This is a genomic window from Staphylococcus nepalensis (assembly GCF_002442935.1).
GTDB lineage: Bacteria > Bacillota > Bacilli > Staphylococcales > Staphylococcaceae > Staphylococcus > Staphylococcus nepalensis.
Window position 1 is genome coordinate 2,883,573 of sequence record NZ_CP017466.1, and the last position, 57,671, is coordinate 2,941,243.

A 57,671-nucleotide genomic window follows, 5' to 3' on the forward strand; every position below is an offset into this window, starting at 1 on the left:
ACTATCTATCGGTGTTGAAAATTACGAAGATATTGAAAAAGATATTATTCAAGCTTTAGAAAAAGCTAAAGAAGGAGTGATTTCATGAGTTTATCAAAAGAAACAGAAGTGATATTCGATGCTAATAGAGGTGTTGATTATGATTCAGCTAATCCTCCTTTATATGCATCTTCAACTTTTCATCAAAAAGTTTTAGGTGGCGACGCTAAATATGATTATGCGCGCAGTGGTAACCCTAATCGTGCGCTATTAGAAGAAAAGTTAGCTGCACTTGAAGGTGGCGATTATGCATTTGCTTATGCATCTGGTATCGCTGCTATTTCAGCTGTATTACTCACATTAAATTCTGGTGATCATGTTATCCTTCCAGACGATGTCTATGGCGGTACTTTCCGGTTAACTGAACAAATATTAACACGTTTCAACATTCAATTTACTACAGTAGATACAACACACTTACAAGAAATCGAACAAGCCATTCAATCAAATACAAAACTCGTATATATTGAAACGCCATCCAATCCATTATTTAAAATCACGGATATTAAAGGTGTCGCACAAATTGCTGAACAGTATAAACTATTGCTTGCTGTAGATAATACATTTATGACACCCCTTGGCCAATCGCCTTTAGCATTAGGTGCAGATATTGTCGTTCATAGTGCTACCAAATTCTTAGGTGGCCATAGCGATATCATTGCAGGTGCTGCTATAACTAGTAATAAAGAAGTAGCTGATGCACTTTATTTATTACAAAATGGCACAGGGACCGCGTTATCTGCACATGATAGCTGGACTTTATCTCAACATTTAAAAACGTTATCTGTGCGTTTTAACCAATCTGTTGAAAATGCGCAAAAACTTTATACATTCTTATCACAACGTGAAGAAATTGCAGAAGTTTATTACCCGGGGAATGATGCATTACACCTATCTCAAGCAAGTCATGGCGGTGCCGTTTTAGGCTTAAGGTTGAAAGACGAAACAAAAGCACAAGCATTTGTAGATGCACTCACGTTACCACTCGTTTCTGTCAGCTTAGGCGGAGTTGAAACAATTCTGTCTCACCCGGCTACAATGTCTCATGCTGCTGTACCAAAAGAAGTTCGTGAAGCACGTCATATTACGTTTGGATTATTTAGATTAAGTGTAGGTTTAGAAAATGCAGATGAGTTAATAGCAGACTTGAACTATGCACTGAAGGAGGCCTTCAATGAGTCAACTAATCAACAAACTGAAACAGAATATTTTAGTCGCTGATGGTGCTATGGGAACGATTCTGTATTCAGATGGTTTAGATACGTGTCCAGAAGCATATAACCTAACCCATCCTGAAAAAATAGAACGCATACACCGGTCCTATATTGAATCTGGAGCAGATATTATCCAAACCAATACGTATGGCGCAAATTTTGAAAAATTAAAATTATTTGGTTTAGAACATAAAGTGAAAGACATACACAAAGCCGCAGTACAGATTGCTAAAAAAGCAGCTAACAATGAAACATTTATATTAGGTACTGTTGGCGGGTTTAGAGGTGTAAAACAAGAACCTTTAAGTTTAGAGGCCATTCAATACCACACTGAAATACAAGTAGATACACTAGTCGAAGAAGGCATCGACGGTTTACTATTCGAAACATATTACGATTTAGAAGAACTCACCAATATCATCAAGGCTACAAAGCAAAAACATAATATACCTATTGTCGCACAGTTAACAGCTTTAAACACAAACTATTTAAGAGATGGCACAGAAATCAATACGGCGTTACAACAAGTTGTAAATAGCGGCGCAGATATCGTAGGGCTGAATTGCCATCACGGCCCACACCACATGCAGCAATCATTTTCACATATTGAATTGCCCGAGCATGCCTATCTGTCTTGCTACCCAAATGCAAGTTTATTAGATATTGAAAATAGCCAATTCAAATATAGTGATAACGCTGAATACTTTGGTAAAGTCGCCAAACAATTGATTAATGAAGGTGTTCGAATTATCGGGGGCTGTTGCGGTACAACACCTGAACATATTCAATTTATCAAGTCTTCAATAGCCAACTTAGAACCAGTCACTCATAAAAACGTCATACCTATTAAAAAATATAACAGTTGCTCACGTACCCAGACCAAACAGCAAAACTTAACAACCAAAGTCAAACAACGTCCGACCATTATCGTCGAATTAGACACACCTAAGCACTTAGATACAGAATTATTTTTCAGAAATATCAAAAAACTTGATGATGCACATATTGATGCAGTGACATTAGCAGACAATTCATTAGCCACTGTACGCATTAGTAACGTTGCAGCTGCAAGTATTATCAAGCAACAATATACTATTGAGCCATTAGTTCATATTACGTGTCGTGATCGTAATCTCATTGGTTTACAGTCACATTTATTAGGACTATCACTACTTAATATCAATGAAATTTTAACAATTACTGGAGACCCATCAAAAATAGGTCACTTACCTGGCGCAACAAACGTTTATGATGTGAACTCCAAAGGTTTAACAGAAATTGCATTGCGCTTTAATAAAGGTATTAACACAGATGGTGATGCGCTGAAGACAAAGACAAACTTCAACATCGCAGGTGCTTTTGATCCAAATGTTCGAAAGTTAGAAGGTTCAGTAAAGCGTGCTGAGAAAAAGATAGAAAGCGGTACGCACTACTTTATTACACAACCGGTCTACAGCACTGAAAAAATCAAAGAAATATATGAAGCAACCAAACATTTAGATGTGCCATTCTTTATTGGTATTATGCCAGTCACTAGTTATAATAACGCATTATTTTTACATAACGAAGTACCTGGCATTAAGCTATCAGAAGCAATTTTAGAACAATTTGAAGCTGTTAAGGATGACAAAGAAAAAACGAAAGCATTAAGCCTAAAGCTTTCGAAAGAACTCATAGACACCGTTCATAAATATTTTAATGGCTTGTATTTAATTACACCGTTCCAGAAAGTAGATTACTCTTTAGAACTTGCGTCATATTCACAATCAATTACTTCAAGTAAACAGGAGGCAATATTATGACAATTCAAACATCAAATTTAGGTTTCCCAAGATTAGGTAGAAAAAGAGAATGGAAAAAAACGATTGAAAGTTACTGGGCTAATAAAATAGATACTGACACACTCAACCAACAATTAACAGACTTGCATAAAGAGAATTTATTATTGCAAAAGAACTATAATTTAACGAGTGTACCTGTCGGAGACTTTGCACTTTATGATCATATTCTTGATACTTCACTACTATTTAATATTATTCCTGAACGTTTCCAAGGTAGAGAAGTAAATAATGATTTATTATTCGATATTGCCAGAGGTAATAAAGAACATGTTGCAAGTGCGTTAATTAAATGGTTCAACACAAACTACCATTATATTGTACCTGAATGGGATAATGCAGAACCAAAACTTAACCACAACGTATTATTAGATCGATTCAACTATGCACAGTCTATCAATGTAAATGCGCACCCAGTTATTGTAGGCCCAATCACATTTGTAAAACTCTCTAAAGGCGGCGCTCAATCATTTGAAGAAAAAGTAAATACATTATTGCCTTTATATAAAGAAGTACTACAATCTTTAGTAGATGCTGGTGCTGAATATATTCAAATTGATGAACCTGTACTTGTCGAAGATGATAGCGCAGCATACGAAGATGTTACGCGTACTGCTTATAACTATTTTGCAGAAGAAGGATTAAGTCATTACCTTGCCATTCAAACTTATTTTGAACGTGTAAACTTAAAATTCCTAAATAGTTTACCTGTAAAAGGGTTAGGTTTAGATTTTGTACACGATAACGGCTATAATTTAGCACAAATCAAAGCTGGTGACTTAGACAAAGACAAAACACTCTATGCTGGTATCATTGATGGTCGTAACGTGTGGGCTGCAGACATTGAAGCTAAAAAATCACTAATTGAAACATTACAAAATCATACAAATAATCTTGTTATTCAACCTTCATCTTCATTATTGCATGTACCAGTCTCATTAGACGATGAAACATTAGATGAGTCAATCGCTGAGGGTTTAAGCTTTGCTACTGAAAAATTAGACGAATTAGATGCTTTAAGACGACTATTTAATGACAATGACAGTCAAAAATTTGATGTGCTTCAAACACGTTATGAGCGTTTCCAAAATCAATCTTTCAAAAACCTTGAATATGATTTTGACCGTGCACGCACTACGAGACAATCGCCATTTAAAATACGTAAACAAGCGCAAGACGCACGTCTTAACTTGCCTGACTTGCCTACAACGACGATTGGTTCGTTCCCACAATCGCAAGAAGTAAGAAAGTTCCGTGCTGATTGGAAGAATAGCCGTATTACAGATGAAGATTATAAATCTTTCCTAAAAAATGAAATTGCCCGTTGGATTAAAATACAAGAAGATATCGGATTAGATGTCTTAGTACATGGTGAATTTGAGCGAAATGACATGGTAGAATTCTTCGGAGAAAAATTACAAGGTTTCTTAGTAACTAAGTTTGGTTGGGTGCAATCTTACGGATCTCGTGCAGTGAAGCCACCCATCATCTATGGTGATGTAAAGTGGTCAGAACCTTTAACTGTTAAAGAAACACTTTATGCACAAAGTTTAACGAATAAACCAGTAAAAGGTATGCTTACTGGACCAGTAACAATCTTAAATTGGTCATTTGAACGCGTAGATTTACCACGTGAAGAAGTTCAAGATCAAATTGCATTAGCCATTAACGAAGAAGTCTTGGCACTAGAAAAAGCTGGTATTCAAATTATTCAAGTGGATGAACCTGCATTAAGAGAAGGTTTACCGTTACGTTCAGAATATCATGAAGACTACCTTAATAAAGCCGTACGCTCATTCAAACTAGCTACATCTTCTGTTGCCGATGAAACGCAAATTCATACACATATGTGCTATTCTCAATTTGGTCAAATTATCCATGCTATCTATGATTTAGATGCAGATGTCATTTCAATTGAAACATCTCGTAGCCATGGTGATTTAATTAAAGACTTCGAAGATATTACTTACGATTTAGGTATTGGATTAGGGGTATATGATATTCATAGTCCACGTATTCCTACCGAAGCTGAAATTACAGAAGCCATCAACCGTGCTTTACAAGAAATTGACCGTTCTTTATTCTGGGTAAACCCAGACTGCGGTTTAAAAACGCGTAAAGAAGATGAAGTTAAAGAAGCCTTAACTGTACTTGTAAATTCAGTAGATAAATTACGTAAATCAACAAATCCAGCAACAGTTTAATAATTAATGATGAAGGTGATATCAATGTATTATCCGTTATGGGATCAATTAGAACAATTAAAAACGTCATCGTGGATCGACTTGACCCACACGTTTGATGAAACTATTCCGTGTTTCAGTGAATTTGAACGCGCAAAAGTCTCCACACTTTTTAATATTGCCGATGATGGTTTCTATGTACAAAATTGGAATATTGTAACCCAGTATGGTACACATATTGATGCACCGATACATTTTGTCGAAAAAACACGTTATCTGCATGAAATTGACTTAAAAGAACTCGTATTACCACTTGTTGTTCTAGATTTTTCACAAGAAGTAGCAGCAGATGCTGATTTTATTTTAACGCGGGATCTTATTAAACAATGGGAAGCCAAACATGGATCCATAGAACCAGGCACATTTGTCGCTTTCCGAAGTGATTGGTCTAAGCGGTGGCCAGATATTGAACGTTTTGAAAATAAAGATACAAAGGGCAATCTCCACCTACCCGGTTGGGGCTTAGACGCTTTGCAATATTTACTAGAAGATAGACAAGTGAAATCAATAGGACACGAAACGTTTGATACAGACGCTTCAATTGATGTTGCAAAAAACGGAGACATTATAGGCGAGCGTTACGTATTGGGACAAGACACCTTTCAACTTGAATTACTAACGAATTTAGACCAATTACCTACACGTGGTGCTATTATTTATGCCATTAGCCCAAAACCAAACAAATCACCCGGGTTCCCAGTACGTGCTTTTGCTATTAAACCATAACCATCGAATGGAACTGTCCATTCTGTCTCTAAAGTATAAATCATTATAAAACCTAGCCATTATAAAATATATAAGAAATTGAGCCCTTCTTATATTTCCTTTCTATATAATAGATAAATTCTAAAAACGATAAAGTCGATATGCGTTTATTTAAAAATAGTAAAGCGTACATTAAGTAACGCTTTACTATATATAAGTGCCAAAGTTTTCAATCATATCGCCAACCTAACTGAGGCGGGAGTACGATATCAAATGAAATATTTGATTTCTATCCCGCCTCAATTTTTTGAATAAATTCATAGGCCATAAGTTGGATTTTTTTATAGATGATAATCTCTATCATTTAAAAATTATAAAACAATGTTATACTTCATTTAAATTCTATTATACGAATAGCGTGTAATGATTCACGCTTTGCTATAAATTATTAATACAATACGAGGTGACCTTTTTGGAATTAAATAGAACAAATTCCCCTTTTGATGAAAATCAATTGGAACTTATAAAACAACTCATGCCAACACTGTCATCAGATCAACAGTCTTGGTTAAGCGGCTATTTACTTAATACTTCTACAGGTGAAGGTGACCTAAATCAATATACTGATGATCATGCTGAGCCCTCAGAGCATTTAAGTGAAAAGACTGAGCCAACTGAATCAACAGCATCAACTGAAACAGCTACTTCAGAAGCGCCCCAAACAGATACTACTGCCACTTCTACAGATGAACCATTAGAAGTAAATATTTTATTCGGTACAGAAACAGGAAATGCTGAAGAAATAGCAGATGAATTCGAAACGAAATTAAAAGAACATGACATCACAGTGCATACTTGGGAGATGGACGATTTTCCTCAAGAAGATTTAACCAAAGTGAATCATGTGTTTATTATCACTTCAACACATGGCGTGGGCGAGCCCCCAATCAACGCTTTAGATTTTTATGATTTTCTACACAGTGATGAAGCGCCTGACTTAAGCCATTTAAATTTTTCAGTCCTTGCATTAGGCGATCAAGACTATCCTGATTTCTGCCAAGCCGGGAAAGATTTTGATAAAATTTTAGGTGATTTAGGCGGCAATCGATTAGCTGATCGTGTCGAATGTGACTTTGATTTTGAAGAAACTTCTGAGCAATGGATTATTGATATGCTTGAACTTTTGACTCAAATATCTTCTGGAAATCAAAATGAGGAACCCATCGATGAGGATGTTATTGTAGAAGAACCACAAGCACCCTATTCAAAAACACACCCTTTTTTCGCTGAAGTAGTCGAAAATAGCGTGTTGACTGAACCAACTGCAACACGTGAAGTCAGACATCTCGAGCTATCTTTAGATGGCTATGGTGAATCCTACGAACCAGGAGATAGTTTAGTCATTGTCCCTAAAAACAATCCTGTGCTTGTAGAAGAATTAATCGATACATTAGGCTGGGATAGTACGACTTCTATCACTATAGATAATAGTGACCAAACTGTTTCATTACAAAATGCACTTACAAATGAATTTGAAATATCTAAGTTAACACCTTCCATATTAAATAATGCCGCAGCATTATTTGGAAATCCTATGTTAAACGCAAATGTGCAGAAAAAAGAATGGGTTCAAAACTATATTTATGGTAGAGATTTCATCGACTTAATCAAAGACTTTACCCCTGTATCACTTACACCTGATATGTTAAAGGATTTATTAAGAAAACTACCGCCTAGAGAGTACTCTATTGCAAGTAGTAATCAAGTTAACCCTCACACCGTGCACATTACGGTACGTGTTGTGAAGTATGAGGCACATCATCGTGAACGCCAAGGTGTTTGCTCTGTACAACTTGCCGACCGCACACAAACAGGCGATAAAATCCCTGTTTATCTTAAAAAGAACCCTAATTTCAATTTCCCATATAACAACCATACGCCAGTCATTATGATCGGTGCTGGGACAGGTATCGCGCCTTACAGAGCATTCCTTCAAGAAAGAGAACATTTACAACTTAGAGGAAATCAATGGTTAATATTTGGAAATCAAAATTATGACGCCGATTTCTTGTATCGTAGTGATTTAGAGTCATGGCTTGAAAAAGGTATTATTAGCAAATTAGACTTAGCTTTTTCACGAGATACAGAAAACAAAATCTATGTCCAACACCGTATTGAAGAGAATGGCGCAGATTTCTATAAATGGTTAAGAAACGGTGCAACCGTTTATCTTTGTGGTGACAAAGATGAAATGGCTAAAGGGGTGCACCAATCACTTGTAAATGTATTAGTGCAACATGGTGACTTTACTCAAGCACAAGCGGAAGATTATTTAACAGAACTCATTAAAAACCAAAGATATCAACGAGATGTGTATTAATTTAGGATATAAATATCTTAAATTAATAATCACTATCTTAATCAACGCTAAATAGTTATGGATAAAATGATGTAGTCTGAATTCATTTTTGTTCGTACTCAATTTTTAAAAGGTGGCTATAATATGACTCAATACGCAATAACTTATGACAATGCATTAGTACTGATAAACAAAGAAAATGAGCATATTCAACTTGAAAGAAAATTAGAAGGTATGAATACGATTTCGGTGGCCCAAGACCCTCATGCTAGAGATACACTTTATTGTGGCACATTTGATCGCGGTTTATGGAAAAGTGTAGACAAAGGTCAGACATGGTTCCCTATTGGCACACGTTTTACTTATAATAGTCCATTCAACAAAGATGACATTCACATGACAGCTGTCACTGCAGTTACAGTTATAGATACAGGCGATAATCGCAGTGCTGTACTCGTAGGTACTGAACCTAGTGCTTTGTTCATATCATATGATCAAGGTGATTCATTCGAATTGCTTACCGATTTTAGTCATATTACTGGTAAAGACCATTGGTTCTTCCCTCCTAGACCACATACGCATCACGTAAAATGGTTTGACACAAATATTAAATCACCAAATATGATTAACCTTACAATTGAGGCAGGTGGCTTTATTCAATCCACTGATGCGGGTCAACATTGGGAGGCGCCAAAGACACAAGATACACCAATTGATATTCATGTCTTAAAAAGTCATCTAGAGTATCCTAATAAAATGTACGGTGTTTTAGGTGACGCTTTCTTAAATGGAGGTCGAGACACCTTTATTGAAAGTGATGACTATGGCAAGACTTGGACGACATTTATTGATGGTATTGAGCACAGATACGGTTATGGCTTAGCGGTTCATTCTCTAAACCCAGATAATATTGTTATCGCTACTTCAGACTCTCCATTTGATGCACATAACTATGGAAATAACACATTTTCCACGATTTACTATATTGATAAAAAGCAAGAAAGTAAGTGGACAGAAGCTACCAAAGGATTACCTTCTCCAGATGGCACATTAGTTTCAGCGGTTACTGAAAGAGATGGCATTTTTTATCTTGCTAATAACAAAGGTGTTTATTATTCAGATGATGGCGGCAGCCATTGGGTAGCATTTGATATAGCGTGGCCAGATTCACTTACATCTCAACACGCGCATCAATTCATTACTTTAAATTAGAAAATATTACAACAAGTCCCCTTAAAACTTAGGACGCATCCAAGTTTTAAGGGGACTTGTTTATGGTCAAAAACTACATCAGTCAGAGTAAATGTATGCCACTTAGCTACAAATACATGCCACTTATATAGTTTACATAGTATTCATTGGTAAAATTTGATTTAATTATGGCAACAGGGGGGTGCAACATTTATGGAATTAGATGTGATTTACGATAATTATTTACCAGAAAGCAAAATTATCATGCATTGTCACGAACATGCAGAACAATTACCAGAAATTATCGCTTATATAAAACAACTGTCACAAAACAAATTATTTCCCGGAAAATACAATGAAGCTGTTTACTATATTAAACATCAAGATATTATTTGTTTTCGTATAGAAAATAAGATTTTAACGATTATAACATCGAATTGTCAATACACCACTACGCAACGTTTATACGAAGTGAAATCACAACTTAATACACAATTTTTACAAATTTCAAAATCTGAAATTATAAATATTAACTATATTGATTATCTAAAACTCAATAAAAATGGCACTATTGAAATTCGATTTACCAATAATGCTTTCACGTATTCTTCAAGACGCTATTTATCATTAATCAAGGAGGCTTTAAAACTATGAAACGTTTATTTCATGGCGCTATAATAGGCATTGCTATCGGTATTATGATTGCTTTAATATGTTCCACTATCTTTGCACGGAATGAATTTCATCCAGTTTCTCCTGTATCGACGATGGGTGAGTATTATTTTCAACATTTAAGTGAATTACAAATTATGTTTATTTCAGTCATTATCTGGTCACTCATCGGTATTACTTTTAGCTTTGGTGATTTGATATTTTCAAACTCTAAGAAGCCTTTATTATTTAAAACATCGCTTCACTTTAGCCTTATGCTTATCATTATGTTACCTTTGGCAATATTAGCAGGATGGTTTCCGCTTAAAATATCAGCCATTCTATTTTTTATCATTATTTATACTGTTGTCTATTTTATGATATGGTTTATTGAAACAAAACGTAATCAACACGATATCAATGAGATTAACGATATAATTTCAAAACGAAAGCATAATAGACATCAATAATAACTAACCATCAAAAGATATTTGTAATGTTACGTTTCTTCTTTAATCAAAACGTTATAATAACCAAAAACCCCTTAAATGTGATGATTTCACATTTAAGGGGTAAATATTGATGTTTCAACGTTATGATCTTATATATTCAAAGATACCTGCAGCGCCCATACCAACGCCAATACACATCGTAACCATACCATATTTTGTGTCTGGACGTTTTTTCATTTCTGAAAGTAATCTACCTACTAGCATCGCACCAGTCGCTCCGAGTGGGTGCCCCAATGCAATTGCCCCGCCGTTGACATTTGTTTTTTCAACATCTAAGCCTGTTTCTCTCATAGAAGCTAACGTTTGGGATGCAAATGCTTCATTTAATTCCACTAAATCCATATCATCAACGTTTAAATTTGCTTGTTTCAACACTTCAGGAATTGCGTATGCTGGACCAATACCCATTACTTTAGGATCTACACCAACGGCTTTAAAGCCGACAAATCTGGCAATAGGTTCTACACCTAGCGCTTTTACTTTTTCACCTGACATAACAACCACAAAGCCTGTGCCGTCAGTTAAGGGTGCCGAGGAGCCTGCTGTCACTGTGCCATCCGCCTTGAAAACAGTAGGCAATTTAGACAATGTCTTTTGATTCGTGTCTGGTCTAATCAATTCATCATTTTTAAATACTTCTTGTGAAACTACTGGTCCGTTTTCATTATAATCAACTTTGTTCACTTCAATTGGAATAATTTCGTCTTCAAATTTACCTTCTTCTTGTGCTTTAGCAGCACGATAATGACTTTGTACTGCATAGGCATCCTGGTCTTCTCTAGAAACATTATAAGTTTCAGCTACCATTTCTGCAGTTAACCCCATTGGATAGGAAACACCAGAATCCTCATCTTGGAGAATTGGGTTGTTCGTCGGTTCATTGCCTCCCATAGGTACTGCACTCATAAGTTCTATACCGCCTGCAACAAGTATGTCTGCTTGATCAGCGATAATTTGGTTCGCTGCGTGTGCAATCGTTTGGAGTCCTGAAGAACAGTAACGATTGACGGTTTGTCCTGGTACCTCATTCGGCATGCCAGCTAACAAGGCAATGGTTCTGGCAATATTTTGACCTTGTAAGCCCTCAGGAAATGAATTTCCAACAATAACATCTTCAACCATGCTAGGTTCAAATGAACCTCCAACTCTTTCTAATACACCTTTTAACACTTTCGCAGCAACCTCATCTGGTCTTTCATGATTCATTGCACCATGCTTTGCTTTACCAGCTGCTGAACGTCCGTAAGCTACTATATATGCATCTCGCATTTAATTTCACCCTTTCTTCTATAATGTTCGATTATTAGTTGCGTAATGGTTTGCCTTTTTCTAACATATGAGAAATTCTGTCGTATGTTTTTTTGTTTTGTAGTAATTCTAAAAATCTTTCTTTTTCGAGTTTTTGTAAATATCTTTGGTTTACATAGGTATTACGTGGAATATCTCCGCCACTCAGTACTTCTGCAACTTTCAATGTTATTTCATAATCGTAATTACTGATAAAGTGGCCTACACGTTGTGCATCCAATTGACCTTCTGCTAAGGCTTTAAAGTCTCTGCCTAGAGCAATATATTGGGATTTTGGAAGTGGCACATAATTCGTTTCCGATTCATAACGTGCACGTTTCAACGCCATTTCTATACGTCTCTCCGTGTTTAAAATAACTGTATCCGTCTCTCTTAAATAGCCATATCGCTTAGCCTCATAAGCATTTGTAGATACTTTAGCAAAACCAATCTGCATTAAAATTTTTGTAATAGAAGCTTGTTTATCGTCATTTTTATGATTTGTACGCATGATGCGGTCAGTAAGTTCTGCTAGCCCACCACCTGCTGGTAATAAACCTACACCTGCTTCTACAAGACCAATGTAAGATTCACTTGCTGCCACGACAATTGGTGAATGTAATACAAGTTCACAGCCCCCACCTAGAGCGCGACCATGCACAGCTGTTACAACAGGTTTTAATGAATGTTTTAATCTCGTAAACACATGATGTAATTGCTCTACCGCTTCTCCTACTTCAGAAACAACTTGTCCTTCTTCATGCGCTTTCTTCATTTGATACAAGTTAGCCCCTACACTAAAGTTGTTGCCACCTGCGTAAATGACCATACTCGTAAAGTCTTCGTTTTCAAGTTTATCTATAGCCTCTAATAAGTCTGTTAAAAACTGATTTGAAATAACATTGTTTTTACTTTGTAATTTTAATAACAACTGATCTTTATTTGCTACAGATAAATTAGAATCTGATCTATCCCATATTGCTTTATCAATATAGGCTGTTACTGGTGTAACGCGCTCAATCGATTCGCCTTTAGCATAAAATGACTCATTACGCTGTTCAATCCAATCTGGTAATTGACCCAACTCTTCTTTCATACGTGATTTAACACGTTCATAGCCCATAAGATCCCATAATTGGAATGGCCCTAACTTCCAGTTAAAGCCCCAAACCAATGCGCGGTCAATATCTTTAAAGTCTTCAGCTGCTTTAGGCACATTAATCGCTGAATAGTAGAAGTTATTTCTCAATGTTTCCCATAAAAATACGCCAGCATCATCTTGCGCATTAAAAATAACGTCTAAATTCGATGCGAGATCTTTACTAAATTTACCTAAAATTGCTAGCTGTGGTCGTTGAGGCTCTACGTAATCATTTTGTTCCTCATCAAAAACATAGCGCTGTTTATTTACTTTTTTGTAAAAGCCTTGTTTTATTTTATTACCTAATGCGCCATTTTCCGCTAACTTTTCAGAAAGTGCTACGTCTTTGAAGAATGGTTGTTCTTCCGGCACTTTTTGTAGTCCTTTAATCACAGTCATAGCGATATCTAAACCTACTAAATCTGACAGGCCATATGTGCCCATTTTAGGTCGACCGATACTACGGCCAGTTAATGCATCAACTTCCGTAATAGAGAAGCCTTGTTGTTCTGCTCGATACATAATATCGTTCATTGTTTGTGTACCTACACGGTTGGCCACAAACCCTGGCACATCGTTTGCTACAATAACGCCTTTACCTAACACATCCTCTGCAAAAGCTTGCACACGTTTTACGACATCTGAATGCGTTTGTTTATTCGGGATGACTTCAACTAATTTCATAATTCTAGGTGGATTAAAGAAATGCATTCCGAAGAATCTTTCTTTGTCTTTGTCATCAAATACTTGAGCGATTGCTTCAATTGGGATACCTGATGTATTGGTTGCAAAAATAGCGTTATCACTAGCTACTTTTTTAACTTGATCCCAAATTTGATGTTTAATTTCCACTTCTTCTTTTACCGCTTCTATATATATATCTGCGTCATCATCTTCTTGTAAATCCTGTTTAAAATTTCCATACGATAAATTGGACGCAAATGATAAATCAAACAGCTGTGGTCGTTTAGGATTAGTTATAAATTCATACGCTTTTTTCGAAATTTTATTAGGATCATTTTCATCAATGACAATATCTAATAATTTAACTTTTAATCCTGCATTTACAAGTAATGCAGCAATTTGGCTTCCCATTGTTCCTGCACCTAGCACTGTCGCTTTTCTTATCGTCATACTAAACCCTCCAATTATTTTTTATAACATTTTATGCACATATGTTTATATAAATGCTGAATCTCCTGTGATCGCTCTTCCGATAACTAACGCGTTGACTTCATGTGTACCTTCATATGTGTATATTGCTTCAGCATCTGCAAAGAAACGCGCGATATCATACTCTCCAGCTAAAATACCATTACCACCATGAACCCCACGGCCCATGGCTACTGACTCTCTCAGTCGTAATGAATTCATCATTTTAGCTGTTGACGTTGCGACTTCGTCATACTCACCGTTAGCTTGCATACGTGCAAGTTGCGCGCATGTAGCCATTGCTTGTGCCAAATTACCTTGCATCATTGCCAGTTTCTCTTGAATTAACTGGAATTTACTAATTTCTTTGCCGAATTGTTTACGTTTAGTTACATAGTCTGTAGTCGCTTTTAATGCCCCAGCCATGGCTCCTGTAGCCATGTAAGCAACACCCGCACGTGTTGAATATAAGACTTTTGCAATATCTTTAAAGCTATTAATATTTTGTAGACGTTGTGCTTCTTTGACGACTACGTTTTTCAAACGAATTTTTGCGTTAGGCACAATTCTAAGTGCAATTTTATGCTCTAATAGCTCGATTTCTACACCTTCTTGGCTTGGTTCAATAATGAAGCCTTTAGGTTTACCTGTTTCCACATCTACAGCGTATACTGGCATGACATCTGAAACATTTGCTCCGCCAATCCATTTCTTCTCTCCATTGATAACCCATTCATCACCTTGACGTTGGGCAGTCGTTTCTAACCCACCTGCAACGTCTGATCCATGTTCTGGTTCTGTAAGTGCAAAACACGTCCGTAATTCATGTGATTGTAATTTAGGTAGATAGTAAGCTTGTTGTTCTTTACTACCACCAAACCAAAATGAATTATGTCCTAAGCCTTGGTGTACACCTAACAAAGTTGCTAAAGATACATCAAATCTAGCGATTGTATATGACATGAAAAATTGAAACATTTGACTCGGTGTACGCGCGCCTTCACGCCCTTCAAAAAGCAATGGATTGTTAAAATAATCTAGCTTCCCTAATTCTTCAAAGTAATCTTCTGGTTCAGTAGCATTTAACCAATGCTCATTGACAGAATCGCGGTATTTTTCTTCTAACATATCATTCAATTGTTTTAATAATTTAACTTCTCCTTCAGTTAAATCTTTCCCGATACTTAAAATATCTTCCGGGTACAATGCTTTTAATGTTTCTTCTTTTGTTGGCATAATTAAAACCTCCATTTTGTTATCGCTTACATATATATTGAAAATTTTTTCGCTTTACGCTTTTCTCGATATTATATTTTAATTCAATTCATCGCTACCTTGTGCTTCTTTTTTAGCTTTTTCATTCATATATTTTTGGATTTCTAACTTATCTGCTTTTGAAGTTGAATTTAATGGCATATGTGTTAATTTCAAATATAGTCTCGGTATTTTATAACCAGCAATATTTTCTCTCATATGCGCATCTAATTTTGTTTCAAAATCTGGATCATCTTCTGTAAGAACAACTGCAGCAGATACAGATTCACCAAATTTAGGGCTATCATATCCCACTACAACGCCTTGAGCTACGAGTGGATGCTCTGATAACACAGCTTCAACTTCGGATGGCAAGACATTTTCACCACCCGTAATAATCATCTCTTTACGACGGTCAACAATATAGACATCGCCATCTTCATCTACCTTGGCTAAATCCCCTGTTAAGAAATACTCGCCATGAAAAGCTTTTGCAGTCTCTTCTGGTTTGTTCCAATAACCTGGTGTGGTATTATTCCCACGGACGCCAAGTTCTCCAATTTCTCCAACTTGTACTTCTTCAAAGTTATCATCGAATATGCATATATCCATAAACATAACAGGTTGACCAATACTAGCTGGTTTCTGTGCACCGTTCTCTGGCGTATTGACCATAACAAGTGGCGCTTCTGTTAAACCATACCCATTGATAATAGAATAGCCCATACTGTTAAATTTCTTTTGTACCATTGGTAAGGGCGCCGATCCTCCTTGTATTAAGAAATCAATGCTCTCAAAATTTTTCAAGTCGAAATTTTCTGCTACTAACATGGCATAATACATCGTTGGAATTTGAATTAAATAATTAGGTTGATATTGAGCCATTAAATCGTTTAAAGCTTCACCATTAAAGTAACGTTGTAATACAAGCGTGCCACCAGCCATTAATAAAGGAAGCGTCAAATCATTAAATCCTAGTACATGAAACATCGGCGTCGATATAATTGTCGTGTATGTCGCATTAATTTTATAAGTAAGTGCCGTGTTAATAGGATTATTTACAAAAGAGTCATATGAAAACATAACGCCTTTAGGTAATCCTGTTGTACCGCTTGTATACATTAATGAAGCTAAATCACTACCTTCAACACTTACAGTATTAAAAGGACGATGATGCGATGGATCTACAATATTATCATAAGCTTTTGAATCAATATCCATGTGAAGCAGGTCGTCTGCAATACCTTCTAAGCTCGAAACATGCTTCTCAGCATAAAAAATCAGTTTCACGTTCGAATCTGCGATAACACTTTGTATTTCTTGTGTTTTTAAACGCCAATTAATTGGTAAGTAAACGGCACCCATTTTAAATGAAGCGAACATAACATCCAACAAAGCTACATCATTTGGCGTAAATATGCCTACAACGTCTCCACGTTGAACTCCTTGGTCTTGTAAGTAATTCGCTAAATTTTCTGCACGTATATTCAAATCTTGATAAGACCATTCTGTACCTTTGAATGGGTCAATCACCGCGGCTTTACTATCATCAAATGTTGCTCTTGTTTTTATCCAGTCGTAGTTCATATTTTTCTCCCCCTTAGTTTAAATACGATATTCCGACTTTATCTCATCAGACAATCCTCCCCACTTACATTGATAAATATCATGATTTATCTCTTCTAAGTGTTCTGCAATGATTGGTTTAAAGTCCATACTTGCTAGAATGTCTCTTTCTAAATCTAGTCCAGGTGCTATTTCAATCAGTTTCAATCCTTGTTGTGTAAGTTCAAATACAGCACGTTCTGTAACAAAATAAACATCTTGATCAAGCGCAAAAGCATTTTCAACATTGAAATCAATATTATCAATTTCGTTAATAAATTTTGGTATGTGACCTTCTTGTTCAACACTTACCTTATGAGGCGCATAGTTTAGTTGACCCCCGACAACTAATGAACCTGAAAAAACAATCGTTTTGACAGTCTGGCTAATGTCAATAAACCCGCCACAGCCATTCATTTTATTGCCGAATTTTGAAACATTTACATTGCCTTTGGCGTCTACTTGGGCAAAGCTTAAAAATGCTATATCTACACCACCGTTATAGATAAAATCCCAAGTCATGTCGTGTCTCATGCGTGCGCTTAAATTATAATTCATACCAAATTGCTTGCCACTACTAATCAAGCCACCATAAACGCCTGTATCTATATTGGGTTGAACTAAATCGTTAACCCCTTCTTCAGTTAAAAGATTGGATAACTCATTATTAATGCCAAAACCAATACTGATGACATCTCCTTGAAGTAGGAATTGAGAAGCACGTCTCAAAATAACTTTTCGCGTGCCTAATTCTATATATGGTTCTCGCATTTCTGTAATCTGATAATGCCCTGAGAGCGCCGGATCATAATATGTTTGCAACACTTGTCTATGATATTTAGGGTCTCGGTTTACTACGACATAATCAATGAGTTTGCCAGGTATAAAAACATCACTCGGATTAAAACGGCCATTTTGAATCACTTCTTTAACTTGAACAATCACTTTACCGTTATTTTTATGTGTACGCGCCGCCAAACTAAAACCCTCTCCTAAATGCGTCTCATGCGTCATGTAAATATTGCCATCTTCATCAGCATAAGTGCCTCTTAGTAAAGCAATATCGATTTCTGGAAAATGATAGTTCAAATAAGGCTCATCATTAATATTAATTAAAGAAACTAAATCTTCAGTAGTACGTGAATTGACCTTCCCACCAGAATAACGTGGATCCACATTCGTATTTAATCCAATTTTCGTAATGGGTCCTGGTAAAGCTTCTGTACTTCCACGATAGTGTGTAGTAATGACGCCTTGAGGAAGATAATAAGCTTCTATATCATTATTTTGCATTGCTTGAATGGTTACCGGTGAACCAGTAATAATACTAGTGATTAATCGTTTAATCATACCCCTTGAAACGAAAGCATCTAAATCATAACTGTCTCCGCGATAATCACTGATATCATTAGCGAGCATTATCGTTAAATGATTGAGTGATCGATCCTCATCATATTGTTCGACTAACGTTTTAAGTATCTCAGCTGGTAAATTTGCTGTAGATAAGGCTGCCAGAGCTATAACATCATCTTCGTTAATGATGTTTTTCAAATCTGAAAACGGAATAATTTTCATACAGGTTCTCCTATCTATATTTAATCCCTCTTTAATATGTTTTGCTCTATAAATCTCTCCTTTTCTTATAAATGTAAGCCCTTACATGTAATATACCATTATTATTGAAAATTATGCAAAAATTTTTAATTTTACGAAATTAGTAACTAGAAGGAATGATTGTGACTTTAGTCATGACAGTACAAAAAGTTATTTTTAGAAAATAGGTCTATTTAAAGTGGCGATTAGAGGGTAGTTAGAAGTCAAAACCAACATGATCACTATGTGTTGGAATTTAAGTGAATCGTTCCGTAGTATTTAACAGAAATTAAGTATTCATGTATTTGAAAAGTCACTTATACTAAAGAGTCATTTTAAAATGAAAGGTTGTTTAAATGAAAAGCAAATCAGTTTTAATCAAAAATATTGCTATGATTTTATTCTTATTAGCGGGCAGTTTACATGCATTAGCAACATTCTACTGGTCGTTTGGCGGCGAAATAGGTTTGATGACTGTTGGAGGCTGGACTTTCGGTATGAAAAAATCATATGGTAATCCGCTTTTACTAATCATGTTTCTTATAGGATTGTTTAAACTTTTATCCACTTGGATTCCGCTTATACTTTATTACAAAAACAATAAAGTTATAAGGTTCACTTCCTATATTGGTGCCATCATACTCATTATACATGGTGGCGTAAATACAGTGGTTGGATGGTTAAAATTGTTAGACATAATGTCAGTTGGATTTAAATTAAGCTTTATAGGACAAGCTTTTATTTGGGATCCTTTATTTCTCATATGGGGATTAGGGCTAATGACCTTTTTAATCATTAAGAATGATAAGCATAAAATGTATTAAATACATTCTCAGTTATAAAAAATGGGTTTAATACCTCCAAAAAAGCAATCATCTTATTCTATTTTAAATGCATAAAAAAACAGGGCGAGACAGAAATCTTTTTTCTTAAAAGACTCCGTTGTCCCTCCCTGATAAAGATAATGAACAAATGTATATTTTTAATAAATACAGATATGTCAGTACGCTCTTTTATATTCAAATCATTTATGAGTATTTTTCAAACTCTGATGATTTAGTTAACCCATGCGTCAACTTTATCACGGTTGTTATCAATCCAATCGCTAGCAGCATCTTCTGGGTCTTGGCCATCTTCAATTTCTAACATAATCGATTCCATATCATCCACGCCCCACTTAAATTGTTTCAAAATTTTATAAGCTTCTGGCATATCTTTTTTCAAACCTTTACGCGCCATCGTATTAATATTTTCAGATTGACCCATAGTTCCTTTGGGATCGTCTAAGTATTTTAAATCATAGCGTTGGAATATCCAATATGGATTCCATCCTGTGATAACGATGTCTTCCTTTGACTTAATTGCGCGTTCTAATTGTGCATTCATTGCGCCGGTGGAAGAAACGACTTGTTCCCAATCATTTAAGTTTGAATAAGTGTCCAATGTTTTATCAGTCGCTTTTACAATACCAGCACCTGGTTCAATACCGATGATTTTTTTATCTGCTTGATTTTCCAAATCTTCTATCGAATCTACATCCATATATGAAGGCACAACTAAACCTAATTTTGCTTGTCCTTTGATACTAGAACCTAAATTATCAAGATCATCTTTAAATGCTTTGTATTGCGCTTGGTGTGTAATTGGTATCCAAGCACCTGTCATTGCATCAGCTTCTCCGTTAGCAACAGCTTCCCATACGACTGGGATGTCTAAAGAAGTCATATTTACAGTATAGCCCTCTTCTTCTAAGACTTGCGCTATCACGTTAGTAGAGACAATTTGATCATCTTGCTGTGCATAAGCCAGTGTGATTGTACCTTTATTAGAGTCATCTGAAATAGAAAATGCACCCAGTACAACAAATAATAAAACAACTACTGTAATGATGGCCGCCATGATTGTCTTTCGCTTTTTAGGTGTTTTTTTCTTTTTTGTGCGATTTATAGATTGTGAAAAACGGTCTATAATAATTGCAAGAATAACAATACCGATACCGTAAACAAATCCATTTCCTACTTCAGAACGTTGTACAGCCGCTAAAACACCTTGACCTAATCCAGGTGTACCAATCATTGAAGCAATAACAACCATAGACAGCGTCAACATAACTGTTTGGTTAATACCAGCAAATATATTTTCTTTCGCCATAGGTAAATCAAGTTTAAACAGACGTTGCCAAGCAGTCGTCCCGAAAGAGTTAGACGTTTCTACCAACTCTGTAGAAATAGAACGTATGCCTAAATTTGTCATTCTAACAGTAGGCGGTAAAGAGAAAATAACCGAAGCAAAGACGCCCGGCACCATACCAATGCCAAAGAAAGCAACGGCCGGAATTAAGTAAACAAAACCAGGCATGGTTTGCATAAAATCTAAAATCGGTTTAATCACTTTTTGTATGGTCTCACTTTTAGACATCAATATACCTAATGGTACACCAATAATAATCGCGACAATACTAGAAATAATAACTAATGTGACAGTATTCATTAAATCTTGCCACATATCTTGGTTATAGATAAACAGTAACCCAATCAGAATGAATATGGGTAATCCCCATTTTCTATTAAAAACAAAGTAAGCGATAATGACTAAAATCACCATCATTAATAGCGGTGGAATCGCTAATAAGGCATTTGTTGTAAAGCCCATCACTGATTCTCCAATTACCTGTAATACTGAAAACAATCCTGATAAGTTGCTCGTTAACCAATCGACCAGGCTATCAACCCAATTAGAAAGAGGTATCTCATTTTGTAAAAAATCAAGCATCTATATTCGCCCCCTCTTTTTCCTTGGATTTTTCACCGTTGTTGTTTATAGTAGTATCTTTATCGCTCATTGCCCCGATGACACTGCCACGCACAACTACACCGATAACTCGATCCGTTTCATCCACTACAGCGAGTGGCGCAGGAGAATTATAGATTAAATTAAAAATATCAGTTATTAAAGCATATCTATCAATTTTTTGTACATTTTTATCTATCACATCTTTTAATGTTTTCCCTTGTTCACGAGCGTCTAAAGCATTTTCTGCTGTTATACTCCCTTTCAAATAACGCTTTCTATCCACAGCTAACAACATACTCACTTCTTCTTTCCGCATACGTTGTAACGCTACATTTGGACCATCTGTTTCTACATTAATTGTTAGCGGATGCTCCATAATATTTTCTGCTGTTAACACTTTAGAACGATCTACATCTTCTGTAAATTCACGTACAAAATCATTTGCTGGGTTCGTTAAAATTTCTTCGCCTGTGCCAATTTGCATTATTTTACCGTCTCGCATTAATGCAATACGATCTCCAATTCTCAATGCTTCATTTAAGTCATGTGTAATAAAAATAATAACCTTTTGAAGCCGCTCTTGTAACTCTAATAAATCATCTTGCATATCACGACGAATTAAAGGATCTAACGCGGAGAAAGCTTCATCCATTAATAATATGTCCGAATCATTCGCTAATGCGCGAGCCAATCCAACACGTTGTTGCATCCCTCCTGAAAGTTGTTCAGGATATTGATTTTTAAAAGAAAGTAACCCAGAATCATCTAAAGCTTTCTCTGCTTTTTTCTGTCGTTCTTCTTTGGCTACACCACGAACTTCCAAACCATATTCTGCATTTTCTAACACAGTACGTTTTGGGAAAAGTCCAAAGTTTTGAAAAACCATGTTCACTTTTGTACGGCGTAATTGCCGTAACGCTTCTTTTGACATCTTTGAGACGTCTGCTTCATTTATGTAAATATTTCCTGAAGTAGGTTCAATTAATCTATTGATTAAACGCACTAGTGTGGATTTTCCACTACCAGACAAACCCATAATCACAAAAATTTCCCCTTCTTCTACATCAAAACTCACATTATGAACACCAACTGTGGCATCAGTTTGTTCTAAAATGTCTTGTTTTGATTTCCCATCTTTGACCATATTAAGCGCTTGTTGGGTTCTTTTACCAAACACTTTGGTTAAATTTCGAACTCGAACTTTGCTCAAAATATAAACACTCCCTTAAAAATTCATATAAGTGTAACTTTAGCATAGTAAGCAAAAAAAACAACACCCTCATAATCGTAGCACACCCTTTAAGTTGAATTTTAAGCTCAGCATGTAGGGTGCGCGACAGAAATGAAGATGCGTTTTATTTTAAGTATGTGTGTAGATGTATCAAACTTTTCAAAACATTTTAACCATATTGTTTAACTATTTTTTGTTTTCGCAATTTTACTCAGATTATTATCGTAATACGAAGCACCTAATAAAGTAATAGCATTTAAAATTATGGCCAATATAATTATGAGATTGGAATTAGGACCTACTATTGCTAGCCCTATAAAAACAGTCACAATACTGATGATAATAGCTAAAAACGCTGCTCTTTCAGTAATCCATTTAATAAATAACCCTAATATAACTGGCACAAAGATGGCACTTGTCAAAATGGCATAAGCAATATCAATCGCTACTAAAACTTCTTTAATCCATAGAGAAATAACCATAGCTATTATGGCTAAACCAAAAGTCGTTAGCCGCGTTAATAATAAATATTGTTTATCACTCATCGTTTTGAAAAAGAACGGTTTTAATAAATCATTAGCAATAATTGTTGAAGATGCAAGTAATGTCCCTGAAGCAGTCGACATAATTGCTGCGCCTAACGCTGCAAATACAATCCCTAACAAACCAGGCTGCAATGTTTCAAAAGCCATATGAGTAAAAACATTTTGTGTATTTTGAATATTTGGGAATAAAACAAAAGCACACATGCCAATAACTACCATAACAATAGAATATAACGCACTATATAAGCCTACTAATATACCAGATACTTTAGCGACGCGCTTAGTTTTCCCCGTGAAAAAGCGTTGCCAAATATCTTGCCCTACTACAATGCCTAACGTGTAGGTTATAAAGTATCCTACGATTTCTTTGAATCCAATATTTGTAAAACTTAAATGTGACGAGGGGAGTACATTGACTAGTGTACCAATACCGCCAACACTATGTAAGCTTACTGGTAACATAATTAAAAACATACCAATAGTCATCACAGAAAACTGGATAACATCTGTTATAGACAACGTCCACATGCCACCAAGGATTGTGTATATAAAAACTACGCCTCCGCCAACTAAAATAGCTATTTTAAGATCCCAATGGAAAATAACAGATAATAACGCCCCAATTGCTATAACTTGAGTAACGCTAATCATTAAAGTGTACATCGCAGTTATCATTGCACCAATAATTCGTACTCTATTTCCAAAAAGCTTATATAATAATTCACTAATCGTTAATACATTCATATTTAAAATTTTATTTAGAAAAAATAAACCAAAAAAAGTTATACCAATACCCATTGCGAAAACAAACCAAAACCCTGACAAGCCCACTTCATAACCTAATTGAGAAGAACCGATAGTTGAAGATCCGCCTAGAAAAACAGCAGTTAAACATCCAAACAACATAAACACGCCCAAGTTACTATCAGCAAGCATATATTTCTTAGAAGATTTAGCTTTGACTACGCCTAAAATTCCGATTGAAATTAATAAGACAAAATAAACAGCAAATATTATAAAATCGATGCTTGACATATATTTAACCAATCCCTTTTTACGCAAATGTTCACGTTTATATTAGTTACTATTCCTACGTTTTGCTAATGCGATCAGTGTAATCATTTCATACACTACAGAGGAAGCGGCTACTGCAGTTATTTCTCCTGAATCATACGTTGGTAATACTTCCACTAAATCAAAGCCTTTAATATTCAATCCATCAAGTTTTCTCACATATTCTAACGCTTCAAAACTAGTTGGACCTCCTACTTCTGGCGTGCCAGTACCCGGAGCATAGGCAGGGTCTAAAAAATCAATATCAAATGAAACAAATACAGGACTATTTCCAACACGTTGATGGATTTGTTCTATGACTTTTTCAATACCTAGTTTTCGAGCTTCTCTCATTTCAATCACTTTATATCCTAAATCTCTAGCATTTTGCATATCTTCTGGGCCATATAAAGGTCCTCTCATCCCAACTTGTATTGATTTTTTGGTATCCACTAAGCCTTCTTCTGCAGCTCTCCTAAATGGCGTGCCATGAACATATTTTTCTCCAAAATAATCTTCCCAAGTATCGCTGTGCGAATCAAAATGTACTAACGATACTGGACCATATTTTTTTGCAAAAGAACGCAAATGTCCAAGTGAAATCGAATGGTCTCCCCCTAACATTACCGGTATAATGCCTTGATCTAAAATAGGATCTAATTTTTCTGTTATATGATCATAGGTTTTCAATACATTACCCGGTATAACATCAACATCCCCGTAGTCGATACCCGAACAATAATCAAAGATATTTATACCTTGGTCTGGGTTATAAGGTCTTAATAAAACTGAAAAATCTCTTATACTTTGTGGACCATAACGTTGGCCTGTTCTATTTGAAGCGGCCGTATCAAACGGTACACCCATGATTAAAAAATCAACATTTTCTAAAGTGTTTTCAAACGGCAATCTCATAAAAGTCCTAGGACCGACAAATCTTGGTGACATAGATGAATCTTTTGGTTTAAACATTTTAATCTACCCCTTTTTCATTTTGTATCCGTTTTCAAAAAATCATAAGATACCCTTTTCCGAGTGTAAAGAACCAGATTTTGCAATTTAAGGTACCAGTTCGACTTTAATTTGAAAATAAACATGCGTCCGCAATGATTGCTACGAACTTAATTGAATTGAAAGCACGCCTACAAATTAAAAAACAGCTCACAAGGAGCTGTTTCTCATCATATTCAATATATAATTTAAATTTGTTTTATAATAAAAGAGATTGGTTAAGCTTTTATATTTTTTGGGATAATGATTTGAGTCAGAATTACTCCAATAATCATAATTGATAAACCAGTTAAAAATGAGGCAGTAGCGGCTACACTGGCACTATGATTGACTTTTACTGCGGCAAAAACAGTAGTGTTAAGTGCAATACCTAACGCACCGCCCAGCGTGGCACACATTTTATAAATGCCTGAAGCCAATCCAACTTTTTCATCAGGAATTGTTAAAATTGCAACTGTAATACCTGGCGTGGCACACAGACCGTTACCTATGGCACAAATAACAAACCCGAATACTACAAACCCTACATACCACTGTGTTGGTAATAACGTTAAACTGATAAACATAATGCCGATTGCTGGGAACAGTGGGCCTACAAGTAACAATGGCTTCCCACCAAAACGCAAGGAGAGTTTTTCGCCTAAACGAATCATCACGACCGCCATAATCACGTAAGGTACTGTCACAAGACCTGCTTGAAAGGCATTTAATCCTAATTCTGTCTGTGCATACACATTAAACACGGTCGTCGTTCCTACACCAGAATTGAGCACGACGTTAATCATTGAAGAGCCCACAAAACCACGATTGCGGAACAATGAAAAATCAATAAATGGATCATATTTTTGTCTCTCAAATAATATAAATATCAGTGTTGAAATAATAAAAATCACAAGACAAGTAATCGAAAACGTACTCAACCATCCTTGTTCAAATCCTTGTGTCGCAAATAACGTAATACTTCCTATAAGTACTGCGAACAGAAACATACCAACATAATCAAATGGTCTGGCATCGATTTTTTTCTTTTCTGCTTCTTCAGTACCCCATAATAACCAAAATGCAATAATTGAAATGATAATAGAGATGATAAAATTAGCTTGCCAATTGACATAAGTTGCTATAAATCCACCTACCATTGATGCTAACCCTATGCCACCAACGCTACCAATCATAAGGTAACTGAAAGCTCTACGCATCTCTTTACCTTTAAATTGTTCATTAATCACGCCTACAGTGGAGGGAAGTAAAATAGCAGCAGAAAGCCCTTGTAACATACGTCCTACTAATAAGAGTGCCGTCACACTAGATACAATAATAAGTAGTGACCCTAAAATACCAAAAATGATGCCTATATAAGTCATTTTGAGTTTTCCTATTTTGTCTGAAACATCGCCTGCACCCACCATAAAAATCCCTGTAGCAAATGACGCTAAACTCACAGACAAATTCACAACGCCTGGTGTTGTCTGATATGTATGTTGAACTTGTGTCGATATATTAATAAACGATTGTGCAAAAAGCCAATACGTTAATACACTTAAAACGATAGCCAAAATCAATTTGTTATTTGACTGTTGCTTTATATTCACGATGCATAAGCCTCCTTATATATACGTTGCATATAAAAATATGCACTAGACAAATATTATCATATAAAGAGCTATTTATTTTATAATTTAAAAAAGTTTTTTTGATTTTAATTGAAAAGTTTAATTCTTTTTATTTAAACCCTAGAAGTAAATTTAACGTTTGAACGACGCCATCTTCATTATTATTAATTGCAATTAAATTAGCTTCTCGTTTTAACTCGGGGTAAGCATTATCCATAGCTACTTTATATTTGGCAGCTTTGAATAAATCTATATCATTAAAGCCATCACCAAATGCGATTGTTTCAGCTGGTGTAATTTGAAGTAGATTTTGAATTCGATTTATTGTGCTCCCTTTATTAACACCTAATTCTGCGATATCAATCCATGATTCATCTGAGGCTACAATATAAACATCTTTTTCAAAATAATTTAGACGGTCAGCAGTGTCCTTACACTTACCTTTTGCATCGTGCACCGTAATTTTTAATAAATCTTCTTCAATATCGTTATAATCTTTAATATAATTCACATGTTGGTATGAACCATGTACCAATCTTCTCTCCGATTCCGAAGTACTATCCAATACATATGCCCCTGTTTGAGAACAGGCTAAAACGGTTTGCGTATTATCAATTTCTTTAATTGCTCTAATGATTTCTTTAGCCTTTTGGTTTTCTATTGAAGCATTATAAATAAAATCTCCATTATATTTAATGCGTGTAGCGCTATCACCAACAATAAATGTATTCGCTGCTAAATCTCCCACAATATTTTCTACACGTTCACATTGTTTTCCAGTACAAAAGACAAAACGAATATGCTGTGCTTCACAATTTTGCTTTAGCAATTGAAAACTTTCACTATTAAATTGGCTATCATCATTTAAAAATGTCCCGTCCATATCTACAACAATAAGTTTAATATCCATCAACAAAATCTCCTTTATTTTATATTAAGCATATTGTATCTTTTTATAAATAAAAATAACAATTTTTATTTATCATACTTATAAACGTGATAAGGAGTGAATTGTTTCTTCTGAAATTGCTTAGGTGTTAAATCATATTTTTCTTTAAAAACTTTAATAAAATAACTTGTGGTTGAAAATCCACATGCCATCGCAATATCTGTAATTGTATATGATTGTTTGCTATACAGCATTCTTACACTACGCTCTAAACGCAAATTTGTTAAATATTGCATAGGTGTCTGGTTAACATAATACTTGAAGCATTTAATTGTTTCAGATTGGCTCATATGAATTTGTTCACTTAACGTTTGCAACGAGATTTTTTTATGGTAGTTATTTTGCATATATGCCATCAGTTGTTTAATACGACGATCAAAATAATATGGTTTATGCTCACATATATTATCTACATTAAGTAATAACCATTTTAATGCTTCATAATATTTAACAGTGATATCTAATTCAAAATATGGATACGCGTTTTCATATATTTTTCCTGCTGAATGGATTGTTTTGATCAATTTATTTTGTTGGTCATCTATATGAGATAAATAAATATACGGGACTTGGTTCGCTTTATTCATAATTTGTGCTACATAATTAAATTCCAAATCGTATGTCGTTTCTGGTATTTCAATATTCCAACAATAATATTCCGTTTCAGCGCATTCGCTCCGAATTTCATGAACAATATTTGAATTAATAAATAAGCCGTCTTCTTTATTAATCTTAATTACTTTATCCCCTATTGAAACATCTATTTCACCATTAATAACGTACATAAATTGCAATGCATGGTGCCAATGTATAGGAATATAACCAAATAAAGTCTGTTCCAAATTAGTATGTAGAATAACATGTTTCCACTGTTTATTTGGAAATTGTATTAATTCTTCTCTTGTATCTTCTACAATTATTTCTTGATACATCAATAGACCACCTCAATATTTTGATACTTTTAGATAATTTTCATATATTATATCTTTAATTTTCAAGCTATAGTATAAATATATTTATATTTTATAGGTGATTAAATGATAAATAAAGACAACCATCGTATGATTGGAATTATATTAGCAGTTGTCGGGGCTTCTTTTTGGGGATTAGGAGGTACTGTATCAGATTTTCTTTTTCAACAAAGAGACATAGACATAAATTGGTATGTAACTGCCAGGTTACTGATAAGTGGTATTGTATTATTAGCTATTTACAAAATAAGGAATAGAAAGTCTTCAATATTTAGCATATTTAAAAACAGACATCACATATTTCAATTATTAATTTTTTCAATTTTTGGGATGTTACTTGTTCAATACGCGTATATGGCATCTATTAATTATGGCAATGCAGCAATTGCCACGTTATTGCAATATATAGCACCTGTATATATCATTATTTGGTATGTCATCCGGCGTAAAGAACGTTTCCAAGCTTTTGATTTCATCGCTATAATGCTTACGTTATCTGGCACATTTTTGCTACTGACAAATGGATCTTTTAGTGCATTGGTAGTTCCCATGCCAAGCACAGTTTGGGGCATTATCTCTGGTTTAGCCCTCGCTTTTTATACGCTTTATGCAACACGATTATTAACGACATTTCCATCCATTTTAGTAGTCGGATGGGCTATGTTAATTTCTGGAATTATGATGAACTTTAAAGCCCCTGTATGGCAGTTTGAATGGTCAGCATTAACAGTTTCAACGTCATTATATCTGACTTTCGGGATTATTGCCGGGACTGCTATAGCGTTCTTTTTCTTCGTTAATAGTTTAAATTATTTAACTGCTAAAGAAACGACACTTTTCGGGACAATAGAACCTGTTATGGCAATCGTGGCAAGCGCAGTTTGGCTTCATGTTACATTTCAAATTTTCCAACTATTTGGGATTTTATTGATTATCACACTCATCCTAGCTCTATCATTTAAAAAACAAAATGCAACAGAATAAAACATTTTATAACAATATAACTTAAATCTATAACATGAATCCTGAAACATATTTTGGGATTCATGTTTTTTATCTACTTTAGATACCCCTTTCTATATGCTATATTCATTATCATTTTTAAAAATGATAAACTAACTTTTACAATTGGTATATAACGATATATAAATAACTTATTTATATATCAATACTAAAAAATCAATTTTATATTAATTCTATGTTTGCAAATATGTTACAATTCAATTTATATGACCAAACAATAAATATTGAGTTATAACGTATTTGGATTTGGCAATAATCATTTTAGAGATATGATATACAACGCTAAGAAGCGTATCAAGCAAAGTAAAAATATATACATAGAACAAGTAAAATTAAGGTTCAAAACATTAAAAATAGCTTGGATGCGTTGCGTTACTTAAGCCATAAATAGCTTACTTTATGATTTCAAACCATTTCCTCAAATTAAGTAAAAATGCTACTGTAATCACTTTATTTTCAATTAGTCCTATTACCTTCACAAATAAACACTCATTATCCTTTGTTTAAAAGTTATACACTGTTTCGAAAATTTAACCCAATCACTATTAGGAGGAGAGAAAATGAAATATTGTAAAAACTGTGGCGCTCAGGTCAAAGATAATCATAAAATCTGTACCCAATGCGGTCACCCTCTTCAAAGTCAAAACGTTACACCCAAGCACAATAAAAAGAAATATCTGATTATAGGTATTATTGTAGTCATCATTGTTCTTTTATTTATTTTGTATAAAATAATGGCTGCAACTTTATCACCAGAAAATGAAGCTAAAACAATTTCTGAAGATATAAAGAAAGGTGATACTAAAAATTTAGCCAACCACTTAGTATTTAATGATAGAAATTTGAGTAAAGAAGAAGCTAAGGCTTTTTATAAATATATTGTAGATGCTGATAACCCAGATAGAATAGCAAACGATATTGAAAGTAAAACGAAACATATGAAAGAAGACAAAGTTAATGCTACTTCAATAGACGTAAACGATACTGAAGCGATTAATATTCATAAAAATGGGAGAAAATATGGGATGTTTAATAACTATGACTTTGAAGTCTCGAAGCAAAAAGTCTCTATTAACCCAGAATCTGACAGTAAAGTTACATATAAATACAATGATAAAAAACGTAAAATTAAATTATCCGAAGATGATTCAAAAACCTTTGCTACCTTACCTTTGGGAAACTATAAATTAACAGCACAAAAAACGGTGGATGATAAAAAATTTGATGGTCATCTAGCTATCAACATGTCTGATGACAATGAAGTACAAGAACAATTTAATGAAAAATATCTCGATATTAACATTGATGATAGTGAACTAGATAGTGATACTACAGTAGATTTATACATTAATAATAAAAAAATGGCAGCTCAAGATGATTTTGAAAATGATTTATACGGCCCCTACCAATCCGACGATAAAATAGAGGTATATGCACAAGCACATGTTGATGATAAAACATTCAAATCTAATGTAGTTAAAGTACCTCAATCTGATGAAAGCAACGATCCTGTATCTGTTGATTTATCATTTGATAACGACAAGATTAAATCACATCAAGAAAATGAAGATATAAAAGAAGATGTGCAATCTTTCATGGAAGATTATACTGAAGACTTGAATGAAGCATACGAAGAAGAAGACTATAGTTATATTTCTAGCTATATAAAGAGTGGTACTGATACAGCTGACCATATGAAACAGGTAGTGAAGTCTGGTAACGAAGCTGATTACTCAGATCCAAAAGTCGTTAAATATAGCAAAAAAGGTGACACCATTACAATTGAATTAGAAAAACAAGACAAAGACAATCATACAATTCATTCACAATACGTACTTGATTATGATGATTTATTATCTGATTTTAAAATCAAAAACTACACTGATATTTAAAATAACCGCATTCCTTTAACAAAAGCCTACGATATAGGAAACTGATAAAATTTTATTATGTCAACAGCCTTGAGATAACTACATTTTCAAACTAATTTACGAGTGGTAAGATTAAAATAATTTAAGATATCAATTAATATACTTCCTCTAAATTGCACGCTAAAAAGTGAAAATTTTAGAGGAAGTTACTTTATACTTGAAACTCATTTTTATAATCTAACGACCCGTAGTCCAACCGCCATCAACTTTAATTTCAGCTCCTTGTACATAAGAAGCATCTTCTGAAGCTAAAAATAGTGCTACATTAGCAATTTCTTGTGTTTTCCCTGCACGCCCTTCAGGGATGCTTTTTAATCTCTCATCTTCAATACCTTCTGTCATCGGTGTTTCAACGAATCCCGGAGCAACTAAGTTTGCTTTAATACCTTTATCTCCAAAGTCATAAGCTAGCTGTTTAGTAAAACCGCCCATCGCATGTTTGCTTGTTACATAAGTGTTACCGCCTGCGCCAGCTACAAATGTAGATTGAGAACCGATATTAATGATATTACCTTTTCCTTTTTCTAAGAAAATAGGTAAAACAGCGTTAGTAAATAAATAAGGGCCTTTGACGTTAACAGCTATTAATTGATCAAATGTTTGTTCATCTGTTTCTAATGCGTCTTTATATGCATCATGGACACCCGCACCATTATATAAAATGTCAATCGTGCCATAGTGATCTAGTACTTTATTTACACATTGATCCACTGACGTTTTCTGTGTTACATCAACTTGTATGAATGTGGCTGTACCACCATTATTTTTTATTGATTTCACAATGGCTTCACCTTGATCATTTTTTAAACCACTGACAACAACTTTGGCTCCTTCTTTTGCAAATAATTTAGCAGTCGCTTCCCCGATACCAGACGTACCACCAACTACAACAGCGACTTTTCCTTTCAATTTGTCCATATAAAAACCTCCTTAACGATGTCAGCCATTGTATTCCCTTTTTCGTAAATTATAATGCTTCCTCTTGGTTAAAATAGAAAATAAATCGCGAAAAAAGCAGAAATAGGCAATCAAGCTAAACATATTGATTACTTATTTCTGCTTCACCTCATAACATTCATACTTTAAACTTCATTAAAATAAAGTCATCGTATGATTGTTTACACCTATGTGTATGATCTAGTTATATTAAATAACTCATAAATGAAGTTGCTAACGTAAAATAAATTAACATACTCACAATATCATTTATTGTAGTGATAAACGGTCCGCTTGCAACAGCTGGATCTATGCCCATTTTATTCATAAATGATGGAATCACTGAACCAATTGTTGTGCCTACAGTCATCGCAACAGTTAAACTAACTGCAACAATCGTAGCTAACAGTGGTTGACCATATAAAATGACAATAATTAAAAACAGAATTAAACTGCAGACAAATCCTGAAATAAAGCCACTACCTGATTCATATAAAGCATGCTTGAATTTATTTTTATGCTTCATATCTCCTGTGGAAATACTTCTCACTGATACTGCAAGTGATTGTGTTCCTGTATTACCTGACATACCACTAATAATAGGTATAAATGCTGCTAATAGTGCTACTTTTTCAAGTGTATCTTCAAATGAACCTAATATTGTAGCAGTAATCATCCCTAAGAAAGTGAGCAATATTAACCAAGGCAAACGCTTTTTAGCTGTTTTAAAGATAGACTCTTCTTGATACTTAGCATCATCAATACCAGCTAGTTTTGAATAATCTTCGTTCGCTTCTGCTTCAATGACATCTATAATATCATCTACAGTAATAATACCTAACAAATGCTTTTGGTAATCTATGACTGGGATTGCTATTAAATCATAATCTCTAATATCTCGGGCGATATGTTCTTGGTCTGTTGATACATCTGTATGCACCACATTTGTACTCATAATTTCACTAACTGAAGTGGATGGATCAGCATTAATAATATCTCTTAAAGACATGACACCCACTAACTTATGATCATCATCTACTGCATAAATAGCATAAATAGTTTGAGCATGATGTGACTGGACTTTCACATGATTAAGCGCTTCACCTACACTCATTTTCGTAGACACAGAGACATACTCTTTGGTCATAATGCCTCCAGCAGTTTCTTCATAATAATGCATTAATGATTTTAAAACAGCTGATTTATCCTGCGATACTAACGTTAATAACGTAATGCGTTTCTCTTCGGACAATTGGTTTAATATATCTGCAGCATCGTCATCCGACATATGTTGTAATATTTCACTTGCATAATTCACATGTATCTCGTCAAAAATAGCTTCATATTCATCTTCGTTAACGTCTAAATAACCTAAAAAATTAGCCACTTCACGAGCAGAAAGTAACTCATAAAGTTTTGCTCTGTTTTCTTTGTCTATTGATATAAAAAATTCACTCTGCTCATACGGATGTATATTTAAAAATGCACTTCTAAATTGTGAATATTCATTTTGTTCTAATAAACGAATAAGAAGACTTTCGTTTTCAATCATAATACCGCTCCTTTTAAAATTCATGTGGAACCATCATTACTAAAATCGAATAGAAAAATCAATCGCGTTTTCTTAAAAGTAATAGTTGGTTAGTATCTTTGTTTTTAACGTGCGCTTGGTTTATCAAAACAAAAAGTTAAATTCCTTAAAGTACCGCACTTTTTCGTTACGTAAAAACTTTAACCTCTAGTTAACCAAAATGATATACAAATAGCAATAGCTAAATAATTTTTTCAGTTTAAATTTTATTGTTAATAATATTTTTGTATTGCAGATTAATAGTAAGATTGAATAATTAGGTTTAGTTAAATTTTTTAATTTGATATAGTAGTAGTTTCGGTATAAATATTCAATTAATAAAATCAAAAAATTATAAGAAGGTGTTATGATGGATTTATCAGAAATCAATATGGAACTATTCAGAGCTATCAATCATTTAAGCTATCAACTAGAATTGTTAAATCCTTTAATGATATTTTTAGCTAAATATATGGAGTATATTTTAATTGCTGGCGTGATTATTTATTGGTTTACTCGTACTAAAGAAAATAGAATAATGGTGATAAGCGCAATAATATCATTTATTGTTGCTGAAATATTCGGTAAATTATTAGGAAAAATTCATTCAAATTTTCAACCATTTGTAGAATTGCAAAATACTAATAAACTCATTGATCACGTGATTGATAATTCTTTTCCTAGTGACCATGCCATACAGTTCTTTTCTATTTGTATTGTTTTTTTATTTTTCAAGAAAAACTTAAGATATATTTGGTTAGCCTTAGCGATACTTGTGGCAATTTCGCGTATTTGGGTAGGTGTACATTACCCGTTAGATGTCATAGTAGGCGCGCTATTAGGCACCATTACAGCATTATTATCATGTTGGGTTATCCCTCGTGTTCATTTTATTGATAAACTATTAGCACTATATGTAAGAGGAGAACAATATGTTATAGATAAAGTGACTAATTAAATAGTAGACATCTTTGTTTAACGTTTCCTTGCCTTACAGAAAAGCGCAAAGTAATTGTTGATTTATGGACTTTCATTTTTAATTAGCAAAGATTTTTATGGTAAGCAACGCGTTTATTTATAATGAGTAATATTCAAATATTAATTAACTGTGATGCCATTCATTTCAGTTTCCATATAAATAAAAGAAGCATCTGAAACATTTATATATGTCCAGATGCTTCCTTTATTTTAACGAGTCAAACTAAGAAATAAACAATGCTAGCGAAACGGCTAAAAATAATACACTTGATAATGTATACAATTTTTTATTTTTAAGCATGTTTAACATTATACAGATAAACCCAGAGATGCATAAAATCCCACAGAAGTTATCAACAAACTTCATAATGTCATGCTCTCTGCATTTATTAATCTAAAATTTGAAGTACTGTCATTATGAACGTCAATACGCACGCAATTAAAACCACAGTTTTGGCACTTTCACTATTTTGATTACCCTTTTTATAATCTCGTAGAACAAACAGCCATGAAACGATGACTAAAACGCCTAAGATAATGCTAATGAATTTCATTTTATCCCTCATTCTCAGTATTTTTAACAGATATTGTAACCTTTAGCGTATTGATATGGTTATGCTTTGTTTTTAGCATTTTTTAACAGATAAAATACATAATATAGTATGCCAATACAGAACCAAATGAATGTGTAAATTTTAGCTTGATTACTTAATCCCCAGAAAACTGCAAACACACAAATAAAAATAATAATTGGCATTACCGGATAAAATGGTAATTTAAATGCCGGTTGAGGAAGATCTTTGCCTTCTCTTTTACGTAATGCAAAAATTCCTACTGTGACAAACATAAATGCTACTAGCGCACCTGCTGAAATTAATTGCGCTAAAAAGCCAAATGGAAATACAGAACCAATAATAATCGCAACGATAGATAATGTAATTAATGCATGATTAGGTAGATTTTTCTTGTCTAATTGACCTAACCAAGAAGGAAGCATACCATCTCTACCAAATGAATAGAGTAAACGCGAACCAGCCATCATCATACCGATTAAAGCCGTAAACATACCAATCACTGAGACTGCCTGCACTATGACTGCAACAGTACTATGTCCGCTCATTCGTAACGCCCACCCCACTGGTTCAGCATTATCTTTGTATTGTGCGTAATCAAACATACCCACTAACACAAGTGACACTACAATAAATAAGGTTACTGCAATTAATAACGAACCTAAAATACCACGCGGCATTGTTTTTTCAGGATTAATCGCTTCACCAGAGTTTGAAGCTATAGAATCAAAACCTATATAAGCAACAAAAATAACAGAACTACCTGCGTATATACCTTGCCAGCCGCCAAAAGCACCAGCTGTAGTTGCTTTATATTCAGGGATAAATGGGACATAATGTCCAATATCTATAACTGATAAACCCACTACAATGAATAAGAAAATGGCTAATACCTTAAGGATAACAAGCGCATTTTGAACACGCGCTGCTTCTGATGTACCTCTATATAATAATATGGCAGTAATAATTACGACAACAGCCGCTAATAGATCCAAAATGCCGCCATCCGTGCCTAGAGAGTTAGACAGTGCATCAGGTAATGAGATATGAAACGGCTCTAATAAACCTCTTAGATTTGCTGAAAACCCTGATGCTACAAATGCAACTGCGATTAAATATTCTGCAATTAATGCCCAACCTACAATCCAGCCAAAAAATTCTCCAAACAAAATACTAGTCCACGTATATGCTGATCCCGCAAAAGGCATTACAGATGCCATTTCAGCATAAACAAATGCTACCAAAGCTGCTACAATGGCTGCTACTAAAAAGGATAAACTAACCGATGGACCAGTGTGGTCTGCTGCTACAACACCGGGTAATGTGAAGATAGCGGTAGATACGATTGTCCCGACGCCTAAAGCTAAAAAGTCCCTAAATCTTAATGTACGCTCTAAGTGATCATCCTTATTTTGGAATTTTGAAATATCTTCTTTTTGGAAGATTTGTTTAAATATACTCATTACTTTTCTCCTTGCTAATAATATACAAACACGTAATCCAGTATAGTGATTTTTAAATACGATGTATATAATATTTAAAAGGAAAATTTTATTGAACTTCTAATTGTTTAAATGATTTAGATATAAAATATCCATATAGTGCTGGTTATATTAACTATATATTGTAAATATCAATGTAATTGATGATAAACATAAAGGAAATGATTATTACAGTATGATAAGTTTAACTTGTAACACAAAACGTTAGCAATTTTCGACTTTATCGTATCATGTTGAACGGCATACAATACGGATATTTTGGTTTAAACTTAACTCATAAACAAGTTGAACCATCTTGATCACATAAATACTTAATTTTTAACCCGCTGGGATTCAACATTTCAAATACGAATTTGTCACCGCTTTATTAGACTTGGACTATTTTTTCAACATGCTTATACTAAATCTTTTCGGAGGCACAATAGTAAAACGCATGGAATCATTTCAATTTTTTAGAGACCCGTTAGTCTTACCTCTTATTTAAACACAAAAAGCTATTGTTTAAGCTGTTAAATGACTTAAACAATAGCGCTTTATTAGTAACACTTTCATTTCAATGCGTAGACTTATTATTTTACTTCATTCGATTTAAAACTTCTTGTTGGATGGTTTTTAAAGCTTCACTGTATGCTTTATTTGTACTTTCTTGCGCATTTATAATTAATAAATCTAATAGTTCTGCGTTATTCTTTTTACTTACTTCATGTTCAAATTGATGTAAGTGCTCTTCAGACGTTTTCGCATTTTGCTTTTCAATTTGATAATATTGATCAGCTCCCAAACCACCTTCTTCAATCATGACAGAAATACCACTTGAACGTGTTTCGTTTAAACGCTTGACTTTAATACGTTTATTATCCCGAATAACCATTGAAATCCCTCCTACTTAAATGCGCAATTGACTTATTTACAAGTATACTTAAATACATGATAATCCAATACATCTAATTACATTTGTTAACAGACTATTTGAGTACTACAAGGGGAGCAACGTCTCTTATTCATTACCATTAGTGATTATATATAGTGTAATATTACATCAAAAGAATAGCAATCTCTTTGCTCACTTAAATCTTTATATTTAATTAAAATTTTAAAAATAAAACGTCACAATTACACATGCAAAAGGTAATGATATTTAACAAAATATTCACAAAATTATATTTGCATCGACTTCTATTGTATTAAACTTAATTGTATAATCGATAATGATTATTATTCCCTTTCAAGAAAGAGTGAGTATGATGTTAAGTATTAATAGCGGAACATTAAAAAAGAACTACAAAATCAAAAATATTAAAATTAAAAATCAGCATATGCGCCATCGTTTAAATGCGCTTGGTTTAACCAATGGTACCAAATTAAAAATTAAACAAAGATGCTTATTTAAAGGACCTTGTATTTTAGAAGTAAATGGACAGTGTTTAAGTATTCGCGGTTATGATGCATGTCAGATTGAATTAGAGGCTTTAAATGAGTAACAACTATTGTATTTTAGGAAACCCAAATGTAGGTAAAACATCTTTGTTTAACGCACTTACTGGAACTTATGAATATGTAGGGAACTGGAGCGGAGTTACGGTAGAGAAGAAGGTAGGACGTCTTAAATCCCATATTGGAAACTTAGTCGATTTACCAGGTATTTATGAATTGTCACCGATATCTAAAGATGAAACGGTAGTGACAGATTACTTATTAAACAATGACTTTTCAGGCATGATTAATATCATAGATGCAAGCCAATTAAAACGTAATTTGTTACTTACAGTCCAACTTATGGAATTGGGTGCACCTTTAATTATTGGCTTAAATATGATTGACGTAGCTACTAAACGTGGTATTCATATTGACCAAAAAGCACTCATGAAAAAATTAAAACTGCCTTTATTACCTATTTTTGCTAGAAACGGTAAAGGTACGCACCAATTACTAGATGCATTAAAAGGACATACACTATCGAGAAATAAACCATTGAAATTAAATTATGGTGAAAACGTTGAATCTACAATTTCATCTATTGAAAAACATTTAGCAACTTGTCCAACCATTGAAAAAAGATTATTAAGATTCATATCGATACAATTTTTATTAGACAACCCAAAGATTTACGATTTTCTTGACGACGCTGTATTGGCAAAAATAAAACCATTACGCGGAAAATTGTCAGAAAAATTAAATAATTCAATTAGAGATGTCATCCAAAATACTCGAAATATTTATATAGATAATCTGTTAAAGGATACAGTTGAATATCCTAAAGAGGATAAACAATATTTTACTAATCGCGTTGATCGCATTTTAACAAATAAATATTTAGGCATCCCTATCTTTTTAGGAATTATGTGGCTTATTTTTCATATCACGTTTACTTGGGTCGGGACGCCTGTCTCTGATGCGCTAGATGAGTTTTTAGGTGGCTCATTTACAGATGCTGTATCCAACCTCATGGATAAAATCGGTATCGTTGATTTCTTACAGGATTTAATAACAGACGGTATTATAGCTGGTGTAGGTGCAGTACTTGTATTCGTACCACAGATTATGGTGCTTTTCTTCTTTATTTCACTTCTAGAAGACTCTGGTTATATGGCACGTATCGCAACGCTCATGGACCGTATTATGGAATACTTTGATCTTAGCGGTAAATCTTTTATCCCTATGATTATTGGTTTTGGTTGTAATGTGCCTAGCATCATGGCCGCACGTAGTATTGAAAGTGAAAAAGAACGATTAACGACTATTTTAATCGCCCCATTTATGTCTTGTTCAGCTAGATTACCAGTTTATGCACTATTTGTAGGTATATTTTTCGAAGCACATCAAGCGCTTATCGTACTGAGTCTTTATGTGCTAGGCATTGTTGTCGCATTATTAACAAGTGTATTACTAACTAAAACTGTGCTAAAAAATGATGATTCTATATTTATCATCGAATTGCCTACTTACCGACTGCCATCTATTAAGACACTGTGGAGAAGTACTTGGGAGAAAGCTAAAGGTTTTGTTAAAAAGGCCGGGACTTTTATATTTGCTGGCTCAGTAATGATATGGTTATTAAATTATACAGGCCCGAGTGGTTTTAATGTGGATGTTGATGATAGCTTTTTACACTCAATCGGGAGTCTCTTTGCTGTGTTAGTTGCACCATTAGGGTTCGGTTCATGGCAAGCAGGTGCTACATTAATACCTGGATTCTTAGCCAAAGAAGTCATTGTAAGTTCAATGGCTATCATTTATGCATCTGACGAATCAGGACTGGTTAACGTAATACACAGTCAATTCACACCGCTATCTGCATATTCATTTATGATTTTTATATTATTATATATTCCATGTTTATCTACTGTTGCAACGATTCGTAAAGAAACATACTCATTAAAATGGACAGTACTTGCAGTAGCATATCCATTAATCACGGCCTATTTACTTTCCTTTATCTTTTATCAAGTTGGACTATTATTTAGTTAAGGATGTGATGAAATGTCAGTTATTATCAATGTGGTAATCTTTTTAGCTATCTTTAGTTATGCAGGTTACACACTATGCCACTTTTTCAAAAAATCCAAAGACGGAAAATGCAGTTCTTGTGGATCTAAAAACAGATGCAATACAGAAAAGAAAATGTTATAAAATTAGAATATGATGCTTTCCTTTTCTGTCATCCAAAAGGTCTAGTATAAGTGAAAGACTACAAAATAAAATAATGTGCTACACAAGTATGTAGATTCAGATTTAAAAGCTTTTAAATATAAAAATGCACCTTCATTCTAAATGAAGATGCATTTTTATTTTGAGTATGGCATTTATATCCCAGATACTCTTTTTTGTTTAACTATAATAGCAATTATTCGTTTTTATTTTCAGCTCTTTGTTCTGCAATTCTCGTATATTCCTCTAATCTGTGTTTGTTTGGTGAAAGTGTTAAACCTAGGAATTTACGCTCTTTGTTCGCATCTTTGTAGAAGCTGACCATCATACAGAGAATGATGACTGAGAACGGCAAGGCTGTCATAATCGCCATATTTTGAAGTGCATTTAGTCCATTATCTCCACCCGAGAATAGCAAGATAAATGCAATCAAGGCTTGTGCAATACCCCAAATTACTTTAATAAATACTGAAGGGTTTAATGAACCAAATGTTGTTTGCATTCCTAAAACGAATGTCGCTGAATCGGCAGACGTGATAAAGAATGTTGCAATTAATAACAATGTTAAAATTGATATGATAAAACCAAGTGGTACTTCATTAAATACACCAAACAGCGCAGTTTCTGGTGGCATATCAAATATTTTTGGTTTGTCTTTAGCAGTTTCAATACCTAAAACACCAAATGCCGCAAACCATACTAAACTTACAAGTACTGGTGCTAACATAACCCCAGAAACGAATTCTCTAATTGAACGCCCTTTAGATACACGTGCAATAAATATACCAACGAATGGACTCCAACTAATCCACCATGCTAATTGGAAGAATGTCCAAGATTTCATCCATTCATTTTTTTGTGGATCTAATGGCGCAGTGTCAAACATATTAAAGAGTAATGAATTTAAATATTCACCAGTAGAACTAGTTAACATATTTAAAATTAAAATTGTTGGTCCTACGATAAAAATAAATAATAAAATAATGCCTGCAAAACCAATATTAGCGTTACTTAAATATTGAATGCCGCGACTTAAGCCTGACCACGCACTAGCTAAGAATAAGATTGTCACGACAATGATGATAATACCTTGCGTTACAATATTATTTGGTATACCAAATAAGTAGTTCAAGCCACCTGCGATTTGCATTGCCCCTAAACCTAGAGATACTGCTACACCACCGATAGTAGCAAAGACAGAAATCACATCAATAATCGTACCAAGTGGGCCATCCACTTTATTTCCGAAAATTGGACGCAATGTTTTTGAAATTAATGCAGGTTCGTTTTTTCTAAATTGGAAGTACGCTAGTGCTAATGCTACAACACCATAAACTGCCCATGCGTGGAATCCCCATTGCATGAACGCACCCCTTAATGCTTCTTTATAAGCAGTTGCTGATTGAGGTTCACCAGTAGGCGGTGACACAAAGTGACTGATCGGTTCAGCTGCTCCCCAGAATACTAAACCTATCCCCATACCAGCACTAAATAACATCGCAAACCATGAAATTGTATTAAATTCTGGTTTATCTTCCGGTTTACCCAATTTCAATTTACCAATTGGGCTAAATATTAAGAAGACACAGAAGAAAATCATTAGCGCTACAATAACCATATAATACCAACCAAAATATTCAGTAATCCAACCAGTAATATTTGTTCCTATTTCATTAAACTGATTTGGAAAAATAGCACCTAATAATACAACGATTGCGATAACAATAATACTATAAGTAAAAACAGAAGACAGTTTCTTCCCACTCGCATTATGTTGTTTATTTTCCAAAATGAGTAACCTCCCTTATAATTGAACATTAGCAGAATAACAGACTTTATGTATTAAAACAACAGCAGCTAAGGGAAATTTGTGAACACAAAAGTCTATTAACCCTGTCATGAAAGGGGTTTTGAAAGAAAAATAGTTTCTACCTAATTTGTAAAATTTTATAATTATTAAAAAAACACATTGATATTTTAATTAATTTAAAAAATTAAAAAGACTAGTAACGTAATTTCTATGATTACGCTCTAGTCTCTAAAAATAACCATCATCAAAAGTCATTTTTTGTGCTATTTCATCTACTAATATTCTATATTGTGCAGATTCAATCTATTTCACAATTAACACTGGTATAGGGCTTCTCTTAGCCACTTTATGCGTCACGTCGCCTAGTACATGTTTAATATCTATGCTTACACGATGGTTACTCATTACAACTAAATCAAATTCCCCGACATCTATATCTCCAAATTGAATTCTCTCAAGAATAGTGTCTTTGACAGGGCCAAATTCGATGGCCACTTTATAATTAATACCTAATGCTTTTAGTTTTTCAAGAAATGGAGCAAGTGCTTCTTCTCTTTCTTTTATAATGTCTTCTTTATGTTTATTTTCATATCGTACACTTGCTAATAAATCATTTTCAGTCATCACGTTATGAATGACTACAGTAGATGTTTCCTCAACTAATTTAGCTAAATTCTCTGGAATGTTATCAAAATCGTTCTCAAAAGAGTACGGTAGTAAAATATTTTTATACATAATAAATCACCTTTCTTAAGTTAACGAAATCAAAACAATATGAATCAGTTTTGTCGTTAAAGTATTTTTTGGTGCCACAATACTCATTTACTAATAAATTAAATTACGCTTTAATCACGTAACTATCTACTTAATAGATTAAACTAGCCAATGCGCTATATTTATTATAGAAATTAGTAGTATATCCTTATTATTTAATTACCACCTTTTTATATAAATTATTCATTAAATAACCATTATTATTGAAATATATTGCTTTATCGACTCATTGCTTAATGACTGCACTAATATCTGTTAGTTTGAATAATGTTTCAATAAATAGATTACTATTGTATTTTTTTGAAATTGCTTTTCCAGTAACATTTAAATATATTGTACCTTGTTCAATGCGGTTAATACTAAAAGTAATGTCTGATACATCATGTTGTTTTAGTATATTGTCAATATCTTGTTTAACATGGTTTGAGTAATTTGCTTTGATATAAAAACGAATCGTTTCTTTTTTGATAAACATTTGGTATAAGTGATTTTTTCTTAAAAAGTATTGAATCATTACGATTAATATTGTCGTTATCACACCAATAAAATAAAGTCCTGCACCTAAAGCCATACCTACGCCTGAAGTTATCCATAATCCAGCTGCAGTTGTTAAACCATCGATACTTTGATTTTTAATTAATATCGTACCTGCACCTATAAAACTGATACCACTTACTACTTGTGCTGCAATTCTTGAAGGATCTAAAATAATATCATGTGCATTTAAAATATCATTAAAACCATATTTAGAAATTATTATAAAAAGCGCTGACGCCGCTGCAACTAAGATATGCGTTCTTATGCCAGCTGCTTTTAACCTTTGCGCACGTTCGTACCCGATGATTGAACCACAAATAACAGACAAGAAAATTCTCAAAAATAAATCTAATTGAAATAACATAATATCCCTTCTCTTATAAAACACCCACGCTGACGAGGATTCGCAAAGTGATTCAAACTATCTCTCCAGTAATTATCACTTCTTCCATTTACATACTTATTAACCTTATTTACATCATCTAAATCATTTAAGACAATTAAATTGTTAATCAAACCCTTAAAAAACAAAAAAAGAGACCCGGTTAGGTCTCTGATTATCTATAAAGCATTTCAATTCTCGTATGCTTTTACTTTAGCTAATCTTGCTAAAGTAAGGATATGAAATATATTGAAAAGGACCATTTCTATCCTATGCTACGCTTAACAGTATTAATTTTTTATTTTCAAACGTTTGACACCTTTTAATATTAACGGATAAAACAAAGCAAGTAGGGTCATTAATGTTAATATAATACATATTGGCGAACCAATAAATATATCACCTACATTATTATTACTAACGATTAAACTTTTACGGAAGTTTTGTTCCATATCCGAACCAACAATAGCTGCTAAAATTAACGGCGCCATAGGAAATGCTAACAATTTCATTATCAATCCTAAAATGCCAAAAATAACTAAAATATATAAATCTGTCACGCTATAGCCTAATGTATATGTACCGATAAATGCGAGCACCATAATAAGCGGATATAATACTTTTGGTGGCGTACGTAAAATTTTTAACAATAACCCAATTAACGCGATATTTAAAATAACTAAAAAAATGTTACCAATAAACATACTATTTACTAAAGTCCAAATCGTCTCTGGTTCATTTTCAAACAGTAAGGGACCTGGCTGTAACCCTAACATAACTACTGCACCTAAGATAACCGCTGTTGTACCTGAACCGGGAACACCCATTGTTAATAACGGTATTAAAGCGCCTACAGATGCTGCGTTATTCGAGGCTTCAGGTGCGGCTACGCCTTCAATTTGTCCTTTACCAAACTTTTTTCCATTTTTTGATATTTGCTTCTCAGTAGAGTAACTTAACATAGCTGCAATTGAACCACCCGCGCCTGGTAATACACCAATTAAAAAGCCTACTGGGCTTTGTCTAAGCATAGCCCCGCGTGTCATTTTCCAATCTTTTTTAGTTAATTTCATAGAACCTAAATCAGCTTTAGGTGGTTTTAATGTATCTAAGTTTAAATAATTAAACAGCACTTCAGCTACTGCATATACACCAATAATAACTACTAAAAAGTTGATACCTTCACTTAAATGTGGTAAATCGAATGTAAACCTGTATATACTTGTTTGTAAATCTACCCCTACGGTACTAATAATTAAACCAATACTCATAGCAATAAAGCCTTTAACCATTTTCCCTAGAGATAAAGTGACAATAGCGGAAAGCGTAAATAAGAATAATAAGAAATATTCTTGTGGACCAAATTTTAACGCAAATTCAGACAACGGTTTGGCTAAAATAATAAATCCAATAACAGCAATAATGCCACCGAATAAAGAAGCAATGGCTGAGATTGTTAGCGCTTTACCCGCTTCGCCTTTCTTAGTCATTGGATACCCATCAAATGTGGCAGCGATTGCTGATCCATCACCAGGCGTATTTAACAAGATCGAACTTCTTGAACCTCCATACATTGCGCCATAGTATATCGAAACCATTAAAATCAATGCGCTGACTGGTTCCATACCAAAGGTCACAGGTATTAACACTGCTACTGCTGTCGCAGGCCCTAATCCAGGTAACATACCAACTACAGTGCCTAAAAATCCCCCAATCAAAACCCAGAGAAGGTTCATTGGATGTAATGCGGTTGACAATCCATCTATAAAACTATTGATATCTATCCCCATTTATTTACCCCCTTATGGTAGACTTACGTCTAATAATTGTGAAAATGTGTACCATGCAATACCAGAAAAAATCACTGTCACTAAAATATTTTGCAGCCATCTTTGATATCCGTTGATTAAAAACATAATAGCGCCTAAAAAGAGAACCGTTGAAACTAGGAAACCTAAGCGTTCAAATATAAAAGCATATATAACTGCTAAAATAATCGTTAAGATAATACGAATAAACGTCGCTTTTTCGAATAGTTGAGAAAAAGCTTTAAACGTTAAATGCCTTTTTCTATATTCTTGAATAAAATAGATGCAACTCATCACCGTCAGCAATATACCTAAAAGCATTGGAAAATACATTGGACTATTAGGATCACCAATATTTGATTTCTGTAAATTTAATGTCAACGTGATATAAACGATGCCAAATATAATTAATAATACTGGAAATACAAGTCGTGACATCCTTTCTCCCCCCTTATTTTAAACCTGAGTCTTTAACAAGTTGTTTATATTTCTTTTGTTGTGATTTTAAGAATTTTTCACTTTCTTCACTATCTTTATAAAAATTTTCCCAATCATTATTTTTTCTTATTTCTTGCCAACTATCTGACTTAACGACTTTCTTCATCGTTTCATCCCAGTACTTGCGTTCAGCAGGTGTCATATCTTTAGGACCCATCACACCACGCCAATGCGGGAATACAACATCTATGCCTTGATCTTTCCATGTTGGCACATCTTCAATACCTTTAACTGGTTTATCTGACGTAACAGCTAACATTTTCAATTTACCAGTCTGATGCTGTTCTTTAACTTCTGATACAGCAGTTGAAGCAACGTCAACATGACCACCTAATAATGCAGTCTGTAAATCACCGCCACTTTTATAAACTAAAAAGTCAAGTTTATCAACGTCAACACCATACGCTTTAGCCGCTTGGACAAATGCTAAGTGATCGTTATTACCTAATCCAGGTGCAACACCAATCGTTAATGATTTAGGATCTTTTTTAAGTTTTTCCATCACTTCTTTACCCGAATCTAAGTTAGATTGGTTAGAAGCGGTTAAACTTATCCATTCTGTTGCTAAAATAGCGATTGGCGTAAAATCTTCTGTACCTAAATCACTAAGCCCCAACTCTTTATTTGATAACAATAAACTTGAGTTAATTGAAATCGTATTAGGTGAGCGTGATTTTAAGTACTGCCAGCCGACTTCGCCACCGCCACCTGGTTTGTTAATCACATTAATATTTTGTTCAGTTAAGTCATTATCAATCATAATTTTTTGAACAGCACGTGCAGTTGTATCCCATCCCCCACCTGGAGAAGCTGGTGCAACAATTTCTACTGTTTCGTTAGGAAATTGTTCTTTTTCAGCACTTGATTCTTTCTGCTTTCCACAAGCAGAAAGCGTGATTAACAGTGCGATTATGAATATCCCCCACTTTTTCATAAAAATCCCCCTTTATCTGAAAGCGATTACATATGTTATTTATATTATCAGAAAATTCTAATAAGTTAAATAGAAACTTATATAATTTTTTTATTTTATATACAAAAAAGGGCGAGATAGAAATCAACTAATAAACATTGATTACTATTACGCCCCTTTCGATATTTTTTAAATGTAAAAGTTTTTTATATTATTCATACCATAATGCATTTTAATTTATAATCTAAATATTAAGCAGATATTCAAATTTTTATAAATCGTTCCAACCTTAATGTAATTGTTCTTGCCCACGTTTATTCCAAGTTAGGATAAAGCTGAGCATTGCTAGAATACTAATACCTGTTAACAAGACAAACCCAAAATCCCAACCAAAATGTTGCACGACAAAACCTAAAACTATATTAGCCATCACTGCACCGAATAAATAACCAAACAATCCTGTTAATCCTGCAGCAGTCCCAGCCGCTTTTTTAGGTACATAATCTAATGCTTGTAAACCTATCAACATCACTGGACCATAGATTAAAAAGCCTATTGCAATGAGAGACAAGTTGTCAAGCCAAGCATGACCTGGAGGGTTTAACCAATATATAAGTACGAAGATCGTTACCCCTAACATAAAGAAGAATCCCGCAGGTCCACGACGACCTTTAAATATTTTATCTGAAAGGTAACCGCACAGTAGTGTTCCTGGTATACCCGCCCATTCATATAAGAAATAAGCCCAACCAGATTCATTCAAATTGAATTGTTTCTCTTCGCTTAAATAAGTAGGCGCCCAATCTAACACACCATAGCGTACAAAATATACAAAGATATTAGCAAAGGCAATGGCCCATACCCATTTGTTATTTAATACATATTTAAATAATATCTCTTTTGTTGTTAATTCTGTTTCAAGCGTTTCACGTGAAGATGTTGAATAGTCGTTATTATATTGTTCAATCGGTGGTAAACCTTGTGATTGAGGTGTATCTCGAATTAAACAATACGAAATAATTGCGATAACGATAGCAAGCAATGCTGGATAAATAAACACGCCTTCAAAGCCTTTTAAATAACCAAAATTATACATTGCTGTCATAGAGATACCCCAAGTTGCGATGGGCGCCATAAGACCTCCGCCCACATTGTGTGCCACGTTCCAAATAGATGTTTTGCTACCACGTTCGCTTACACTATACCAATGTACAAGTATACGCCCAGAGGGTGGCCATCCCATACCTTGAAACCATCCATTTAAAAATAGCATGATAAACATGATTGTTATACTAGAAGTGAAAAATGGGACAAACCCTAATAATAAGTTTACTATTGCTGTAAGTATCAAGCCTAACGTTAAAAAGATACGCGCATTACTTCGATCACTTACAGTTCCCATAACAAATTTACTAAAACCATAGGCTATCGAAATCGCTGAAAGTGCGATACCAAGTTCTCCTTTGCTAAACCCGTCCTCAATTAATGAAGGCATCGCTAGTGAAAAGTTTTTTCTCAATAAATAATAACCCGCATAGCCGATAAAAATACCTAAGAAGACTTGTAAACGAAGTTTTTTATAGGTATCATCTACTTGCTCAGATGGCAATGGATCAACATGTTTTGCTGGTTTTAAAAAGTTAAACATACAATCACTCCTATCTCACTTTTAATCATTTCTTCTAATATTTTATTAATAATTTATTAACTTTATATTAATCACTCTTGATAGGTAAAGCAATACTAAGTTTCATATTTTAAAATTCTTCTCCTAGAAAAAATTTATTACTAATTTAATATGTATACTACTGATAGAATAGTTATCTTTTGTAGATGTCATAGCCAAATATTAAATAAAAACACCTTATAATAAACGTACAGTTCATATTATAAGGCGTCTTAATCATAACTTAATAGAGTAAACCAACTATGTATATACTGAGCAGCATAATGATAATAAACGAACCTACATAAAGTACAAAACTATAAATAAATGTTAAAGTATTCCGTAATTTGCTACTATGCACTTCGTTAGGGTCGTTTCCTTTCATAAATGCCACAACTCTATCATATGTTTGAATTTGATATGATTTTTTTAACGAATCAACTTTAAATGCTGCAATCATACTAAGTGCTATAAGTGAAATTTCAACCACTACGCCTAAAAGATTCGAATATAAAATAACTGGGCCTGCTAAAATGGCTACTAACAGCATAGGCCATGTCATTAAATGTGCCCATACGTTAAATTTAGCTTGTTTTAATTTTTGTTCCATAATCTCCACGTCTCCTTTGACTAAGTCATCTAAAGAAACTTGAAACAAAGAACTAAGCATTAATAAGTTATGTACATCAGGATAGCTTTTATCATTTTCCCAATTAGAAATTGTTTGACGTGAAACATATAATTTTTCAGCTAAATCTTCTTATGATAAATGATCACGTTGTCTGAAATACTTAATTTGATGGCCTAGGTTCATTTGTTTAGCTCCTTCAATATAGAGAGTATAATGGTACTTTATTTTAGACTATCAAAATCTTTCAACATGCGCACTTTTTATAGTGACAAAATCCTTTGACACATTGATATAGCAGCATTTTAAGACTCACCTTAGACATACATAAAAGGAGTAGAATAGCAATTAAAACAATTCATTTAATCGCGTATACCACTCCAAAAATGGATTAGATTGCTCGTATCATGCTATCGCACATTTCAGATATAATTATGATTATAATTTAAAATTCAATATTTTATACTGTTTGTTGTTGGTATTGAATCGGATGGTCTAATTCAAATGTAGCGCCTGCAGTTAATTTTTTATATTGATAAGCAAAATAACCAATCCACAATATTGTTAAACCAAATGCTATGAAATAACTTAAATTAAGATCCAGCCCCAATCCAATTTTCTGACTTAAAATGTACGTGAAAATATTCCAAGTCATAAATACAGCAGGAATAGCTGCGACCCAAAAATTCTTTTTTGCAATGAGTAAATACATCGCGCCTACCCATAAAGCAACTACCGCTGTTGTTTGGTTTGCCCATGAGAAATAGCGCCAAAGTACTGTAAAGTCTACTTGAGTTAAACCAAAGCTCACAATAAATAAAGGTATGGCTACTATTACACGTTTTAACATACTACGTTGGCCATAATTTAAATAATCAGCAATAATCATACGCGCACTACGGAAGGATGTGTCACCGCTTGTGATTGGTAAAATAATAACGCCTAGTACTGCGATCGTACCAAATACAGAACCTAATAGAAGATGTGAGGCTTCGCTGACAACAAGCGCCGCTTCACCACGAGCTAAGATCTCGTTCAAGCCATTATAACCATTAAATAAACTCATACCTGCTGCTGCCCAAATCATCGCTATAATACCTTCAGCAATCATCATACCATAGAAAATAAAACGCCCATTTTTCTCTTTATTTGTCGTTCTTGAGATAATAGGCGTTTGTGTAGCATGGAAACCAGATAAAGCACCACAAGTAATCGTAAAGAAGAGCAATGGAAAGATTGGCGCGCCATCTGGATGCATATTTTTCAGGTTAATTTCAGGTATCGGTGCACCTGTTTGAATAAGACGGAATCCTATACCTACTGCACTAATTAATAACAATGCGCCGAAAATTGGATAAACGCGTCCAATGATTTTATCTATAGGTAAAACCGTAGATAAAATATAATAAACAAAAATAACAAAGATAATAATACCTAATGCAATTCGTCCATCTAATAAATTATGTAATAACAGTGCTGGACTTGTTACAAAAACAGTACCCGTAAGTAGTAATAATAAAATAGAGAAGATATTGACAAAGTGTTTCATGACTTGACCTAAAAACTTCCCGGCCAGTTCAGGTAAGTGTGCCCCTTTGTTTCTAATTGAAATCATTCCAGTCAGATAATCATGTACTGCTCCCGCAAATATACAGCCTACAACAATCCAAATAAATGCCACGGGTCCATATAGCGCCCCCATGATTGGTCCGAATATAGGCCCTACTCCTGCAATATTCAGCAATTGGATCAATGAGTTGGATGATGTTTTCATAGGCAAGTAATCAACATTATCGCGTTGATGATAAGCTGGTGTTGGTCTTTCTTCTTTAGTTCCAAACATTTTATCGATATATTTCCCATAGGTGAAATAACCTATAACTAATAAAATAATAGATACAATAAACGTAATCATATTATAGTCCCCCTTTGTATATATGTAAGCGTTTTCTTAATTTAATCACATATTTTGCTTTTCTACAATGCTACTTAAAGAATTTTATAGGCTTTTTGTTTTTATAAAATAGTGTTACATATCTTTTTCTAAATAACTTAAACTCAATAGTATGAAAAATGATAATAAAAAAGTACAACGCCGTTCTGACCTTTAAACGGTGTTGTACTTTGTGAGGCAATAGATATATGCGTAAACGCTAAATACTACCTTTTATATAGTTTGATTTTTATTTCATAATAGTCATCGTGGTCTTTCGCTTGATGCTCGTACTTCACGCCGCTTTTTTCTATTTCTTCTAAGCTTTTGCCTACAGCTTCACGTGCATCAGTAAGATCTTTTTCAAATGCGAATCTTTGTGCTTTCACTTTTTCAGGGCCCACTTTTTGTTTTACTCTAGCTTCAGTTTGTTTCACATTTAATTTCTGACTAATAATCGTTTCAACTAAAGCTTCTTGTTCAGTATCTGACAAACTCAACATTGCACGCGCATGACGCTCCGTAACTTTACCTTCACGTAAACGTTCAATGACCTTAGGCGCTAATTTTAGCAATCGCAATTTGTTTGCTATAAAACTTTGACTTTTACCTACACTTTTAGCTAATTCGCTTTGTGTCGTTTCTCCAAGTTCTAAAAGTTTTTTGTAAGCTTCTGCTTCTTCAACGACAGATAAATTCTCACGTTGGATATTTTCTATTAATGCGACAACTGCTGTTTCTTCGTCACCTAAGTCTCTTATGATAACGTCTGCATGCGTTTTGTTTAACGATTGTAAAGCTCTGAATCTACGCTCTCCTGCAATGATTTCAAACATGCCCTCTTCTATAGGACGTACTACAATCGGTTGTAACAATCCATGCTCATCTATAGATTCTGCGAGTTCTTTAATCTTATTTGGCTCAAATACTTGTCTTGGTTGGTAACGGTTGGGCACAATACGTTCAGTATGAATAGATTCAACACCATTATTATGATCCTCTTCAATATAACCAACAATGTCATCTTTATTTTTTAAACCAAATAATTTAGAAAAAGGTTTCTTCATAGTCTATGCGCTCCCTCTAAATTAGTTGTATTGAATTACTTTTCTTTTTCAAGTAACGGAGACTTATTGGGCGTTCCTGGCTTTCTAGGATATTTTTTAGGTGTCTCACTTCGTTTACCTATTTTTATCATTTGCCTCTCACCAGCGTCTTCCGGTAATTCATATGAAATGACATCCTGAACTTTACCTCCGAGGACTCCTATACCAAAACGCGCTTCTTCTAATTCTTCTTCGCCTTTAGCTGATTTTAAAGCAATGAATTGTCCACCCTTTTTAACTAGCGGTAAACATAACTCACTTAATACGGAAAGTCTAGCAACTGCGCGCGCAGTTACGATATCATAAGACGCCCTGTAGTCTCCCTTTCCGTAAATTTCTGCGCGATCATGTACGAAGCTCACATTTTCCAAATCTAATGCATCTGCTAATTGATTTAAAAAATGTATTCGCTTGTTTAATGAATCTACAATTGTAACTTTTAAATGAGGATAAATTATTTTTAATGGAATGCTTGGAAAACCAGCACCAGCACCAATGTCACAAATTGTTAATGCTTGTCTCAAGTCCGTATAAAAACTCAGCGCAATTGAATCGTAAAAATGTTTCAAATACACTTCATGTTCTTCAGTAATACTAGTTAAATTCATCTTTTCGTTCCATTCAACGAGCATTTGGTAATACGTTTGAAATTGTTGTTGTTGTTTCTTTGTAAGTGCTATACCTTGTGTGCTGAGTCGCTCAGTTAACCATTCTACACTCATCTTAACTTTCCACCCTTTGAATTTTACCTTGTTCTAAAAATACTAATAAGATTGAAATATCTGCTGGGTTTACACCAGAAATACGAGACGCTTGAGCAATATTTAACGGTTTAACTTCCGCTAATTTTTCTCGTGCTTCAGTCGCTAAACTTTCAACTTTACTGTAATCTAAGTCTTCTGGTATTTTCTTTTCTTCCATACGTTTTACTTTTTCAACTTGTTGTAATGATTTATTGATATAGCCTTCATATTTCGTTTGAATTTCAACTTGTTCTTCTACATCATCAGGTAATTGATGTGCTTCTTCTAAAATTTCTAGAATTAAGTCATAAGTCATTTCAGGTCGACGTAATAATTCTAAGGCTAATATACCATCTTTCAAACGTGATCCGCCTTGTGCTTCAATAATTTCTTGTACACGTTCGTGAGGTTTAATTCTAATTCCATTCAAGCGTGCTTGTTCGTCTTTAATCATTTGGCGTTTTTTATTAAAACTTGCATAGCGTTCTTCAGAAATCATGCCAAGTTTATGACCTAAATCTGTTAAACGTAAGTCTGCATTGTCATGTCTTAATAATAAGCGATATTCAGCACGGGATGTTAATAGACGATAAGGTTCATTTGTACCTTTAGTAATAAGGTCATCAATTAAAACACCAATATAAGCATCTGAACGGCTTAAAATAACTTCTTCTTCTCCTAATACTCTAGAAGCTGCATTAATTCCAGCCATAATACCTTGGCCTGCCGCTTCTTCATAACCTGAAGTACCATTAATTTGCCCTGCTGTATATAAATTTTTAATTTTTTTAGTTTCTAATGTTGGCCATAACTGGGTTGGCACAAGTGCATCGTATTCGATAGCATAGCCTGCACGCATCATATCTGCTTTTTCTAAGCCAGGAATTGTTTCTAACATTTGGCGTTGGACGTGTTCTGGAAGACTCGTTGATAAACCTTGTACATAAACTTCATTTGTATTTCTACCTTCTGGTTCTAAGAAAAGTTGATGTCTTGGTTTGTCATTGAATCTTACAAATTTATCTTCGATGGAAGGACAATATCTAGGGCCAGTACCTTTGATCATTCCAGAATACATAGCAGATAAATGTAAGTTATCATCTATGACTTGGTGTGTATTACCGTTTGTATATGTTAACCAACATGGTAGCTGATCTAGAATATATTCAGTCGTTTCAAAGCTGAATGCTCTACCTACATCGTCACCTGGTTGTATTTCTGTTTTTGAATAATCGATGGTCTTCGCGTTAACACGTGGTGGCGTACCTGTTTTAAATCTCACTACTTCAAATCCAAGATTTCTTAAATTATCAGCAAGCGAAATAGATGGTAATTGATGGTTTGGACCACTTGAATATTTCATATTACCTAATATAATTTCACCACGTAAAAACGTACCAGTTGTAATAACAACTGCATCTGCCCAATATTCTGTACCAATATTCGTACGTACGCCTTTGATTATTTCGTCTTCTATAATTAAGTCATCCACCATGCCTTGCATGATATCAAGATTTTCTTCATCTTCAATTACTTTTTTCATTTCTTGTTGGTATAACGTTTTATCTGCTTGTGCACGAAGCGCTCTTACTGCTGGTCCTTTACCAGTATTGAGCATACGCATTTGGATATGCGTCTTGTCGATTGTTTTCGCCATTTGACCACCCAAAGCATCTATCTCACGTACTACAATTCCTTTTGCCGGCCCACCCACTGATGGGTTACACGGCATAAATGCAATGTTATCTAAATTAATTGTCAGCATTAATGTTTTAGCGCCACGTCGTGCTGAAGCGAGCCCTGCTTCAATACCAGCATGTCCGGCTCCTATTACTACTACGTCATATTCTTGAGCCATATTTTTTCCTCCCTTTTATTTTCCGAGACAGAATTGACTAAATAATTGGTTAATCAATTCTTCGCTTGCGGATTCTCCAATAATTTCACCTAAAATTTCCCAAGTTCGCGTCAAATCTATTTGAACCATATCCATTGGCACACCTGCTTCAGCAGCATCTATTGCATCTTGAATAGAGTTTCTTGCTTGTTTTAATAATGAGATGTGTCTTGAGTTAGAAACATATGTCATATCTTGATTTTGGACGTCTCCACCAAAGAATAAATCTCTAATCTGAGTCTCTAACTGATCAATGCCTTCTTGTTTTAGCATAGACGTTTGGATAATCGGCATGTCGCCAACCATTGACTCAACTTCTGAAATATCTAATTGCTTATCTAAATCCATCTTATTAATTATAACGATTGCATCTTCATTTTTAATGACTTCATACAATTTACGATCTTCTTCTGTTAAAGACTCGTTATAATTTAAAACGAATAAAATTAAATCTGCTTCACTTAGTGCTTTACGAGAACGTTCTACGCCTATACGTTCAACAATGTCCTCTGTTTCACGTATGCCCGCTGTATCTACTAGTCTTAATGGCACACCGCGAACATTCACGTACTCTTCTAATGTATCCCTTGTAGTACCAGGCACTTCTGTAACAATTGCCTTATTGTCTTGGATAAGGTTATTTAACATTGACGATTTGCCAACATTTGGTTTACCAACTATGACAGTAGCTAAGCCTTCCCTCATAATTTTCCCTTGTGTGCCTGTATCTAATAGTTTATTAATTTCTGTTTTGATTTGGTTTGATTTTTCTAATAAAACTTCAGTTGTGGCATCTTCCACATCATCGTATTCAGGATAATCTATATTAACTTCGACTTGCGCAAGGATCTCGAGAATGGACTGTCGCTGTCGTTTAATCATATCACTTAAACGACCTTCAATTTGATTCATTGCAACTTTAGATGCACGATCGGTTTTAGAACGAATAAAATCCATCACTGCTTCAGCTTGAGATAAATCGATACGTCCATTTAAGAATGCACGTTTTGTATATTCACCAGGATCAGCCATTCGTGCTCCGTGTGTCATTGTTAGCTCTAAAATTCTATTGATTGTTAAAATACCGCCGTGGCAGTTAATTTCAACGATGTCTTCTCTAGTAAAAGTCTTTGGTGCACGTAAAACTGAAACCATAACCTCTTCGACAACTTCATTTGTCTCAGGATCAACGATGTGCCCGTAATTAATTGTATGAGACGGCACACAATCTAATGATTCCTTTCCTTTATATAATTTATCTGCAATACTTACGGCATCAACACCTGATAAACGTACAATACCAATTGCACCTTCGCCCATAGGTGTGGATATACTCGTTATCGTATCTAAATCCATCATCCATCTCGCCTCCTTTTATTCTAAAATTTATCATTATAATATTGTAAATAGTTTTAAGCTAAAAAGCTAATATCTTAACTGAAAAATTCTAAATGTCAGCCTTAGGGTTGTCTGAGGTAAGACTGCGCTACCACTAAAATAACTCCCCTACTCTACTTATATTCGTTTATTAAAAACCTTCGCTATTTTCAACACGTGTTCTAAACTCGCCTGGATTTGTAGTGTGTTCATATCTTTAGCTGGCTGTCTTGCTATCACAATAATTTCCATTGGTATTATATCTTCTTTATGTACCTTGAAATTTTCACGGATAGCACGTTTGATTTTATTTCTTACAACAGCATTACCCAATTTTTTAGAAACACTAATACCTAGTCTAAAATGTTCTAATTCTTTATTGGCTTTTGTGTAAACTACAAATTGTCGATTTGCAACAGATTTCCCTTTTTTATATATAAATTGAAAATCACTATTTTTTTTAATTCGGTATGCCTTCTCCAAGAAACA

Annotated in this window: 47 protein-coding genes and 1 pseudogene (1 of these 48 only partly in view); 16 read left to right on the forward strand and 32 right to left on the reverse strand. The window is 34.1% G+C overall.

All coding sequences use genetic code 11. The annotated features are described in order from the left end of the window. The 9 genes from BJG89_RS13835 to BJG89_RS13875 form a co-directional block, all read left to right on the forward strand. Positions 1–88, forward strand: partial view of a PLP-dependent transferase gene (locus tag BJG89_RS13835; protein WP_096811140.1) — the 3' end only. It extends 1,016 nt beyond the left edge of the window; only the last 88 of its 1,104 coding nucleotides appear in the window; its start codon lies beyond the left edge, outside the window; the stop codon is at positions 86–88. After that, positions 85–1,260 carry a cystathionine beta-lyase MetC gene (metC, locus tag BJG89_RS13840; protein WP_096811141.1) on the forward strand — a complete coding sequence of 392 codons (1,176 nt, stop codon included), beginning with the start codon at positions 85–87 and terminating at the stop codon, positions 1,258–1,260. The genes BJG89_RS13835 and metC overlap by 4 nt, the downstream gene beginning before the upstream one ends. Then, positions 1,214–3,055 carry a bifunctional homocysteine S-methyltransferase/methylenetetrahydrofolate reductase gene (locus BJG89_RS13845; RefSeq protein WP_096811142.1) on the forward strand — a complete coding sequence of 614 codons (1,842 nt, stop codon included), beginning with the start codon at positions 1,214–1,216 and terminating at the stop codon, positions 3,053–3,055. The genes metC and BJG89_RS13845 overlap by 47 nt, the downstream gene beginning before the upstream one ends. Next, the gene (metE, locus tag BJG89_RS13850) at positions 3,049–5,295 is read left to right on the forward strand and encodes a 5-methyltetrahydropteroyltriglutamate--homocysteine S-methyltransferase (protein WP_096811143.1); all 2,247 of its coding nucleotides are present in this window, start codon (positions 3,049–3,051) and stop codon (positions 5,293–5,295) included. The genes BJG89_RS13845 and metE overlap by 7 nt, the downstream gene beginning before the upstream one ends. 24 nt (positions 5,296–5,319) lie before the next feature. Next, a complete protein-coding gene (locus BJG89_RS13855; RefSeq protein ID WP_096811144.1) occupies positions 5,320–6,060 on the forward strand; it encodes a cyclase family protein in 741 nt (246 codons plus the stop codon). Positions 6,061–6,502: 442 nt separating this feature from the next. Then, a complete protein-coding gene (locus BJG89_RS13860) occupies positions 6,503–8,419 on the forward strand; it encodes a diflavin oxidoreductase (protein ID WP_411756569.1) in 1,917 nt (638 codons plus the stop codon). A gap of 123 nt (positions 8,420–8,542) precedes the next feature. Then, positions 8,543–9,610, forward strand: coding sequence for a WD40/YVTN/BNR-like repeat-containing protein (locus tag BJG89_RS13865; RefSeq protein WP_096811146.1), 1,068 nt, complete (start codon positions 8,543–8,545; stop codon positions 9,608–9,610). A gap of 192 nt (positions 9,611–9,802) precedes the next feature. Further along, complete coding sequence (locus tag BJG89_RS13870; protein WP_096811147.1) at positions 9,803–10,243, forward strand: LytTR family DNA-binding domain-containing protein; 441 nt, start codon at positions 9,803–9,805, stop codon at positions 10,241–10,243. Then, positions 10,240–10,710, forward strand: a complete 471-nt coding sequence (locus BJG89_RS13875; RefSeq protein ID WP_096811148.1) for a DUF3021 domain-containing protein — start codon at positions 10,240–10,242, stop codon at positions 10,708–10,710. Before BJG89_RS13870 ends, BJG89_RS13875 begins: the two co-directional genes overlap by 4 nt. 123 nt (positions 10,711–10,833) lie before the next feature. Here the strand turns inward: BJG89_RS13875 and BJG89_RS13880 are convergent, their stop codons facing one another. The 5 genes from BJG89_RS13880 to fadX all read right to left on the reverse strand — a co-directional run bounded on the left by BJG89_RS13880 (position 10,834) and on the right by fadX (position 18,766). After that, positions 10,834–12,021, reverse strand: a complete 1,188-nt coding sequence (locus BJG89_RS13880) for a thiolase family protein (protein ID WP_096811149.1) — start codon at positions 12,019–12,021, stop codon at positions 10,834–10,836. 34 nt (positions 12,022–12,055) lie between these two features. Then, positions 12,056–14,314, reverse strand: a complete 2,259-nt coding sequence (gene fadB / locus BJG89_RS13885) for a 3-hydroxyacyl-CoA dehydrogenase/crotonase FadB (protein WP_096811150.1) — start codon at positions 14,312–14,314, stop codon at positions 12,056–12,058. Positions 14,315–14,359: 45 nt separating this feature from the next. Further along, positions 14,360–15,568 (reverse strand): acyl-CoA dehydrogenase FadE, encoded by a 1,209-nt coding sequence (gene fadE, locus BJG89_RS13890; protein ID WP_096811151.1) that lies wholly within the window; start codon positions 15,566–15,568, stop codon positions 14,360–14,362. A gap of 78 nt (positions 15,569–15,646) precedes the next feature. Beyond that, entirely contained in the window at positions 15,647–17,173 is a 1,527-nt protein-coding gene (fadD, locus tag BJG89_RS13895) for a long-chain-fatty-acid--CoA ligase FadD (RefSeq protein ID WP_096811152.1), read from the reverse strand. 18 nt (positions 17,174–17,191) lie between these two features. Beyond that, positions 17,192–18,766, reverse strand: coding sequence for a fatty acid degradation protein FadX (fadX, locus tag BJG89_RS13900; RefSeq protein WP_096811153.1), 1,575 nt, complete (start codon positions 18,764–18,766; stop codon positions 17,192–17,194). A gap of 374 nt (positions 18,767–19,140) precedes the next feature. Here fadX and BJG89_RS13905 point away from each other — a divergent pair, with 374 nt between their 5' ends. Further along, the gene (locus BJG89_RS13905) at positions 19,141–19,608 is read left to right on the forward strand and encodes a DUF3995 domain-containing protein (RefSeq protein ID WP_096811154.1); all 468 of its coding nucleotides are present in this window, start codon (positions 19,141–19,143) and stop codon (positions 19,606–19,608) included. 232 nt (positions 19,609–19,840) lie between these two features. Here the strand turns inward: BJG89_RS13905 and BJG89_RS13910 are convergent, their stop codons facing one another. The 7 genes from BJG89_RS13910 to BJG89_RS13940 all read right to left on the reverse strand — a co-directional run bounded on the left by BJG89_RS13910 (position 19,841) and on the right by BJG89_RS13940 (position 28,911). After that, positions 19,841–21,556: an ABC transporter permease/substrate binding protein gene (locus BJG89_RS13910; protein WP_096811155.1), complete on the reverse strand. Its 1,716-nt coding sequence runs from the start codon at positions 21,554–21,556 to the stop codon at positions 19,841–19,843. Beyond that, entirely contained in the window at positions 21,549–22,787 is a 1,239-nt protein-coding gene (locus BJG89_RS13915; RefSeq protein ID WP_096811156.1) for a quaternary amine ABC transporter ATP-binding protein, read from the reverse strand. Before BJG89_RS13915 ends, BJG89_RS13910 begins: the two co-directional genes overlap by 8 nt. Before the next feature lie 203 nt (positions 22,788–22,990). Beyond that, a complete protein-coding gene (locus BJG89_RS13920) occupies positions 22,991–24,388 on the reverse strand; it encodes a sodium:solute symporter family protein (RefSeq protein WP_096811157.1) in 1,398 nt (465 codons plus the stop codon). Between the two features lie 42 nt (positions 24,389–24,430). Then, positions 24,431–25,378 carry an agmatinase gene (speB, locus tag BJG89_RS13925; protein WP_096811158.1) on the reverse strand — a complete coding sequence of 316 codons (948 nt, stop codon included), beginning with the start codon at positions 25,376–25,378 and terminating at the stop codon, positions 24,431–24,433. Between the two features lie 257 nt (positions 25,379–25,635). Next, positions 25,636–27,012: an MFS transporter gene (locus BJG89_RS13930; RefSeq protein ID WP_411756583.1), complete on the reverse strand. Its 1,377-nt coding sequence runs from the start codon at positions 27,010–27,012 to the stop codon at positions 25,636–25,638. A 127-nt stretch (positions 27,013–27,139) separates the two neighbouring features. After that, positions 27,140–27,940, reverse strand: a complete 801-nt coding sequence (locus BJG89_RS13935) for a Cof-type HAD-IIB family hydrolase (protein ID WP_096811160.1) — start codon at positions 27,938–27,940, stop codon at positions 27,140–27,142. A 65-nt stretch (positions 27,941–28,005) separates the two neighbouring features. Beyond that, positions 28,006–28,911, reverse strand: a complete 906-nt coding sequence (locus BJG89_RS13940) for an AraC family transcriptional regulator (protein WP_096811161.1) — start codon at positions 28,909–28,911, stop codon at positions 28,006–28,008. 105 nt (positions 28,912–29,016) lie between these two features. Here BJG89_RS13940 and BJG89_RS13945 point away from each other — a divergent pair, with 105 nt between their 5' ends. Further along, entirely contained in the window at positions 29,017–29,934 is a 918-nt protein-coding gene (locus tag BJG89_RS13945; RefSeq protein WP_096811162.1) for a DMT family transporter, read from the forward strand. A gap of 599 nt (positions 29,935–30,533) precedes the next feature. After that, a complete protein-coding gene (locus tag BJG89_RS13950) occupies positions 30,534–31,865 on the forward strand; it encodes a TcaA NTF2-like domain-containing protein (protein WP_096811163.1) in 1,332 nt (443 codons plus the stop codon). Between the two features lie 216 nt (positions 31,866–32,081). Here BJG89_RS13950 and BJG89_RS13955 read toward each other — a convergent pair whose 3' ends face one another. Continuing rightward, positions 32,082–32,822, reverse strand: a complete 741-nt coding sequence (locus tag BJG89_RS13955; protein ID WP_096811164.1) for an SDR family NAD(P)-dependent oxidoreductase — start codon at positions 32,820–32,822, stop codon at positions 32,082–32,084. A 223-nt stretch (positions 32,823–33,045) separates the two neighbouring features. Then, complete coding sequence (gene mgtE / locus BJG89_RS13960) at positions 33,046–34,392, reverse strand: magnesium transporter (protein ID WP_418347397.1); 1,347 nt, start codon at positions 34,390–34,392, stop codon at positions 33,046–33,048. A 388-nt stretch (positions 34,393–34,780) separates the two neighbouring features. Here mgtE and BJG89_RS13965 point away from each other — a divergent pair, with 388 nt between their 5' ends. Next, the gene (locus tag BJG89_RS13965) at positions 34,781–35,368 is read left to right on the forward strand and encodes an undecaprenyl-diphosphatase (RefSeq protein ID WP_096811166.1); all 588 of its coding nucleotides are present in this window, start codon (positions 34,781–34,783) and stop codon (positions 35,366–35,368) included. A gap of 409 nt (positions 35,369–35,777) precedes the next feature. On the opposite strand, the gene BJG89_RS14655 is transcribed toward BJG89_RS13965, so the two are convergent. The 3 genes from BJG89_RS14655 to BJG89_RS13975 all read right to left on the reverse strand — a co-directional run bounded on the left by BJG89_RS14655 (position 35,778) and on the right by BJG89_RS13975 (position 38,333). Further along, positions 35,778–35,942 (reverse strand): hypothetical protein, encoded by a 165-nt coding sequence (locus BJG89_RS14655; RefSeq protein WP_182478059.1) that lies wholly within the window; start codon positions 35,940–35,942, stop codon positions 35,778–35,780. Positions 35,943–36,001: 59 nt separating this feature from the next. Continuing rightward, positions 36,002–37,423 carry an APC family permease gene (locus BJG89_RS13970; protein ID WP_096811167.1) on the reverse strand — a complete coding sequence of 474 codons (1,422 nt, stop codon included), beginning with the start codon at positions 37,421–37,423 and terminating at the stop codon, positions 36,002–36,004. 613 nt (positions 37,424–38,036) lie between these two features. Continuing rightward, positions 38,037–38,333: a hypothetical protein gene (locus BJG89_RS13975; RefSeq protein ID WP_096811168.1), complete on the reverse strand. Its 297-nt coding sequence runs from the start codon at positions 38,331–38,333 to the stop codon at positions 38,037–38,039. A 373-nt stretch (positions 38,334–38,706) separates the two neighbouring features. Between BJG89_RS13975 and BJG89_RS13980 the strand changes: the two genes are divergently transcribed. The 3 genes from BJG89_RS13980 to BJG89_RS13990 are packed head-to-tail and all read left to right on the forward strand — an operon-like array spanning position 38,707 to position 41,092. Next, complete coding sequence (locus tag BJG89_RS13980) at positions 38,707–38,943, forward strand: FeoA family protein (protein ID WP_096811169.1); 237 nt, start codon at positions 38,707–38,709, stop codon at positions 38,941–38,943. Continuing rightward, positions 38,936–40,930, forward strand: coding sequence for a ferrous iron transport protein B (feoB, locus tag BJG89_RS13985; RefSeq protein WP_096811170.1), 1,995 nt, complete (start codon positions 38,936–38,938; stop codon positions 40,928–40,930). Before BJG89_RS13980 ends, feoB begins: the two co-directional genes overlap by 8 nt. A gap of 12 nt (positions 40,931–40,942) precedes the next feature. Further along, a complete protein-coding gene (locus BJG89_RS13990) occupies positions 40,943–41,092 on the forward strand; it encodes a FeoB-associated Cys-rich membrane protein (RefSeq protein ID WP_096811171.1) in 150 nt (49 codons plus the stop codon). A gap of 214 nt (positions 41,093–41,306) precedes the next feature. On the opposite strand, the gene BJG89_RS13995 is transcribed toward BJG89_RS13990, so the two are convergent. From BJG89_RS13995 to rnpA, 15 genes and pseudogenes are all read right to left on the reverse strand, one after another. Next, positions 41,307–42,902, reverse strand: coding sequence for a BCCT family transporter (locus BJG89_RS13995; protein ID WP_411756584.1), 1,596 nt, complete (start codon positions 42,900–42,902; stop codon positions 41,307–41,309). A gap of 321 nt (positions 42,903–43,223) precedes the next feature. Next, on the reverse strand, positions 43,224–43,655 hold the full coding sequence (locus BJG89_RS14000) for a universal stress protein (protein WP_096811173.1): 432 nt from the start codon (positions 43,653–43,655) through the stop codon (positions 43,224–43,226). A 265-nt stretch (positions 43,656–43,920) separates the two neighbouring features. Further along, the gene (locus tag BJG89_RS14005) at positions 43,921–44,595 is read right to left on the reverse strand and encodes an MgtC/SapB family protein (protein WP_096811174.1); all 675 of its coding nucleotides are present in this window, start codon (positions 44,593–44,595) and stop codon (positions 43,921–43,923) included. 308 nt (positions 44,596–44,903) lie between these two features. After that, positions 44,904–46,403, reverse strand: coding sequence for a tripartite tricarboxylate transporter permease (locus BJG89_RS14010; protein WP_174221774.1), 1,500 nt, complete (start codon positions 46,401–46,403; stop codon positions 44,904–44,906). A 12-nt stretch (positions 46,404–46,415) separates the two neighbouring features. Further along, positions 46,416–46,859 (reverse strand): tripartite tricarboxylate transporter TctB family protein, encoded by a 444-nt coding sequence (locus tag BJG89_RS14015; protein ID WP_096811175.1) that lies wholly within the window; start codon positions 46,857–46,859, stop codon positions 46,416–46,418. 13 nt (positions 46,860–46,872) lie between these two features. Next, positions 46,873–47,853 carry a tripartite tricarboxylate transporter substrate binding protein gene (locus BJG89_RS14020; protein WP_096811176.1) on the reverse strand — a complete coding sequence of 327 codons (981 nt, stop codon included), beginning with the start codon at positions 47,851–47,853 and terminating at the stop codon, positions 46,873–46,875. Positions 47,854–48,121: 268 nt separating this feature from the next. After that, positions 48,122–49,480 (reverse strand): glycerol-3-phosphate transporter, encoded by a 1,359-nt coding sequence (gene glpT, locus BJG89_RS14025; RefSeq protein ID WP_096811177.1) that lies wholly within the window; start codon positions 49,478–49,480, stop codon positions 48,122–48,124. 262 nt (positions 49,481–49,742) lie between these two features. Beyond that, a complete protein-coding gene (locus BJG89_RS15080; protein ID WP_411756571.1) occupies positions 49,743–50,108 on the reverse strand; it encodes a hypothetical protein in 366 nt (121 codons plus the stop codon). A 33-nt stretch (positions 50,109–50,141) separates the two neighbouring features. Next, a pseudogene (locus BJG89_RS15085) lies at positions 50,142–50,246 on the reverse strand (helix-turn-helix transcriptional regulator); the annotation flags it as partial. 340 nt (positions 50,247–50,586) lie between these two features. Further along, positions 50,587–52,041, reverse strand: coding sequence for a carbon starvation CstA family protein (locus BJG89_RS14035; RefSeq protein ID WP_096811178.1), 1,455 nt, complete (start codon positions 52,039–52,041; stop codon positions 50,587–50,589). A gap of 245 nt (positions 52,042–52,286) precedes the next feature. Beyond that, complete coding sequence (locus tag BJG89_RS14040; protein ID WP_096811179.1) at positions 52,287–53,126, reverse strand: ParB/RepB/Spo0J family partition protein; 840 nt, start codon at positions 53,124–53,126, stop codon at positions 52,287–52,289. A 35-nt stretch (positions 53,127–53,161) separates the two neighbouring features. Beyond that, positions 53,162–53,887: a 16S rRNA (guanine(527)-N(7))-methyltransferase RsmG gene (rsmG, locus tag BJG89_RS14045; RefSeq protein WP_096811180.1), complete on the reverse strand. Its 726-nt coding sequence runs from the start codon at positions 53,885–53,887 to the stop codon at positions 53,162–53,164. 1 nt (position 53,888) lies between these two features. After that, entirely contained in the window at positions 53,889–55,766 is a 1,878-nt protein-coding gene (mnmG, locus tag BJG89_RS14050) for a tRNA uridine-5-carboxymethylaminomethyl(34) synthesis enzyme MnmG (RefSeq protein WP_096811181.1), read from the reverse strand. A 15-nt stretch (positions 55,767–55,781) separates the two neighbouring features. Continuing rightward, on the reverse strand, positions 55,782–57,161 hold the full coding sequence (gene mnmE / locus BJG89_RS14055; protein ID WP_096811250.1) for a tRNA uridine-5-carboxymethylaminomethyl(34) synthesis GTPase MnmE: 1,380 nt from the start codon (positions 57,159–57,161) through the stop codon (positions 55,782–55,784). Positions 57,162–57,320: 159 nt separating this feature from the next. Continuing rightward, positions 57,321–57,665 (reverse strand): ribonuclease P protein component, encoded by a 345-nt coding sequence (gene rnpA / locus BJG89_RS14060; protein ID WP_096811182.1) that lies wholly within the window; start codon positions 57,663–57,665, stop codon positions 57,321–57,323. Positions 57,666–57,671: the final 6 nt, after the last annotated feature.

Bases quoted from the DNA above. Each gene is read 5' to 3' on its own strand.
- BJG89_RS13880 (WP_096811149.1), bottom strand. From the start codon at position 12,021: ATGCGAGATGCATATATAGTAGCTTACGGACGTTCAGCAGCTGGTAAA.
- fadE (WP_096811151.1), bottom strand. From the start codon at position 15,568: ATGCCAACAAAAGAAGAAACATTAAAAGCATTGTACCCGGAAGATATT.
- BJG89_RS14015 (WP_096811175.1), bottom strand. From the start codon at position 46,859: ATGTCACGACTTGTATTTCCAGTATTATTAATTATATTTGGCATCGTT.
- BJG89_RS13970 (WP_096811167.1), bottom strand. From the start codon at position 37,423: ATGAGTATATTTAAACAAATCTTCCAAAAAGAAGATATTTCAAAATTC.
- BJG89_RS13875 (WP_096811148.1), top strand. From the start codon at position 10,240: ATGAAACGTTTATTTCATGGCGCTATAATAGGCATTGCTATCGGTATT.
- BJG89_RS13940 (WP_096811161.1), bottom strand. From the start codon at position 28,911: ATGTATCAAGAAATAATTGTAGAAGATACAAGAGAAGAATTAATACAA.
- mnmG (WP_096811181.1), bottom strand. From the start codon at position 55,766: ATGGCTCAAGAATATGACGTAGTAGTAATAGGAGCCGGACATGCTGGT.
- BJG89_RS14655 (WP_182478059.1), bottom strand. From the start codon at position 35,942: ATGAAATTCATTAGCATTATCTTAGGCGTTTTAGTCATCGTTTCATGG.
- BJG89_RS13935 (WP_096811160.1), bottom strand. From the start codon at position 27,940: ATGGATATTAAACTTATTGTTGTAGATATGGACGGGACATTTTTAAAT.
- rsmG (WP_096811180.1), bottom strand. From the start codon at position 53,887: ATGAGTGTAGAATGGTTAACTGAGCGACTCAGCACACAAGGTATAGCA.
- BJG89_RS13980 (WP_096811169.1), top strand. From the start codon at position 38,707: ATGTTAAGTATTAATAGCGGAACATTAAAAAAGAACTACAAAATCAAA.
- mnmE (WP_096811250.1), bottom strand. From the start codon at position 57,161: ATGGATTTAGATACGATAACGAGTATATCCACACCTATGGGCGAAGGT.
- feoB (WP_096811170.1), top strand. From the start codon at position 38,936: ATGAGTAACAACTATTGTATTTTAGGAAACCCAAATGTAGGTAAAACA.
- BJG89_RS14010 (WP_174221774.1), bottom strand. From the start codon at position 46,403: ATGGGGATAGATATCAATAGTTTTATAGATGGATTGTCAACCGCATTA.
- BJG89_RS13950 (WP_096811163.1), top strand. From the start codon at position 30,534: ATGAAATATTGTAAAAACTGTGGCGCTCAGGTCAAAGATAATCATAAA.
- BJG89_RS15080 (WP_411756571.1), bottom strand. From the start codon at position 50,108: ATGGAACAAAAATTAAAACAAGCTAAATTTAACGTATGGGCACATTTA.
- speB (WP_096811158.1), bottom strand. From the start codon at position 25,378: ATGTTTAAACCAAAAGATTCATCTATGTCACCAAGATTTGTCGGTCCT.
- metC (WP_096811141.1), top strand. From the start codon at position 85: ATGAGTTTATCAAAAGAAACAGAAGTGATATTCGATGCTAATAGAGGT.
- BJG89_RS14000 (WP_096811173.1), bottom strand. From the start codon at position 43,655: ATGTATAAAAATATTTTACTACCGTACTCTTTTGAGAACGATTTTGAT.
- BJG89_RS13965 (WP_096811166.1), top strand. From the start codon at position 34,781: ATGGATTTATCAGAAATCAATATGGAACTATTCAGAGCTATCAATCAT.
- BJG89_RS13955 (WP_096811164.1), bottom strand. From the start codon at position 32,822: ATGGACAAATTGAAAGGAAAAGTCGCTGTTGTAGTTGGTGGTACGTCT.
- BJG89_RS14035 (WP_096811178.1), bottom strand. From the start codon at position 52,041: ATGATTACGTTTATTGTATCTATTATTTTATTAGTTATAGGTTATTTC.
- BJG89_RS13845 (WP_096811142.1), top strand. From the start codon at position 1,214: ATGAGTCAACTAATCAACAAACTGAAACAGAATATTTTAGTCGCTGAT.
- BJG89_RS13920 (WP_096811157.1), bottom strand. From the start codon at position 24,388: ATGTCAAGCATCGATTTTATAATATTTGCTGTTTATTTTGTCTTATTA.
- BJG89_RS14040 (WP_096811179.1), bottom strand. From the start codon at position 53,126: ATGAAGAAACCTTTTTCTAAATTATTTGGTTTAAAAAATAAAGATGAC.
- mgtE (WP_418347397.1), bottom strand. From the start codon at position 34,392: ATGATTGAAAACGAAAGTCTTCTTATTCGTTTATTAGAACAAAATGAA.
- fadB (WP_096811150.1), bottom strand. From the start codon at position 14,314: ATGACGATAAGAAAAGCGACAGTGCTAGGTGCAGGAACAATGGGAAGC.
- BJG89_RS13855 (WP_096811144.1), top strand. From the start codon at position 5,320: ATGTATTATCCGTTATGGGATCAATTAGAACAATTAAAAACGTCATCG.
- BJG89_RS14005 (WP_096811174.1), bottom strand. From the start codon at position 44,595: ATGTTATTTCAATTAGATTTATTTTTGAGAATTTTCTTGTCTGTTATT.
- fadX (WP_096811153.1), bottom strand. From the start codon at position 18,766: ATGAAAATTATTCCGTTTTCAGATTTGAAAAACATCATTAACGAAGAT.
- BJG89_RS13990 (WP_096811171.1), top strand. From the start codon at position 40,943: ATGTCAGTTATTATCAATGTGGTAATCTTTTTAGCTATCTTTAGTTAT.
- BJG89_RS13945 (WP_096811162.1), top strand. From the start codon at position 29,017: ATGATAAATAAAGACAACCATCGTATGATTGGAATTATATTAGCAGTT.
- fadD (WP_096811152.1), bottom strand. From the start codon at position 17,173: ATGAACTACGACTGGATAAAAACAAGAGCAACATTTGATGATAGTAAA.
- BJG89_RS13910 (WP_096811155.1), bottom strand. From the start codon at position 21,556: ATGCTTGATTTTTTACAAAATGAGATACCTCTTTCTAATTGGGTTGAT.
- glpT (WP_096811177.1), bottom strand. From the start codon at position 49,480: ATGTTTAACTTTTTAAAACCAGCAAAACATGTTGATCCATTGCCATCT.
- BJG89_RS13975 (WP_096811168.1), bottom strand. From the start codon at position 38,333: ATGGTTATTCGGGATAATAAACGTATTAAAGTCAAGCGTTTAAACGAA.
- BJG89_RS13865 (WP_096811146.1), top strand. From the start codon at position 8,543: ATGACTCAATACGCAATAACTTATGACAATGCATTAGTACTGATAAAC.
- BJG89_RS13905 (WP_096811154.1), top strand. From the start codon at position 19,141: ATGAAAAGCAAATCAGTTTTAATCAAAAATATTGCTATGATTTTATTC.
- BJG89_RS14020 (WP_096811176.1), bottom strand. From the start codon at position 47,853: ATGAAAAAGTGGGGGATATTCATAATCGCACTGTTAATCACGCTTTCT.
- BJG89_RS13870 (WP_096811147.1), top strand. From the start codon at position 9,803: ATGGAATTAGATGTGATTTACGATAATTATTTACCAGAAAGCAAAATT.